This is a genomic window from Saccharothrix xinjiangensis (genome assembly GCF_039527585.1).
GTDB lineage: Bacteria > Actinomycetota > Actinomycetes > Mycobacteriales > Pseudonocardiaceae > Actinosynnema > Actinosynnema xinjiangensis.
The window spans coordinates 113,711-166,265 of the sequence record NZ_BAAAKE010000023.1 but is presented as its reverse complement, the minus strand read 5'-3'; the positions used below and the strand labels follow the sequence as shown (position 1 = coordinate 166,265).

General features: G+C 73.2%; 47 protein-coding genes (1 of these 47 only partly in view). 26 read left to right on the top strand and 21 right to left on the bottom strand.

Annotation, left to right across the window (positions count from 1 at the left end):
- Window positions 1-41: 41 nt before the first annotated feature.
- On the bottom strand, window positions 42-1,043 hold the full coding sequence (locus ABD223_RS33020; RefSeq protein ID WP_344040624.1) for a LacI family DNA-binding transcriptional regulator: 1,002 nt from the start codon (window positions 1,041-1,043) through the stop codon (window positions 42-44).
- 108 nt (window positions 1,044-1,151) lie between these two features.
- Between ABD223_RS33020 and ABD223_RS33015 the strand changes: the two genes are divergently transcribed.
- The 5 genes from ABD223_RS33015 (at window position 1,152) to ABD223_RS32995 (ending at window position 8,594) form a co-directional block, all read left to right on the top strand.
- Window positions 1,152-1,691, top strand: coding sequence for a hypothetical protein (locus ABD223_RS33015; protein ID WP_344040623.1), 540 nt, complete (start codon window positions 1,152-1,154; stop codon window positions 1,689-1,691).
- Between the two features lie 92 nt (window positions 1,692-1,783).
- Window positions 1,784-4,657, top strand: coding sequence for a type 2 lanthipeptide synthetase LanM family protein (locus tag ABD223_RS33010; protein ID WP_344040622.1), 2,874 nt, complete (start codon window positions 1,784-1,786; stop codon window positions 4,655-4,657).
- Window positions 4,654-4,866, top strand: coding sequence for a hypothetical protein (locus tag ABD223_RS33005; protein ID WP_344040621.1), 213 nt, complete (start codon window positions 4,654-4,656; stop codon window positions 4,864-4,866). Before ABD223_RS33010 ends, ABD223_RS33005 begins: the two co-directional genes overlap by 4 nt.
- 83 nt (window positions 4,867-4,949) lie before the next feature.
- Window positions 4,950-7,874, top strand: a complete 2,925-nt coding sequence (locus ABD223_RS33000) for a helix-turn-helix transcriptional regulator (protein ID WP_344040619.1) — start codon at window positions 4,950-4,952, stop codon at window positions 7,872-7,874.
- Between the two features lie 33 nt (window positions 7,875-7,907).
- Window positions 7,908-8,594, top strand: a complete 687-nt coding sequence (locus tag ABD223_RS32995) for a peptidylprolyl isomerase (RefSeq protein ID WP_380648323.1) — start codon at window positions 7,908-7,910, stop codon at window positions 8,592-8,594.
- 9 nt (window positions 8,595-8,603) lie between these two features.
- Here the strand turns inward: ABD223_RS32995 and ABD223_RS32990 are convergent, their stop codons facing one another.
- On the bottom strand, window positions 8,604-9,323 hold the full coding sequence (locus ABD223_RS32990) for a LolA-like protein (RefSeq protein ID WP_344040618.1): 720 nt from the start codon (window positions 9,321-9,323) through the stop codon (window positions 8,604-8,606).
- 96 nt (window positions 9,324-9,419) lie between these two features.
- Between ABD223_RS32990 and ABD223_RS32985 the strand changes: the two genes are divergently transcribed.
- Entirely contained in the window at window positions 9,420-10,079 is a 660-nt protein-coding gene (locus tag ABD223_RS32985) for an MOSC domain-containing protein (protein WP_344040617.1), read from the top strand.
- On the opposite strand, the gene ABD223_RS32980 is transcribed toward ABD223_RS32985, so the two are convergent.
- Window positions 10,076-10,915, bottom strand: a complete 840-nt coding sequence (locus tag ABD223_RS32980) for an aldo/keto reductase (protein ID WP_344040616.1) — start codon at window positions 10,913-10,915, stop codon at window positions 10,076-10,078. The two genes, ABD223_RS32985 and ABD223_RS32980, sit on opposite strands and share 4 nt — an antisense overlap.
- A 73-nt stretch (window positions 10,916-10,988) precedes the next feature.
- On the bottom strand, window positions 10,989-13,013 hold the full coding sequence (gene paaZ / locus ABD223_RS32975; RefSeq protein ID WP_344040615.1) for a phenylacetic acid degradation bifunctional protein PaaZ: 2,025 nt from the start codon (window positions 13,011-13,013) through the stop codon (window positions 10,989-10,991).
- A 137-nt stretch (window positions 13,014-13,150) separates the two neighbouring features.
- On the opposite strand from paaZ, the gene ABD223_RS32970 reads away from it, so the two are divergent.
- Window positions 13,151-14,386, top strand: a complete 1,236-nt coding sequence (locus ABD223_RS32970) for a family 16 glycosylhydrolase (protein WP_344040613.1) — start codon at window positions 13,151-13,153, stop codon at window positions 14,384-14,386.
- Window positions 14,387-14,647: 261 nt separating this feature from the next.
- Here ABD223_RS32970 and ABD223_RS32965 read toward each other — a convergent pair whose 3' ends face one another.
- Complete coding sequence (locus ABD223_RS32965; RefSeq protein WP_344040612.1) at window positions 14,648-15,562, bottom strand: SDR family NAD(P)-dependent oxidoreductase; 915 nt, start codon at window positions 15,560-15,562, stop codon at window positions 14,648-14,650.
- Between the two features lie 101 nt (window positions 15,563-15,663).
- On the opposite strand from ABD223_RS32965, the gene ABD223_RS32960 reads away from it, so the two are divergent.
- Both ABD223_RS32960 and ABD223_RS32955 read left to right on the top strand, forming a co-directional pair.
- Complete coding sequence (locus tag ABD223_RS32960; protein WP_344040611.1) at window positions 15,664-16,329, top strand: TetR/AcrR family transcriptional regulator; 666 nt, start codon at window positions 15,664-15,666, stop codon at window positions 16,327-16,329.
- A gap of 68 nt (window positions 16,330-16,397) precedes the next feature.
- Window positions 16,398-17,354, top strand: a complete 957-nt coding sequence (locus ABD223_RS32955) for an MsnO8 family LLM class oxidoreductase (protein ID WP_344040610.1) — start codon at window positions 16,398-16,400, stop codon at window positions 17,352-17,354.
- On the opposite strand, the gene ABD223_RS32950 is transcribed toward ABD223_RS32955, so the two are convergent.
- Window positions 17,351-18,250, bottom strand: coding sequence for a proteasome assembly chaperone family protein (locus ABD223_RS32950; RefSeq protein WP_344040609.1), 900 nt, complete (start codon window positions 18,248-18,250; stop codon window positions 17,351-17,353). The two genes, ABD223_RS32955 and ABD223_RS32950, sit on opposite strands and share 4 nt — an antisense overlap.
- 145 nt (window positions 18,251-18,395) lie before the next feature.
- Here ABD223_RS32950 and ABD223_RS32945 point away from each other — a divergent pair, with 145 nt between their 5' ends.
- Entirely contained in the window at window positions 18,396-20,258 is a 1,863-nt protein-coding gene (locus ABD223_RS32945; RefSeq protein WP_344040630.1) for an ABC transporter ATP-binding protein, read from the top strand.
- Window positions 20,259-20,279: 21 nt separating this feature from the next.
- Here the strand turns inward: ABD223_RS32945 and ABD223_RS32940 are convergent, their stop codons facing one another.
- Window positions 20,280-20,960 (bottom strand): fibronectin type III domain-containing protein, encoded by a 681-nt coding sequence (locus ABD223_RS32940; protein WP_344040608.1) that lies wholly within the window; start codon window positions 20,958-20,960, stop codon window positions 20,280-20,282.
- On the bottom strand, window positions 20,957-21,556 hold the full coding sequence (locus tag ABD223_RS32935; protein ID WP_344040607.1) for a hypothetical protein: 600 nt from the start codon (window positions 21,554-21,556) through the stop codon (window positions 20,957-20,959). Before ABD223_RS32935 ends, ABD223_RS32940 begins: the two co-directional genes overlap by 4 nt.
- A 131-nt stretch (window positions 21,557-21,687) precedes the next feature.
- Between ABD223_RS32935 and ABD223_RS32930 the strand changes: the two genes are divergently transcribed.
- Window positions 21,688-22,239, top strand: a complete 552-nt coding sequence (locus tag ABD223_RS32930) for a hypothetical protein (protein ID WP_344040606.1) — start codon at window positions 21,688-21,690, stop codon at window positions 22,237-22,239.
- Here ABD223_RS32930 and ABD223_RS32925 read toward each other — a convergent pair.
- A complete protein-coding gene (locus ABD223_RS32925) occupies window positions 22,236-23,009 on the bottom strand; it encodes an SDR family oxidoreductase (RefSeq protein WP_344040605.1) in 774 nt (257 codons plus the stop codon). The two genes, ABD223_RS32930 and ABD223_RS32925, sit on opposite strands and share 4 nt — an antisense overlap.
- 258 nt (window positions 23,010-23,267) lie before the next feature.
- Between ABD223_RS32925 and ABD223_RS32920 the strand changes: the two genes are divergently transcribed.
- Window positions 23,268-24,479, top strand: coding sequence for a DUF6801 domain-containing protein (locus tag ABD223_RS32920; RefSeq protein WP_344040604.1), 1,212 nt, complete (start codon window positions 23,268-23,270; stop codon window positions 24,477-24,479).
- Between the two features lie 66 nt (window positions 24,480-24,545).
- Here the strand turns inward: ABD223_RS32920 and ABD223_RS32915 are convergent, their stop codons facing one another.
- Window positions 24,546-25,691, bottom strand: coding sequence for a lipase family protein (locus tag ABD223_RS32915; RefSeq protein WP_380648378.1), 1,146 nt, complete (start codon window positions 25,689-25,691; stop codon window positions 24,546-24,548).
- Window positions 25,692-26,054: 363 nt separating this feature from the next.
- On the opposite strand from ABD223_RS32915, the gene ABD223_RS32910 reads away from it, so the two are divergent.
- Window positions 26,055-27,350, top strand: coding sequence for a PucR family transcriptional regulator (locus ABD223_RS32910; RefSeq protein ID WP_344040602.1), 1,296 nt, complete (start codon window positions 26,055-26,057; stop codon window positions 27,348-27,350).
- Window positions 27,351-27,668: 318 nt separating this feature from the next.
- On the opposite strand, the gene ABD223_RS32905 is transcribed toward ABD223_RS32910, so the two are convergent.
- The 4 genes from ABD223_RS32905 to ABD223_RS32890 are packed head-to-tail and all read right to left on the bottom strand — an operon-like array spanning window position 27,669 to window position 30,989.
- The gene (locus ABD223_RS32905; protein ID WP_344040601.1) at window positions 27,669-28,088 is read right to left on the bottom strand and encodes a hypothetical protein; all 420 of its coding nucleotides are present in this window, start codon (window positions 28,086-28,088) and stop codon (window positions 27,669-27,671) included.
- Window positions 28,089-28,097: 9 nt separating this feature from the next.
- Window positions 28,098-29,303: a hypothetical protein gene (locus tag ABD223_RS32900; RefSeq protein WP_344040600.1), complete on the bottom strand. Its 1,206-nt coding sequence runs from the start codon at window positions 29,301-29,303 to the stop codon at window positions 28,098-28,100.
- Window positions 29,300-29,926, bottom strand: coding sequence for an ABC transporter ATP-binding protein (locus ABD223_RS32895; RefSeq protein ID WP_344040599.1), 627 nt, complete (start codon window positions 29,924-29,926; stop codon window positions 29,300-29,302). Before ABD223_RS32895 ends, ABD223_RS32900 begins: the two co-directional genes overlap by 4 nt.
- Before the next feature lie 7 nt (window positions 29,927-29,933).
- Complete coding sequence (locus ABD223_RS32890; protein WP_344040598.1) at window positions 29,934-30,989, bottom strand: polyprenyl synthetase family protein; 1,056 nt, start codon at window positions 30,987-30,989, stop codon at window positions 29,934-29,936.
- 387 nt (window positions 30,990-31,376) lie between these two features.
- Between ABD223_RS32890 and ABD223_RS32885 the strand changes: the two genes are divergently transcribed.
- The 7 genes from ABD223_RS32885 (at window position 31,377) to ABD223_RS32855 (ending at window position 36,748) form a co-directional block, all read left to right on the top strand.
- On the top strand, window positions 31,377-31,886 hold the full coding sequence (locus tag ABD223_RS32885) for a hypothetical protein (protein ID WP_344040597.1): 510 nt from the start codon (window positions 31,377-31,379) through the stop codon (window positions 31,884-31,886).
- A complete protein-coding gene (locus tag ABD223_RS32880; RefSeq protein WP_344040596.1) occupies window positions 31,883-32,932 on the top strand; it encodes a terpene synthase family protein in 1,050 nt (349 codons plus the stop codon). Before ABD223_RS32885 ends, ABD223_RS32880 begins: the two co-directional genes overlap by 4 nt.
- 25 nt (window positions 32,933-32,957) lie before the next feature.
- On the top strand, window positions 32,958-33,161 hold the full coding sequence (locus ABD223_RS32875) for a hypothetical protein (RefSeq protein WP_344040595.1): 204 nt from the start codon (window positions 32,958-32,960) through the stop codon (window positions 33,159-33,161).
- Between the two features lie 90 nt (window positions 33,162-33,251).
- On the top strand, window positions 33,252-33,932 hold the full coding sequence (locus ABD223_RS32870) for an SDR family oxidoreductase (protein ID WP_344040594.1): 681 nt from the start codon (window positions 33,252-33,254) through the stop codon (window positions 33,930-33,932).
- A 23-nt stretch (window positions 33,933-33,955) separates the two neighbouring features.
- On the top strand, window positions 33,956-34,567 hold the full coding sequence (locus tag ABD223_RS32865; RefSeq protein WP_344040593.1) for a DUF4230 domain-containing protein: 612 nt from the start codon (window positions 33,956-33,958) through the stop codon (window positions 34,565-34,567).
- A gap of 82 nt (window positions 34,568-34,649) precedes the next feature.
- On the top strand, window positions 34,650-35,795 hold the full coding sequence (locus tag ABD223_RS32860; protein ID WP_344040591.1) for a hypothetical protein: 1,146 nt from the start codon (window positions 34,650-34,652) through the stop codon (window positions 35,793-35,795).
- A 50-nt stretch (window positions 35,796-35,845) separates the two neighbouring features.
- Entirely contained in the window at window positions 35,846-36,748 is a 903-nt protein-coding gene (locus tag ABD223_RS32855; RefSeq protein ID WP_344040590.1) for a pseudouridine synthase, read from the top strand.
- A 10-nt stretch (window positions 36,749-36,758) separates the two neighbouring features.
- On the opposite strand, the gene ABD223_RS32850 is transcribed toward ABD223_RS32855, so the two are convergent.
- The 3 genes from ABD223_RS32850 to ABD223_RS32840 form a co-directional block, all read right to left on the bottom strand.
- Window positions 36,759-37,343 (bottom strand): DUF305 domain-containing protein, encoded by a 585-nt coding sequence (locus ABD223_RS32850; RefSeq protein ID WP_344040589.1) that lies wholly within the window; start codon window positions 37,341-37,343, stop codon window positions 36,759-36,761.
- A gap of 71 nt (window positions 37,344-37,414) precedes the next feature.
- Complete coding sequence (locus tag ABD223_RS32845; RefSeq protein WP_344040588.1) at window positions 37,415-38,167, bottom strand: lytic polysaccharide monooxygenase; 753 nt, start codon at window positions 38,165-38,167, stop codon at window positions 37,415-37,417.
- A gap of 649 nt (window positions 38,168-38,816) precedes the next feature.
- The gene (locus tag ABD223_RS32840) at window positions 38,817-39,884 is read right to left on the bottom strand and encodes a glycoside hydrolase family 19 protein (RefSeq protein ID WP_344040586.1); all 1,068 of its coding nucleotides are present in this window, start codon (window positions 39,882-39,884) and stop codon (window positions 38,817-38,819) included.
- 147 nt (window positions 39,885-40,031) lie between these two features.
- Here ABD223_RS32840 and ABD223_RS32835 point away from each other — a divergent pair, with 147 nt between their 5' ends.
- The 3 genes from ABD223_RS32835 (at window position 40,032) to ABD223_RS32825 (ending at window position 44,934) form a co-directional block, all read left to right on the top strand.
- Window positions 40,032-40,811 carry an AraC family transcriptional regulator gene (locus ABD223_RS32835; RefSeq protein WP_344040585.1) on the top strand — a complete coding sequence of 260 codons (780 nt, stop codon included), beginning with the start codon at window positions 40,032-40,034 and terminating at the stop codon, window positions 40,809-40,811.
- Window positions 40,812-41,400: 589 nt separating this feature from the next.
- Window positions 41,401-44,223, top strand: coding sequence for a glycoside hydrolase family 9 protein (locus ABD223_RS32830; RefSeq protein ID WP_344040584.1), 2,823 nt, complete (start codon window positions 41,401-41,403; stop codon window positions 44,221-44,223).
- Window positions 44,224-44,388: 165 nt separating this feature from the next.
- Complete coding sequence (locus ABD223_RS32825; protein ID WP_344040583.1) at window positions 44,389-44,934, top strand: GNAT family N-acetyltransferase; 546 nt, start codon at window positions 44,389-44,391, stop codon at window positions 44,932-44,934.
- Between the two features lie 69 nt (window positions 44,935-45,003).
- Here the strand turns inward: ABD223_RS32825 and ABD223_RS32820 are convergent, their stop codons facing one another.
- Window positions 45,004-45,711, bottom strand: coding sequence for an SDR family oxidoreductase (locus ABD223_RS32820; protein ID WP_344040582.1), 708 nt, complete (start codon window positions 45,709-45,711; stop codon window positions 45,004-45,006).
- Window positions 45,712-45,812: 101 nt separating this feature from the next.
- On the opposite strand from ABD223_RS32820, the gene ABD223_RS32815 reads away from it, so the two are divergent.
- Complete coding sequence (locus ABD223_RS32815) at window positions 45,813-46,850, top strand: serine hydrolase (RefSeq protein ID WP_344040581.1); 1,038 nt, start codon at window positions 45,813-45,815, stop codon at window positions 46,848-46,850.
- A gap of 96 nt (window positions 46,851-46,946) precedes the next feature.
- Here the strand turns inward: ABD223_RS32815 and ABD223_RS32810 are convergent, their stop codons facing one another.
- The 3 genes from ABD223_RS32810 to ABD223_RS32800 are packed head-to-tail and all read right to left on the bottom strand — an operon-like array spanning window position 46,947 to window position 50,025.
- On the bottom strand, window positions 46,947-47,774 hold the full coding sequence (locus ABD223_RS32810) for a sugar phosphate isomerase/epimerase family protein (protein WP_344040579.1): 828 nt from the start codon (window positions 47,772-47,774) through the stop codon (window positions 46,947-46,949).
- On the bottom strand, window positions 47,771-48,889 hold the full coding sequence (locus tag ABD223_RS32805; RefSeq protein WP_380648335.1) for a dihydrodipicolinate synthase family protein: 1,119 nt from the start codon (window positions 48,887-48,889) through the stop codon (window positions 47,771-47,773). Before ABD223_RS32805 ends, ABD223_RS32810 begins: the two co-directional genes overlap by 4 nt.
- On the bottom strand, window positions 48,886-50,025 hold the full coding sequence (locus tag ABD223_RS32800; RefSeq protein WP_344040578.1) for a Gfo/Idh/MocA family protein: 1,140 nt from the start codon (window positions 50,023-50,025) through the stop codon (window positions 48,886-48,888). The genes ABD223_RS32805 and ABD223_RS32800 overlap by 4 nt, the downstream gene beginning before the upstream one ends.
- 459 nt (window positions 50,026-50,484) lie before the next feature.
- Here ABD223_RS32800 and ABD223_RS32795 point away from each other — a divergent pair, with 459 nt between their 5' ends.
- Window positions 50,485-51,525, top strand: a complete 1,041-nt coding sequence (locus ABD223_RS32795; protein WP_344040577.1) for a LacI family DNA-binding transcriptional regulator — start codon at window positions 50,485-50,487, stop codon at window positions 51,523-51,525.
- A gap of 152 nt (window positions 51,526-51,677) precedes the next feature.
- On the top strand, window positions 51,678-52,555 hold the 5' portion of the coding sequence (locus ABD223_RS32790) for a hemolysin family protein (RefSeq protein WP_344040576.1). Its footprint extends 460 nt past the window's final position; 878 of the gene's 1,338 nt are visible here — the first part of the coding sequence; its start codon is at window positions 51,678-51,680; the stop codon falls past the right edge of the window.

The following is a 52,555-nucleotide window of genomic DNA, read 5'->3' as shown; positions in this document are numbered from 1 at the left end:
GGGTGGGGGCTGGGTGGGGTGGGGTGGTTGGGGTGGGGTGGTTAGCGGGGGGCGGGGGCGGTGGAGGAGCGGACTACTAGTTCTGGTTCGAAGAGGAGTTCTTCGTCGGGGACTGCGGTGCCGGCGATTTGGTTCGCCAGGAGTTCCACGGCGGCTCGGCCCATGGCTTCGATGGGTTGCCGGACCGTGGTCAGTGGGGGTTCTGTGCACGTCATGAAGGCTGAGTCGTCGTAGCCGACGATGGAGACGTCGTGGGGGACTTTCAGGCCTTGGCGGCGGACTGCTCGCACCGCGCCCAGGGCCAGGGGGTCCGAGGCGCACACGATGGCCGTCACGCCTCGGTTGAGGAGGCGGGTTGTTGCTGCTTGGCCGCCTTCCAGGGAGAACATGGCGTGTTCTTCGAAGAGTTCCGCGCCGGCGTTCTCGGCGCACGTGGCCAGGGCCGAGAGTTTGCGGCGGGACGGGACGTGGTCGGTGGGGCCCAGGACTGCGCCGATGCGGGTGTGGCCCAGGGCCAGCAGGTGGCCGAAGGCCTGTTCCACGGCTACCGCGTCGTCGCAGGAGACCCTGGGGAAGCCCAGGTCGTCGATCGCCGCGTTCATGAGGACGGCCGGGAGCTTGCGGCGCGTCATCTGGCGGTAGTGGTCGTGCGAGGCGTCCGCCTGGGCGTACTGGCCACCTGCGAAGACGACGCCGGAGACGTGTTGTTCGAAGAGCAGTTCGAGGTAGTCCGCCTCGGAGACGCCGCCTGCCGTCCTGGTGCAGAGGACGGGGGTGAAGCCGCGTTGCGCGAGGGCGTTGCCCACCACGTCGGCGAAGGCGGGGAAGATCGGGTTCTGGAGTTCCGGGAGGACCAGGCCCACCAGGCGGGCCCGTTCGCCGCGCAGCTGGGTGGGGCGCTCGTAGCCCAGCACGTCCAGCGCGGTGAGCACGGCCGACCTCGTGGCGTCGGAGACGCCGGGCTTGCCGTTGAGCACGCGGCTGACCGTCGCCTCGCTCACGCCGACCTTCGCGGCCACTTCTGCCAATCGACGTTGCGTCATGTAGCAACTATAGGGCAGGATTTACGCTTGGCTTGCGGTGGTTTGCGTTCGTTTGCGAGACCGGCGGTTCTGCGGCGGCACGGGGGCGCGCTGGGGTAGAACTCCACTGTGAAGCGGTGGGTGGTGGCCTTGGCGGTGTTCGGCCTGGCGGGTTGTGGCACGCCGGTGGCGGGCAAGGCGGTGCCGGGTGAAGCGCCCTCGGCGCCGGACGCCGGTGTCGTGCGCTGGGTGAACAACTTCTGCGCCGTCGCCGAGTACATGGTCGCCTCGGGTGGCGTGCAGTTCCAGCCGCCGGAGGGCGACCCGGCGCAGGCGAAGAAGTCCGTCAGCGAATCGCTCGGTCGGGTGGTCGACGTGCTGGACGTCGTGCTGCACGACCTCGGTGAGCTGACCCCCGCGCCGGAGCCCGCCGCCGACGCCGCGGTCGAGGTCGTCGTCGAACCGCTGGGGCGGGCGCGCGACAAGTTCGCCAAGGCGAAGTCGACCGTGGACGGCGCGCCCGAGCTGTCCGTCGAGGTCTACTCGTCCGCCATCCAGGACATGACCGAGGCCGTGACGGTGATGAACGACGCCGTGCAGAAGATGGGCGTCGTCTCGCTCCCCGACGGGTACAAGGACGCCGCCGAGCACGCGGAGAACTGCTCCTAACCGCACATGTGCGGTTTGGTCGTGAGGGATCCGCAAATCTGGGGGCGGGGCCCCCATGTGCGGGCGGTTCGGCGCGTGTCACCTTGAGCAGCGTGTTCGCGTCCGCCGTAGACCGGTCCCCCGCCACCTGGTGGCACAGCGGCGTGCGCGAGAACCCCCACGAACCGGTCGCCCCTCGCGGGCGGCCCTCATGGGCCGCGTTCGTGGAACGCGCCACCGCGACCGCGGCCCGTGCAGACTTCGCCGGCGGCAGCTGGGACGAGGCGTTCGCGTTCGCCCTGCGCCCCCTGGTGCGCGCGGCGCTGGAGCGCGACCGGCGGCTGGGCGCCGACTTCGCCCGGGCGCTGGGCGGCAGGCTCGCCCGGCTCGCCGCCCGCACCCTGGTGCTGGAGCTGAACCTGGAACGGCTCGCCGGCCGGCTCGTCGGCGACACGCCGGAGGCCAGGTTCACCGACTTCGTCGGCAAGGTGGACCTGTCCGCCCTGTTCGCCAAGTACCCGGTGCTCGCGCGGCTGCTCGGCCAGGCCTGCCTGCACGCGGTCGAGGCGCACTCCGAGCTGCTGAACCGGTTCGCCGACGACCGCCGCGAGATCGTGCGCACGCTGCTGGACGGCCGCGACCCGGGCCCGGTCGCGCACGTGGAGACCGGCCGGGGCGACCTGCACGCGCGGGGCCGGTCGGTGGCCGTGCTGACGTTCGCCGACGGGCGCCGGGTCGTCTACAAGCCGCGGTCGGTGGCGCTGCACCGGGAGTTCGCCGGCCTGCTGGCGTGGTTCGACGGGCACGCCCGGGTGGGCCTGCGGCTGCCGCGGGTGGTGGCGCGGTCCGGGCACGGCTGGCTGGAGTTCGTCGAGCACGAGCCGTGCGCCGACGTCGCCGCCGTGAGCCGGTTCTACCACCGGCTGGGCGCGCTGACCGCGCTGCTGTACGTCGTCGACAGCACCGACATGCACTACGAGAACCTGATCGCGGCGGGCGACCAGCCGGTGCTGGTGGACGTGGAGACGCTGTTCCACCCCGAGACGGGCGTCCCGGCGGACCCGGCGGTGCGCGCCCTGGCCCGGTCCGTGCACCGCACCGCCGTGCTGCCGCTCGTGCTGCTGGGCGAGCACGGCGCGCTGGACGTGGGCGGCGTCGGCGGCGACCGCGGCTTCCCCGTCGACGGCGCGGCGTGGCTGCACGCCGGGACCGACCGGATGCGGCTGGTGCGCAGGCCGGCGCCCCTGGCGCCCGCGCACAACCGGCCCGTGCTCGACGGCGTGGAGGCCGAGCCCTCCGACTACCTGGGCGCGCTGCTGGCCGGGTTCCGGGTCGGCTACGACGTGCTCTGCGACCACCGCGACGAGCTGCTGGGCTCGCTGGGGCGCTTCGCGGACCTGCCGGTGCGGTTCGTGCCCAGGATGACCAGCCTGTACGCGACGCTGCTCGACGAGTCGACCCACCCGGACGCGCTGCGCGGCGCGGGCGACCGCGAGGACGTGCTGCGGCTGCTGTGGGACGACTCCGGCGACTCGGACGTGCTGCGGTCCCTCGTGCCGCACGAGCTGACCGACCTGTGGGCGGGCGACGTGCCGCTGTTCACCACCCAGCCGAGCAGCCGGGACGCGTGGACCGCGGACGGCGAGCGGCTGCCCGGCCTGCTGCCGGTGTCCGGCCTGGACGCGGTCGTGGCCAAGGTCCTGGCCCTGGACGAGGTCGACAAGCACTACCAGCAGTGGCTGATCTCCGCCGCGCTGGCGAGCAGGCCGCACCCGGTGGAGCACCGCACCGGGCAGGCGCTGCCCGCGCCGCTGGAGCCGGGCGTGCCGGACCCGCAGCGGCTGCTGGTGGCCGCGTGCGGGGTGGCCGACGAGGTGCTGGCGCACGCGGCCACGTCGGCGGGCCGGGTCAACTGGGTGGGCCTGGAGCTGGTCGACGACCGGCACTGGGCGGTGTCCGCGATGGGCGCCGGGCTGTCCAACGGCTACACCGGCGTCGCGCTGTTCCTGGCGCAGCTGGGTCGGCTCACCGGCGCCGAGCGCTACCTGGAGTTCGCCCGCGAGGCGCTCGCGCCGGTGCCCGCGCTGCTCGACGCGTTCGCCCGGGACGACGAGCTGGCGGTCACCGTGGGCAGCGGCGCGTTCCACGGCCTCGGCGGCATCTGCTACGCCCTGGCCCGGCTGGCGAACCTGCTGGACGACGCGGAGATCACCGGCTGGCTGCGCACCGCGCTGGACGTGACCGCGAAGGTCGAGGCGGTCGGCGAGGACCCCGCCAACCTGGTCGAGGGCTGGGCGGGCGGCCTGGCCGCGATGCTGGCGGTGCGGGCCGAGAGCGGGTTGCCCGCCGCCGGCGCGCTGGCCCGCGCCTACGCCGACCGGCTGCTCACCGCCACGCCGGGCGGCGACGGCGTCGCCCGCGGCCGGGCGGGCGTCGGCTGGGCGCTGCTGCGCTACTCGCGGGTCAGCCGCGACCAGCGGTACGGTGTGGCGGGCCGGGCGAACCTGCGTGCCGACCAGGCGCTCAAGCAGCGGCTGCTCGACGTGGCCGAGGCCGACCACAGCTGGTGCTCCGGCCTGGCCGGAGCCGTGCTGGCGCACGCCGCGCACCCCGACCAGCCGGTCGACACCCACACCCTGCACCTCGACCGGTGCCTGAACGCCCTGGCGGTGCACGACCCCTTGCGAGACCTGAGCCTGTGCCACGGCGAGCTGGGCGTGGTCGAGTCCCTGACCGTGCTGGCCGAACGCGGGCACTCGCTGGCCGAGGCCATGCGGACCAGGCGCGCCGGTCTGGTCCTCGGCGCGCTGGACCAGTACGGGGCGCGCTGCGGCACCCCCGGCGGCGTGCCGTCGGCCGGGCTGCTCACCGGGCTCTCCGGCATCGGGTACGGCCTGCTCCGCCTCGGTTTCCCCGAGCGGGTGCCCTCGGTGCTCCTGCTCGACACCCCGCACCACCGCAACCCACACGAGGAGAACACCCGATGAGCAACGCCGGCCACGACGAGGTCACCACCTGGGACGAGACCCAGGACGGCGACCACCCCGCCGGTGACCTGTCCCTGTCCCACCGGAGCCGGGTCGGCGGCCGCGCCCGCGCCCTGGCCGGCATGGCCCTCGCCGTCGGCGCCTACGCGGTCGTCACCGCGAGCGCCGTCAGCGGCGGAACCGTGAGCGCACCCATCATCCACGGGTAGCGCGAGAGCGCCGAACTGCCCGCCCACACTGGGGGTGCGGGCAGTTTGGCGTGCGGTAGTTCGGCTTGGCTAAGGTTCGCCCCATGCACACCCGCGCGCCGGTCGTCGTCGGGCGCGACGAGGAACTGCTCGTGCTCGAACGGGTGCTGGCCGACGCCGGCGCCCGGCACGGCGGCGCCGTGTTCCTCATCGGGGAGCCGGGCATCGGCAAGACCCGGTTGGCGCGCTTCGCCGCCGGCGCCGCGTTCGACCGGGGGATGCGGGTGCTGCGCGGTCGCGGCAGCACCATCGGCCCGAGCGTGCCGTTCCGGCCGCTGACCGAGGCGCTGATGTCGCTGCTGCGCGCGGGAGACGCCCCTGACCTGCGAGAACTGGGCCCCTACCAGGGTGTGCTCGGCTCGCTGGCGCCCGAGTGGGGCGTCGGGGAGCAGCGGCAGGCGCACTCCGTGGTGGTGCTCGCCGAGGCGGTGCTGCGGTTGCTGGCCCTGATCGGCCGGGACCGGCCGTGCCTGGTGGTGCTGGAGGACCTGCACGACGCCGACGCGGAGACGCTGGCGGTCGTCGACTACCTGGTGGACAACCTCGACCAGGTGCCCGCCGCGCTGCTGGTGACCGCGCGGGCGGACCCGGGGCCGACGCTGGACGTCATCCGCCTGGCCGCGCAGCGGGAGGCGGGCGCGCTGCTGGAGCTGCGCCGGTTGACCGAGCCGCACGTGCGCCGGGTCGCCGCCCTGTGCCTGGAGGTGCCCGACCACGAGGTGCCCGACGAGGTCGTCGAACGGCTGTGGGCGGACAGCGCGGGCAACCCGTTCGTGGTCGAGGAGATCCTCCACGGCCTGGTCAACAGCGGTCAGCTGGTGTCCGGCCCGGCCGGGTGGCAGGTGCTGGGCGACCTGCGCATCGACGTGCCGACGGCGCTGGTGCGGGCCATCGCGCACCGCACCGACCGGCTCGGCCCGCAGGGGCGGGAACTGCTGTCGGCGGCCGCGGTGCTGGGGCACCGGTTCCCGCTGTCCGTGCTGCGCCGGGTGACCGGCATGGACGACCGCGGCGTGCTGTCCCACCTGCACGCGGGCGTGGCCGCGCAGCTGGTGACGCCGGACGAGCCGGTGCCCGACTGGTACGCGTTCCGGCACCCCCTGACCGCCGAGGCGCTGCTGGCGCAGCTGCCGCCGGCGCACCGGGCCGAGCTGAGCCGCCGCACCGCGGACGCCGTGGAGGAGCTGCGCCCCGGCCTGCCCGGCGAGTGGTGCGCGCTGGTGGCGTCGCTGCGGTTGGACGCGGGGCAGCACGCGGAGGCGGGCGTCCTGCTCGCCGAGGCCGGTCGGCGGGCGCTGGCCGACGGCGCGGCCGGGTCGGCGGTGCGGCTGCTGGACCACGCGCACCGGCTGCTCGCCAGCCGGGTGGACGTGGAGATCCGGGCCGACGTGCTGGACTCGCTGCTGCCCGCGCTCGGCGAGGCGGGCCGGTTCGAGCGGGCGTTCGCGCTGGTGGACGCGCTGGCCGAGCTGAGCGCGGCCGGGCTGTCGCGGGTGCGGCGGGCCGAGCTGCACACCAAGCTCGCCCAGGTCGCCAACACCGCGGGCCGGTGGACCGAGAGCGCGGTGCAGGTGGAGACGGCGCGCGCCCTGCTCGGCCCGGACGCCGACGACGAGCACCTGGCGCGGCTCGACGCGGTGGCGGCCCTGATGACGATGCACTCGGAGGAGCCGGACCGGATCGCGACGGCCGAGTTCCTCGCCCGGCGGGCGGCCGACGCGGCCAAGCGCGTGCCGCTGCCCGAGGTGGGCTGCGAGACGTGGCAGCTGCTGGGCGTCCTGGCGCGGGACCGCGACCTGGACCAGGCGACCGAGTGCTTCGACCGGGCGCGGGAGCTGGCCGAGGAGCACGGGCTGATCATCCAGCGGGTGTGGGCGCTGCTCCGGCAGGCGGGCCTGGACTGGCTGGCGGACGGGTCGGCGACCGGGCTGGTCGAGGTGCGCGAGGAGGCGCTGCGGGTCGGCGCGATCAGCCTGGCCTACAGCGCGGAGTGCATCCTCGGGCTGGACACCGTGCTGCGCGGGCATTACTCGGCCGCGGCGGACGGGCTGGCGCGGGCCGCCGCGGACACCAGGCGGTTGCAGCTGAAGAACCTGACCCTCTACGCGCTGATGGCGCAGGCCACCGCGGCCGCGCACCAGGGCAGGCGGGCCGAGATGGACGCCGCGATCGAGGCGTTCGACGAGGTCGGCGGGGTCGGGTCGCAGGAGCGGCCGCTGTGCTACGGCCTGGCGCGGGCGTTCTGCGCGCTGCTGGAGGAGGACCGCGCGGCGGCCGAGCGGGACCTGGCGCGGGCGCTGGCCCACGAGGAGGAGACGCCGACCGTCTACCACCTGTCCGGTCGGCACGGGCTCCAACTGCTGCTGGACGCGCTGGCCGGGCGGATCGACCTGGACGACTACCGCGCGGCGACGCGGCCCGCGGCGGCCGGGATGCGCTGGAACCGGGTGTTCGGGCAGTTCGCGCTGGCGGTGCTGGCCGGGCGGGCGGGCCTGGAGGCCGAGGCCGCGCAGGCGGTGCGGGCGGCCCGGGACGCGGCGTCGATCTACCCGCTGGCCCGCCACCTGGGCCTGAGGCTGGTGGCGGAGGCGGCCGTGGCGGACGGCTGGGGCGAGCCGGTGGCGTGGCTGCGCCCGACCGAGGAGCACTTCCACCAGGCCGGGCAGGCGGCGGTGGCCGGCGCGTGCCGCGCGCTGCTGCGGCAGGCGGGCGCCACCGTGCCGCAGCGGCGGACGGGGTCGGACCAGGTGCCCCGGGAGCTGCGGGAACTGGGCGTGACGGTGCGCGAGTTCGAGGTGTTCCGACTGCTGGCGGGCCGGTTGGGCAACAAGGCGATCGCGACCAGGCTGCACATCTCGCCGCGCACGGTGGAGAAGCACGTGGCGAGCCTGATCACCAAGACCGGCCGGGCCGACCGGGAGGCGCTGAGCGTGCTCGCGGCGGCGCTGGGACCCGCCGTCCGGCCCTAGTCGCGCCGGTGCGGGTCCGCTACACCTGGCGTGGTGAGAATCCTCCTGGTGGTGGCGTTGACCATGGTGATCGGTGGCGGGGCCGCCCGGGCGTCGTCGTCGCCGGACGTGACGCGCGGGCCGTGCGGCTACGCGAAGACGCCGGACGAGCCCGCCGCCCGCCCGGTGCCCCTGCCGCCCGACCCGCGGCGCACGCCGGACCGCGGTCACCCGGGCGTGCTGCTGAAGACGAACCGGGGCCCGGTGCCGGTGGTGCTGGACCGCGCGCAGGCGCCCTGCACGGTGCAGAGCTTCCTGCACCTGGTGCGCGAGGACTTCTACGACGTGACCACGTGCCACCGGTTGACGGCGTACCCGACGCTGGCGGTGTTGCAGTGCGGCGACCCGTCGGGCACCGGCGAGGGCGGTCCGGGCTACCGGTACCGCGACGAGCTGCCCACCTCGCTGCCGCCCGCGCCGAACGACCCGACGGGCGAGCGGCGGACCTACCCGCGCGGCACGCTGGCCATGGCGAACGCGGGCCCGGACACGAACGGCAGCCAGTTCTTCCTGGTGACCTCGGACTCGGTGCTGCGGCCCAACTACACCGTGTTCGGCCGGGTGACCGAGGTCGGGCTGGCGACGCTGGACCGGGTCGCCGCGGGCGGGGTGGCCGGCGGCGGGGTCGACGGGCCTCCCGCGCTGACGACGGAGGTCGAGCGGGCGAAGCGGTTCCGCTGAGGGGCCGCCCTACGGGTTGGGCGCGCTCACCCGCAGGTCCGCGTTCCAGTCGGTGAACCGGTGCAGGGTGCGCTGGAAGACGTTCTCGTCGAGCGTCTTCATCACCTGCTCCACCCGCACCGGCAGGTCGCCGGGCCCCACCCACACGGTCGCCGTCGCGGTGAAGCCCGACTCGTAGGCCGCCACCAGCTGCGCGCGCCGGGTGGCGTCGATCGCCCGGTCCGCCTGCCGCCGCAGGTCGACGAGCATGGTGTAGCGGCGCGTCGGCACGCCGTCCACCTCCTCGTCGCCCGTCGACACGACCAGGCCGCCCGCCAGTGACCGCACCACCGCGGCCGGGTCGACCTCGTCGGGCAGGCCGGCCACCGTGGCGGACGCCCGCACGGGCGCCCGCTCGGCGGGCTCGTGCCTGGTCCAGGCGCCGCCGGGCGTGCGCGACCACCCCTCGTCGGCCAGCACGACGACGTCGGTCATCGAGTCCGTCAGCGACACCAGCCGCCCCTCGCGGGCGCGCACCAGGTCGCCGCTCAGCGCCACGTTCAGCCCGGACACGGTGGTCTCCGCGTCGAACCGCACCGTGCCCTGCTCCGCGGCGCGGGCGCCGACCAGGGCGACCAGCGAGGCGCTGTCGTCCAGGACCGGGCCCAGCGCCGGTTCCGGCAGGCCGGTCCGCGCCGAGCACCCCGACAGCACCGCGGCCAGCACGAACGCGACAACGGCCCTGCGCATGGTCCTCCCCGGGACTGGTGTGACCCCGCCATCCTCCCCCACGCGCCCCGGGTGAGGGGCGCGAACCCGGAAAGTGCCTCGGCTACGGTCAGCGCCATGCCCCACGTGCTCTCCGTCAACGTCGGTTCCCGCGTCGCGACCGACCACTCGGTCGTCGGACACACCGGGATCGACAAGCGCCCCGTCGCCACCCCCGTGGAGGTCCGCGCGCCGGGTCCCCGCGGCGTGGGCGGCAGCGGCGTGGTCGGGGACGACATCTCGGACCTGCGCCACCACGGCGGCGACGACCAGGCGGTGTACGCCTACGCGCGGGAGGACCTGGACGACTGGCAGGTCGAGCTGGGCCGCGAGGTGCGGTCGGGCTCCTTCGGGGAGAACCTGACCACGGTGGGCCTGGACGTGTCCGGCGCGCGGTTGGGCGAGCGCTGGCGGATCGGCGGGGCGCTGCTCCAGGTGACCTACCCGCGCGTGCCGTGCCGGACGTTCGCGGCCGTGATGGAGCGGCGGGGCTGGGTGAGGACCTTCACCCGGCGGGCGCTGCCCGGGGCGTACCTGCGGGTGCTGGAACCCGGCATGGTCACGGCGGGTGATGACGTCGTGGTCGAGCACCGGCCCGACCACGACGTCACCATCTCGCACGCGTTCCGCGCGATCCTGTCCGAACCCGACCTGCTGCCCACCCTCCTGGCGGCGGGCGACGACCTGCCGGCCAAGCTGCGGCGCAAGGTCGCGCGGCGCCTGCCCAACCTGGCCTAGGCCAGGGCGGACAGCTTGTCGAACGCCTCGGGCGACAGCTCGATCCCCGCCGCCTCGGTGTTCTCCTCCAGGTGCGCGATCGACGACGTGCCGGGGATCGGCAGCACGACCGGCGACCGGCGCAGCAGCCACGCCAGCGCGAGCTGGGCGGGCGTGGCGCCGTACTCCCGGGCGGCCGAGTCGAGCACGCCGCCGGGGCGGGCCAGCTCGCCGGTCGCCACCGGGAACCACGGGATGAAGGTGATCCCCTCGGCCGTGCAGTGGTCCAGCACGGCCTCGTGGCCGCGGTTCGCCAGGTTGTACAGGTTCTGCACGCTGACGATCGGCGCGACGGCCTGCGCGGCCCGGACCTGGTCGACGTCCACCTCGGACAGGCCGATGTGCCGGATCTTGCCCTCGTCGCGCAGCTCGCCCAGCACGCCGACCTGGTCCTCCAGCGGCACGTCGGGGTCGACGCGGTGCAGCTGGTAGAGGTCGATGCGCTCGACGCCCAGCCGGACCAGGCTGGTCTCCACGGCCTGCCGCAGGTAGGCGGGCCTGCCCAGGCTCACCCACTGGTCGGGGCCGGTCCGCAGCAGGCCGCCCTTGGTCGCGACGACCAGGCCGTCCGCGTACGGGTGCAGCGCCTTCCGGATCAGCTCCTCGTTGACGTGCGGACCGTAGGAGTCCGCGGTGTCGATGAAGTTGACGCCGAGCTCGACGGCGCGGCGCAGCACGGCGATCGCGTTGTCGCGGTCCGCCGGGTGGCCCCAGATCCCGTCACCGGTTAACCGCATGGCGCCGAAACCCAGGCGGTTGACGGTCAGGTCGCCACCGATGGTGGTGGTCTCAGCCAACTCAGGTGCTCCTAGCTCGTCGGGAATGATCTTCCTCTCGACCAACTCCGCCGGCCCCGCCGGTTGTTCCCGCCTACTGCTTGGCGACGAGGGTGAGCACGTCGTACTTGGCGACCGACTCGCCCTTCTGGTTGACGACGTCGGCGTCCCAGCGGACCTCGCCGTGGTCCTGGTCCTCGCGCGGCGTGATCTGCTTGGCGGTCAGCGTCACGGTCAGCTCGTCGCCCGGGAACGTCGGCGTGAGGAACCGCAGGTTCTCCAGGCCGTAGTTGGCCAGCACGGGCCCCGGCTCGGGCGAGACGAACAGGCCCGCCGCGAACGACACGACCAGGTAGCCGTGCGCGACCCGGCCGCCGAAGAACGGGTTCGCCGCCGCGGCCTCCTCGTCCAGGTGCGCGTAGAACGTGTCGCCGGTGAACTCGGCGAAGTGCTCGACGTCCGCCATGGTCACCGCGCGCGGCCCGGCCACCACGGAGTCGCCGATCCTCAACTCGCGCAACGTCTTGCGGAACGGGTGCACGTCCGACTCGACGCGCGGCGCGCCCGTGACCCACTGGTTGGTGACCGCGCTCAGCACCCGGGGGCTGGCCTGCACGGCGGTGCGCTGCATGTGGTGCAGCACGCCGCGCACACCGCCCATCTCCTCGCCGCCGCCCGCGCGCCCCGGCCCGCCGTGGACCAGGGAGGGCAGGGGCGACCCGTGCCCCGTGGACTCCTTCGCGTCGTCGCGGTCGAGCACCAGCAGGCGACCGTGCCAGGGCGCCACGCCCAGCACCACCTCCCGCACGAAGTCCACGTCGTAGGAGACGACGGACCCGACCAGGCTGCCCGCGCCCCGCGCCGCCAGCTCCACCGCGTGCGCCGCGTCCCGGTAGGGCAGCAGCGTCGACACCGGCCCGAACGCCTCGACCTGGTGCGGCTCGGCGTGGTCCGGGTCGGCCTTGAGCAGCACCGGCGACAGGAACGCGCCGCGCTCGGCGTCCGCGCCGACGACGTCCACGCGGTCGAGCGACCCGTGCACGACCTCACCGGCCTCCAGCAGCGCCTTCAGCGACCGCCGCACCTCTTCCCGCTGCTCCAGCCCGGCCAGCGCGCCCATCCGCACGCTCTCGTCGGCGGGGTTGCCGATCACGACCTTCTCCAGCCGGGCGCCGGCGGCCTCGGCGACCGCGCCCATCAACCCCCCGGGCACCAGGGCGCGCCGGATGGCCGTGCACTTCTGCCCGGCCTTCACCGTCATCTCGGTGACCAGCTGCTTGACGAACAGGTCGAACTCGGGCGTGCCCTCGACCGCGTCGGGCCCGAGGATCGAGCAGTTCAGCGAGTCGGCCTCCGCGTTGAACCGCACGCTGTTGCGGATCACGGCCGGGTGGGTGCGCAGCAGCTGGGCGGTCGACGCCGACCCGGTGAACCCGACCAGGTCCTGCGCGGTCAGGTGGTCGAGCAGGTCGCCCGCGCTGCCCGAGACCAGCTGCAACGAGCCCTCCGGCAGCAGGCCGGAGGCCACCACCAGCTCGACCAGCTTCTCGGTGAGGTAGGCGGTCTGCGAGGCGGGCTTCACCAGCGAGGGCACCCCGGCGATGAACGCGGGCGCGAACTTCTCCAGCGGGCCCCACACGGGGAAGTTGAAGGCGTTGATCTGCACCGCCACCCCCCGCAACGGGGTGGCGACGTGGCGACCGACGAACGTGCCGCCCCGACCCAGCGGCTCGACCGCGCCGTCCACGTACACCCGGTCGTTGGGCAGCTCCCGCTTGGCCTTGCCCGCGTAGCCGAACAGCACCCCGATGCCGCCGTCGACGTCGATCAGCGAGTCCGTCCGCGTCGCGCCCGAGCGGGCCGACAGGGCGTACAGCTCGTCCCGGTGCTCCATCAGGTACGAGGCCAGGGCCTTGAGCAGGGCGCCCCGCTGGTGGAAGGTCAGCTCGCGCAGCGCGGGCCCGCCGACGCGCCTGCCGTGGTCCAGCGCCGCCGCCATGTCGACGCCGTCCGACGAGATCCGGGCGATCTCCTCGCCGGTCACCGCGTCGTGCAGGGGCGCTCCCCCGCTCCGGGGCGTGTGCCAACGACCGGACACGTAGCTGCGCAGAATGGCCATCGGGTGTCGACCTCCTCGTCGTGCCGGTGGGTGTCCCGGCTTGACCAGACAGTAAAGCCCTCCACTTTCATCGTGACTTGATTAAAGGTCATGCAGTAAGTTCTGCCCTGGCCGCCGCCAAAGTGAGAGGAGTGTCGATGAGGACACGAGTGGTGGTGAGTGCGTTCGCGCTCGCCCTGAGCGCTTTCGCCGTGCCCCAGGGCGTCGTGGCAGCCCCCTCCCCTGCCGCCGCCGCCCCGGGCACCATGGCCGTCACCTGGTCCGACGAGTTCAACGGCCCCGCGGGAACCCGGGTCGACGGCTCGAAGTGGAACACGGAGACGGGCAACAACAACGGCAACAACCGCGAGCACCAGTGGTACACGGACTCCGCGAGCAACGCGGCGATGGACGGCCAGGGCAACCTGGTCATCACCGCCCGCAAGGAGAACCCGGGCAACTGGAACTGCTGGTACGGGCGCTGCCAGTACACCTCCGCCCGCATCAACACCGCCGGCAAGTTCACCACCACCTACGGCAAGGTGGAGGCGCGCATGAAGATGCCGCGCGGCAAGGGCATCTGGCCCGCGTTCTGGATGCTCGGCCAGGACATCAACTCGGGCAACCCGTGGCCCAACAGCGGTGAGATCGACATCATGGAGTTCCTGGGCCACGACCTGGACACGGTGTACGGCACCCTCCACGGCCCCGGCTACTCGGGCGCGGGCGGCATCGGCGCCCCGTTCAACGGCCCGAACTTCGCCGACGGCTTCCACACCTTCGCCATCGAGTGGTCGCCGAACAGCATCGCCTGGTCCGTGGACGGCAACGTCTACCAGCGCCGCACCCCGGCCGACCTCAACGGCAACCAGTGGGTGTTCAACAAGCCGTTCTTCGTCATCCTGAACCTCGCGGTGGGCGGCGAGTGGCCGGGCTACCCGGACGCGAGCACCACGTTCCCGCAGCAGTTCGTGATCGACTACGTCCGAGTCTCCACCACCGACGGCAACCAGCCGGTCGGCAACCGCATCACCGGCATCGGCGGCAAGTGCGTCGACGTGGCCGGCGCCAACCCCGCCAACGGCACCGCGGTCCAGCTCTACGACTGCAACGGCACCACCGCCCAGCAGTGGACCCGCCAGGGCGACACGATCCGCGCCCTGGGCAAGTGCCTGGACGCGGCCTCCGGCGGCACCGCCGACGGCACCCTCGTCCAACTCTGGGACTGCAACGGCTCCGGAGCCCAGCGCTGGGCCGTCAGCGGCGCCAACGACATCGTGAACATCCAGGCGAACAAGTGCCTGGACGCGCAGAACAACAGCTCCGCCAACGGCACCAGGCTCCACCTCTGGACGTGCCTGGGCACCGCCAACCAGAAGTGGCGCTTCGCCTAAACCCCACCGCCCGCGCCAGCACGAACAGGGACCCAGCTCGTGGTTTCCCCGTATGGCCCGGGCGCAGCCCTGCCGCGCTTGTCAAGGGTCCCGCACGCTCTTCGCGGGGCCCTTGACGAGTGTGGTTGCCTCAGGCAGGCCATACGGGGAAACCACGAGCCCACGCACTTCCCCCCGGAGGCCTGCCCAGCGGCGAGGGACCGCTCTCAAGCTTTTCCGCTCTTGAAGCTTTCCGCTCTTATCTTTCCGTTCCCCGACACCTCACGCCGCAGCGGCCACCCGACCAACCGGGAAGCGCACACCGGTGAGGTCTTCCGAAACGGCCCAGAGGCGTTGCTGCACGGTCAGGTCGTAGGAGTCGGGGCTGGAGGCGACCACCCTCGGGTAACCGCGCCGCTCAGCCAAGCCGTCAGGCCCGTAGTACTGCCCGCCGAGAACGGACGGGTCGGTGGCGGCCCGCAGGATCGGCAGCGCACCCGCCGTCGCCGGCTGGCTGATCACCGGGGCGAGCCAGGTGATCAGCCGACGGGCAACCGCCGGGGTGTTGCGGGCCAGCTCGGTGTTGGAGATGCCGGGATGCGCCGCCACCGCAACGGTGTTGCCCTGCCCGGCAAGCCGACGCTGCAACTCATACGTGAACATCAAATTGGCGAGCTTCGACTGACCGTAAGCGGCGGCCCGGCCATAAGAACGCTCCCACTGCAAATCATCGAAGTGGATGGCGGCGCGGATGCGGTGACCGGTGCTGCTGACCGTGACCACCCGGGAGCCGGGCACGGGCAGCATCAGGTCGAGCAGCAGCCCGGTGAGCGCGAAGTGGCCCAGGTGGTTGGTGCCGAACTGCATCTCGAACCCGTCGCGAGTGGTCTGCTTAGGGGTGTACATCACGCCGGCGTTGTTGATCAGCAGGTCGATCCGCGGGTGGGTGGCGCGCAGGCCGGCCGCGGCGGCGCGCACCGATTCCAGCGAGGTCAGGTCCAGTTCCCGCACGGAGACGTCGCCGTTGATCCGGGCGGCGGCCAGCTCCCCCTTCTCCGTGTCGCGCACGGCCAGCACGACCGCCGCACCGCGCTCGGCGAGCCGCCGGGCGGTCTCGAAGCCCAACCCGGTGTTGGCGCCGGTGATCACGGCCACCCGGCCGTCCTGGCGCGGGATCTGCTGCTCGGTCCACTTCATCACGGACTCCTAATGTACCGCCGGTAACTTACGATCGGAACGTTAATGTACCGCCGGTACGCTGTCAAGGTACCGGCGGTACACAAGCTAGGGTTGACGTCATGACGTTCCAGCGGGCACGCACCGAGGAGCAGCGCGAGCTCCGGCGCCGGGCGATCCTGGAGACGACCTCGGCGATGCTCGACGAGATGCCGGTGGCCGAGGTGACCCTGAACGAGCTGAGCCGGCGGGTCGGCCTGGCCAAGACGGCGGTGCTGCGCTACTTCGAGTCCCGCGAGGCGGTGCTGCTCGACCTGATGGACGACCGGACGGCGACCTGGCTGGCCGAACTGGAGCAGGAGCTGGCCCCCGCCGTCGACCCGGACCGGCCCGCGGTGGAGCGGGCCGAACAGGCGGCCGACGTGCTCAGCCGGTCGCTCGCCGCCCGGACGGCGCTCTGCGACCTCTACGGCGCGCAGGGCGGGGTGCTGGAGCACAACGTCTCGGTCGAGGCGGTCCGCCGGCACAAGCACGCCTCGCTGGGCAACCTCGCGGTGATGGCCGGCCTCGTCCGGCGGCACCTGCCCGAGGTCGGCGACCAGGCCGAGCAGCTCTGCCTGACCGTCCTGCTGGTGGCCGGCGCGCTGTCCGCCTACACCTCGCCGCCGCCGAGCCTGCTCGCCGTCTACGAGTCCGAGCCGGCGTTGGCGGTCCACCGCATCGAACTGCGGGCAGCCCTGCGGCTCGCGATCGTCACGTCGCTCGTGGGCATGTTGCCGCGCCCCTGAGGCCGGTGGTGGACCCCGGGCGGAATCCCCACCCCGCCCCGCGCGTTGACCCCGACGTGAGGCTCTCGGTGCTAGACCGCTCCCGCACCCGCTCCGGTCACACCCACGCCGAAGCACTGCGCGACACCACGACCTTCGCCCAGCACGTCGAATCCCTCGGCTACCACCGCTTCTGGGTCTCCGAGCACCACGGCGTCCCCGGCGTGGCGGGCTCCGCCCCCGCCGTCCTGGCCGCAGCCACCGCCGCGGCCACCAGGACCATCCGCGTGGGCACCGGCGGCGTGATGCTGCCGAACCACCAACCCATCACCGTCGCCGAGCAATTCGGCGTCCTGGAATCCCTCTTCCCCGACCGCATCGACATGGGCCTGGGCAAATCGGTCGGCTTCACCAACGCGGTCCGCGCAGCCCTGGGCCACCCGAAGGAAGACGCCGACACCTTCGAACCGAAGCTGACCGAACTCCTCGGCTACTTCACCGAGGACAACCCGGTGCGCGCCTACCCGGCCCCCGGCCTCCGCCCGCACCCCTTCGTCCTGGCCACCGGCGCCAGCGCGCGAACGGCCGCCGCCCACGGCCTGCCCCTGGTCATCGGCGCCTTCAACGGCGAAAAGGCGCTGATCGACTCGATCAACGCCTACCGCCGGGAATTCCGCCCCTCCCCCTGGGCTCGAACCCCTTACACGATCGTCTCCACCACCGTCGCCGTGGCGGGGACGACAGCCGACGCACGAGAACTCCTCATCCCGGAAGCCTGGGCCATGACCCATGCCCGGACCAGGGGTGAATTCCCGCCGCTGACCACCCCGGAGGAAATCCTGGCCACCCCCATGACCACCCGCGAACGCACCCTGTTCGAACAATCCCTGGAGGGCCAGGTCCACGGCACCACCAGCGAGGTGGCCCAAGCCCTGGACGCCCTGGTCGAACGCACCGACGCCGACGAAGTCCTCGTCACCACCAGCACCCACGACCGCTCAGCCCTGCGGACCTCCTACGAACTCCTGGCAGACCTCTACCTCTAGACGTCCCGCTGCTGATCGGCCAGGAACCGCTCGAACTCGGCCCCGATCTCGTCCGCGCTGGGCAACGGCTCGTCCCCCGACACCAGCAGGTTCTCCGACGCCTCCGCGAACGCGTCGTACTGGCGCTCCAACGCCTCGACGACCTGCGCGATCTCGGCCGACTCCGCCACCTGCCGCCGGATCTCGGCGTCCGTCCGCCGCGAGGCCTCCTGCACGGCCCCCGCCGTCAACGCCAGCCCCGTCGCCCTCGTGATGGACTCCAGCAGCCCCAGCGCCGCCGCCGGGTAGGTGCTCTGGGACAGGTAGTGCGGCACGTAAGCCGCGAACCCCATCGCGTCGTGCCCGGCCTGCCCGAGGCGCAGCTCCAGCAGCGCCGACAGGTTCCCCGGCACCTGCACCCGGTTGAACGGCGACTTCTCGACCACCAGCTCGGGCCTGGTCGCGTGCGAGATCACGGACAGCTTGCGGGTGTGGGGCACCCCCATCGGGATGCCGTGGAAGCTGATGGCGAGCCGCACGCCCCAGCGCTCGACCAGCGCCCGGATCCCGGCGACCACGGCCTCCCACCTGCGGTCCGGCTCCGGGCCGGTCATCACCAGGAACGGCGTGCCCACCGCGTCGTGCAGCAGGCGGACCACCAGCTCGGGCTCGGCGTAGTCCTCCCACCGGTCGGTGGCGTAGGTCATCGTCGGCCGACGGGCCCGGTAGTCGATCAGGCCGTCGACGTCGAACCGGGCGACCACCCGGTGCTCGTACGTCTCCAGCAGGTGGTCGACCAGCACCGAACCAGCCGCGCCGGCGTCCATGAAACCGTCGAAGTGGTGCAGCAGCACCGCTCCGGTCAGGTCCGGGACGTCGGAGTCGACTTCGAACAACTCCTCCGGTTCCAGCGCCACGTCGTGCCTCCCCAAGTGCTCAAGGTCCTCCCACCGTCAACGCCGCCCGCCCTCCCCCCATTCCCGGTCCCGCCGAAAACCCATTGACCTCCACTCAACTCCAGGTCCTAGCGTTCCGCCCATGGACATGGAAACCACCGCCTGGATGTCGCTGTACCACGTCACGAACGCCCAAGACGACAAACGGCCCTTCTCCGCCGCCACGCTCCGCCGCATCTGGGCCTTCGCGCGGCCGCGCCGGTCACGGCTGTTCCAGTACCTGGCGCTCAGCGTGGTCATGGCGGTGCTGGCGGTGTTGACGCCCGTCCTGGCGGGTCGGGTCGTGGACGCGATCGTCAACGGCTCGACCACGCGGGTGGTCCTCGCCCTGGCCGGCGTGATCGCCGGCATCGCGGTGGTCGAGGCGGCGCTGGGCCTGTTGACCAGGTGGTTGTCCGCGCGCATCGGCGAGGACCTGATCCTGGACCTGCGCACGACCGTCTTCGACCACGTGCAGCGGATGCCCATCGCCTTCTTCACCCGCACCCGCACCGGTGCGCTGGTGAGCCGGCTCAACAACGACGTGATCGGGGCGCAGCGGGCGTTCAGCGACACGCTCGCGGGCGTGGCGGGCAACGTGGTCATGCTGGTGCTGACCCTGGTCGTGATGATCGGCCTGTCGTGGCAGATCACCCTGCTCGCGCTGCTCCTGCTGCCGGTCTTCGTGGTGCCCGCGCGGCGGATGGGTTCCCGGCTGGCGCGGCTGGAGCGCGAGGCGGCCAACCACAACGCGACGATGAGCACGCAGATGACCGAGCGGTTCTCGGCCCCGGGCGCGACGCTGGTGAAGCTGTTCGGGCGGCCCTCCCAGGAGTCGCGGGAGTTCGAGCTGCGGGCCCGGCGGGTGCGCGACATCGGGGTGCGCGCGGCGATGGTGCAGACGGTGTTCCTCACCGCGTTGACGCTGGTGTCGGCGCTGGCGCTGGCCCTGGTCTACGGCCTGGGCGGGTTCTACGCGCTGCGCGGGGAGCTGGACCCGGGCTCGGTCGTCGCGCTCGCCCTGCTGCTGACCAGGCTGTACGCGCCGCTGACCGCCCTCGCCAGCGCGCGGGTCGAGGTGATGAGCGCGCTGGTGAGCTTCGAGCGGGTGTTCGAGGTGCTCGACCTGAAGCCGCTGATCACCGAGAAGCCCGACGCGCGGCAGGTGCCCGACGGCCCCGTGTCGGTGGAGTTCGAGGACGTCCGGTTCGCCTACCCCTCGGCCGACAAGGTCTCGCTGGCGTCGCTGGAAGAGGTCGCGGTGCTGGACACGCGGGGCGGCGCGGAGGTGCTGCACGGCGTCAGCTTCCGGGCGGAGCCGGGCCAGGTGGTGGCGCTGGTCGGCTCGTCGGGCGCGGGCAAGTCCACGATCGCCTCGCTGCTGCCCCGGCTCTACGACGTGGACTCGGGCGCGGTGCGGCTGTCCGGTGTGGATGTCCGGGACCTGACCGCCGACTCGGTCCGCGACGTGCTGGGCATGGTGACGCAGGACGGGCACCTGTTCCACGAGTCGATCAGGTCGAACCTCCTGCTGGCGCAGCCGTCGGCGACCGAGGAGGAGCTGTGGGAGGTGCTGCGGCGGGCGCGGCTGGCCGACCTGGTCGGGTCGTTGCCGGACGGGCTGGACACGGTGGTCGGTGAGCGCGGCTACCGGCTGTCCGGCGGCGAGCGGCAGCGGTTGACGATCGCCCGGCTGCTGCTGGCCAAGCCGCGCGTGGTGATCCTGGACGAGGCCACGGCGCACCTGGACTCCACGTCGGAGGCCGCGGTGCAGGCCGCGCTGGGCGAGGCGCTGGCGGGCCGGACGGCGGTGGTCATCGCGCACCGGCTGTCGACGATCCGGGCGGCGGACCTGATCCTGGTGGTGGAGGACGGCCGGGTGGTGGAGCGCGGCACGCACGCGGACCTGCTCGCCGCGGGTGGCCGCTACGAGGAGCTGCACCGGACGCAGTTCGCGGAGGAGGCCTCGGAGCAGGAGGTCCCGGCTTAAGGGCCCACCCGCCACCGGTCGTCACCCGGGCGGCTCACCGGTCGTCACCCGGGCGACGTTCGTCGTCGCACCGCTGTAGTAGGCCCGAACCCGGTAAGCGGCGTTCTTCTCCGCGGGCAGCGTGATCAACCCGAACGACCTCACGTCCGGGTCGAGCTGCGCGACCACGGCGAAGTCCGCCGCCCCGGAGGGCTTGGCCTCCAGGAAGTACCCCTCCTCCCCCTCGGCCTGGTCGACCCAGCTGAACAGCACCCCGTTGGCGTGCTCCACCTCGGCCCGGAACCCGGTGGGCGCGGCGTCCCCGTCCCGCACCGGCCGCACCCCGCTCGCGCCCGTGACCGGTTCGGCCCACTCGTGCCCGTCCGCCTCCGGCACCTCGTCACCGGGCGGCAGGGCCACCTCCAGGACCTCCGACGCCGGTCCGCGGAACGACCGCACCCGGTAGTGGAACGAGGTCCGCGGGATCAGATCGGGATGTTCGTACATCCCCACCCCCGGCCCCACGAACCCCAGTGCCACATAAGCCCCACCGGTCTCGTTGGCGTACTCCACGACCTGCCCCTCGACCCCGGCCTCCGGCTCCCACCTCAACTCCACGTCCACGGGCGAGGTCAGCGCGGCCGTCAGCGCGGCCGTCAACGCCGGCTGCTGCTCCCGACCGCACCCGGCCAGGAGCAGCAGCGCCACGAGGAACCGCCTCACCGGCGCCAGAACCGGACGCCGCTCCACACCACCGTCGCCGGCCCCTGGCCGCTGTTGGTGCGGTACGCGCCGAACTTGTCGTAGAAGCTGCCGCCGGGACTGGCGTAGGTGTGCCGGAGCGACCCGTTGACGTACGTGCGGTGCTCGCCGCCGACCACGTGCACGGTGTTCACCCGCACCGTCGTGCCGACGGTCGCGCCGGTGGCGACCGTCGCCCCGCCGTGCACCGCGTACAGCCGTCCGCCGCGCTCGACCGCGAGCATGAAGAACGGCCCCGCCGCGGACTCGTGGAACGTCTGCTTGAGGCTGACGCGCGTGCCGCCGAGGCTCGTGACGCGGAAGGAACCCTCGAACTGGCGGGTGCCGCCCGCGTACGTGGCGTACCGGCGCTCGGCGCGCTGGTCGCCGCTCGCGGTGGAGCAGGTGAGCCGGAAGGTCAGGTCGGCCACCTCGCCGCACCCGCGTTCCTGCACGGTGAACGAGGGCGAGTACGAGGTCCAGGGACCGGTTTCGACCTGGGCCCGTGCCGTGGGCGCGATCAACGCCGACCCGCCGACGAGCGCGAGAGCGGCCAACGCGCGGAGCGTCCTGGGCATGCGCACCTCCTTCGACCCCCCGGGTCACGGGGAGCGTCGGGCGGCGACGCCAGCGACTGTAATTGGTCTGGACGACCTCCGACAAGGATCACCGGTGGGCCCGGTACGTCCCGGTACGGCAGAGTGGGGGCATGGAGCTGACGCCGCGCGCCCTGTTCTCTCTGGCGAGGACCACCGTGGAGACCGCCGTGGCCGTGCCCGGCCGGGTGCTGGACCTGCTCGGCGCGGCCGAGTCCGTGGTCCGCCGGGCCGACGGCCTGGTCGCGCGCACCGAGCGCGTGCTGGACGAGACCGAGGCACTGGTCGAGCGGGCGAAGGTGGTCACCGCCGCGGCGGACGGCATCACCGCCGACGTCGCCCGGACCGCCCGGGTGTCGCGCGAGCTGATGGACGACTACGCGCCGCTGGTGCGGCAGGCGCACCCGCTGGCGCAGCGCTTCGTGGCGGACCTGTCGCCGCACGAGGTGGACGCCGCGATCGAGCTGGTGGACCAGCTCCCGGTGCTGACCAAGCACATCATGGAGGACGTGCTGCCGATCCTGACCACCCTGGACAAGGTCGGCCCGGAGATCCACCAGCTGCTGGAGGTCACCAAGGACATGAAGCAGGCGATCCTCGGCATCCCCGGCTTCTCGTTCCTGCGCCGCCGCGGCGAGGAGAAGGAAGAAGAGGGAACCGCCTAGAGCACGCGCTTGACCAGCCCCAACGGCGCGTGCCGCAGCACGGGCGCGATCAGCCTCCACGGCCACGCGGGCACGCACGCCTCGGCGACCTCCCGCTCGATCGCCCGCACCATGGCCCGCACGCCCACCGCGGTGTCCACCAGCAGCGGCGCGTGCTGCTCGGGGTTCATCTCCGACCGGATGTAGCCGGGCAGGATCGCGCTGACCTCGATCGGCGTGCCGAGGGTGTCCGCCCGGATGCCCTCGGCCAGTGACGACACGGCCGCCTTGGTCGCGGCGTAGGTGGTCATGGACTTCGGCATCCCCCGCACGGCGCTGACCGACGAGATCAGCACCAGGTGGCCGCGGCCCCGGCGGTAGAACAGCTCCATCGCGGCCTCGCACTGCGCCAGCGCGGCCACGAAGTTCGTCTCGGCGGTGCGCTTGTTGGCGTGGAAGCCGCCCGTGCCGACGGGCCTGCCCTTGCCGATGCCGGCGTTGACCACGACCCGGTCCAGCCCGCCGGACCCGCCCGACCCGTCGCCCGCCCCGCAGAACTCCTCGTCGAACGACCGGAACACCTCGAACACCGCGTCGTGGTCGGTCACGTCCAGCTGCCGGGTCGACACCCTGATCCCGGGGTGGGCGGCGACCAGCTCGCCGCGCAGCTCGTCCAGCTGCCCGGTGCGCCGCGCGCACAGCGCGAGGTCGCGGCCGAGCGCGGCGAACTGGCGGGCCATCTCCGCGCCCAGGCCGGCGCTCGCGCCGGTGATCAAGATCGTCTTCCGCACGGCGGCCAGCCTAACAAGGCGGATTCCCCCGGCCGCCCCGGATCACCCGGCGCACCCGGCCTTCTTCGCACGAATACGAGTCCCCCGATCCCCGTTCTTGTCGCTTCGTGAGCGGCGCGAACCGGCGTCGCTCAATGTTCGACTTACTTTTTATCGGGTTTCGCGGGTTTTCCGGACAAGCCTTGCCCGCTTACCGCGATGCTCGTTAGCTTCCGCCAGTCGGCATATTTCCGGCGAATTTCGAGAAAGGAACACCCCGTGAAGTTGAAGACGACACTGGCCGCGGGCGTGACGACCGGGCTCGTCGTGGCCGGGCTGCTGACGGCCGTCGGCACCGGCGCCGCGGCCCCGGTCCGGGTGGACAAGACGTTGACGTTCACCTGCCCGTTCCCGCTCATCGGCAACCAGCAGATGGCCACCCGCATCCGCGCCACCATCGACACGCCCACCGCGGTCGGCGGCGAGCTGAGGACGACCGACTTCTCCGCCACGGTGACCGTGCCGCCGACCGCGACGCAGGGCCTGGCGCTGGTCGGCGCGGCGACCGTGGAGGGCTCCGCCGAGGCGAGCGTGACGCTGGACAACGCGGGCAGCGCGCTGACCATCGCGATCCCCGGCCTGACCGTGCCGAAGGAGCCGGTGCCCGCGGAGGGCGCGTTCGACGTGGTCGCGAGCGGGTCCGTGCCCACCGCGGTCATCCCCCGGGCCGGCACGACGACCGTGACGGTCGGCGATTACACCACCACGTTGACCCCGAAGCGGGCCGACGGCACCGACACCGGCCTGGGCACGTTCACCTCGAACTGCACCCTGAACCCCGGCCAGGACGCGGAGCTGATCCGGTTCGACGTGTCGGGCGGCGGCCCGACCACGACCACCACGACCACCACGACGACCACCACCACCACGACTACGACCACCACGCCGCCGACGACGACCACGACCACCCCACCCGGCGGCATCGAGTACTCCTACGCGCTGGACGGCTCGTCGGCGATCAAGAAGCTGGGCGGCTCGGTGAAGCTCGGCCCCGGCAGCCTCGACGCCGACCTGGAGCTCGCCACCGGCAGGTTCACCGGCGACCTCGTGCTGCCGCCGACCTCGGGCAGGTTCACCGTGCTCGGGTTCCTGCCGATCGAGTCCAGGATCGAGTTCGTGCCCGAGGGCAAGACCACCGGCACGCTCAGCGCGGGCAGCGTGACGTCGAGCTCGAAGGTCACCATCAAGCTGCCGGCGGTCACCGTGTTCGGCATCCCGATCAGCAACGAGCCCACCTGCCGCACCTCCACGCCCGCGAGCATCGACCTGACCTCCGCGCCGGGCTTCGACCCGCTCACCGGCGGCCGGCTGTCCGGCGCGTACACCATCCCGGCGCTGACCGGCTGCGGCCTCTTCAACGACCTGATCAGCGGTCTCACCGCCGGTCCCGACAACGGGATCGACCTGACCCTCACCGCCAGGCCCGCCTGACACCGCCGACCCCTGGACCGGAGACCGCCGCGACCGACCGCGGCGGTCTCCGCCGTCGCCGGGCGCTCAGCAGTCGGACGTGGCCGGGCGGCCCGCGACCCGGTCCGCGGTGAACGCCAGGGCCGCCGCGTTGCCCCGGTGGACGGCGGTGATGTGGTCGACGTCGTAGGTCCGCCAGTCGACCGGCACGCCGAGCCGGCAGTACGCGTCGCGCAACGCCCTGGCCTGGGCGAAGTCGACCAGGTCGTCACCCGTGGCGTGGTACTGGTGCACGGGCACGCGGATCGGCTCGCCGCCGAGCTGGTTCTCCCGCACGCGCGCCAGCCACGGCGGGGTGAGCACCGGGCTCGACGTGGTGTAGTCGGCGAGCCGGTGGCCCCGGTAGTCCACGAGCAGTTCGAGCGTGCACGCCTCGCGCCGCATCCGGTCGAACGCCGTCCGGCCCGCCTCGGTCAGGTAGTCCTCCAGGTCCAGCTCCGGGTAGGCGTTGTCCAGGCCGATCAGCGAGTACGCGAGCAGGCCGAAGCCCTTGCGGCCGTCGAGCGGCAGGGCGACCTGCACGAGGTCCGCGGGCACGCCGCCGCCGACCACGCCGACGAGGTCGAGCTCGGGCGCGTACGCCGGGTGCAGCTGGCCGGCCCACAGGGCCGCGCCGCCGCCCTGCGAGTAGCCGCGGAACACCACCGGCGCGGTCGCCGACAACCCGGCGCCGGGCAGCCGCTGGGCGGCCCGGACCACGTCGATCACGGCGTGGCCCTCGGAGCGGCCGGTGACGTAGGTGGTCCGGGGATCGGGCCGGTAGCCCTCGTAGTCGGTGACGGCGACCGCGTAGCCCGCGTTGAGCAGGTCGTTGACCGCGGGCTGTTCGTAGAGGGCGCCGATGCGCAGCATCTCGGAGGGCGCGCACCGGAACGCGGGGCCTTGCGTGCCGACCGCGAACGCGACGATCGGCGCGGTCGCCGGGTCGACCGACCGCGGCACCAGGACGGTGCCGACCACGGCGTTGGGGCGGCCGAGCGCGTCCGTGGACCGGTACATGACCTGCCAGGCGCGGGCGGTGTGGCGCACGGCGCCCGCTTCCGAGGTGCGGGCGCGCAGGATGTCGCCGGGCGCGGCGGCGGGCAGCGGATTGGGCGGCTCGTAGAACTCCGGGTCGGGTTCCCCGGAGCCCGAATCGGGTTGTCCGCCGGCGAACCCGGCGCCCGCCGGCAACTCGCGACCGAGCGGCGTCGGGTCGTGACCGGCCGGGGCGAAGGCGGTCAGCGCGGCGACCAGGGCCACCGTGACCGACGAATACGAGAAAATCTTTCGCACAAGACACCTCCCGGGCAAAATGTGGCAGAGATAATGCACAGTGCATTAACCGCCGATCGCCGTCCAGGAGGCAGGCGTGATTTATCACCGGCGTGCACGTTCCGCGGGCCGGAGTTGTGACGGGGCTACAAGGTTTTTATCACTCGAAAGAGTGAACGAGGTCAAGGGAGTGGAAAGAGTATTTGACACCCCGTGACGGCTGATTTTAGTGTCGATCGAGCGAAGTCCCAAGGCGGTGCTTCGGCATGCGGAGGCGGCAGCATGACGATCTCACTGAACGGGTTGGCGCGACAGCGGACGTTCCCCAGGGGCACGGCGACCAGACCGGCGGTCCACCCCGCGGGCGAGTACGGCCCGACGAGCGAGTTCAGCGCGGCGCGGCAGCTCTGGGCCAGCATCCCGACCGAGTTGGCCGAGCGGATGGCCCCGCTGTCGGGCGTCCTGGTGCGCGACGCGGTGCGGGAGATCCGCCGGGCGGTGCCCGCGTACGCGCAGCCCCTGGAGGGCAAGTTCCGCGAGGTCCTGGTCGGCTCGGTCGAGATGGCGATCTCGAAGTGCTTCGACATCATCGTCAACCCCGAGGCGGCGCAGGCCGACTGGGAGGCCGTGCTGCGCTACAGCGGCCGGATCGAGTACCTCGAAGGCCGCACCATGGACTCCCTCCAGACCGCCGTGCGGGTCGGGGCGCGCGTGGTGTGGCGGCACCTGAGCGAGCAGGGGCGCGAGCTGGGTGTGCCGACCGACACGCTGTTCCTGGTCGGTGACGCGATCTTCGCCTGGGTCGACGAGCTGTGCCGGGTGGCCATCGCCGGGTACGCCGAGGCGCAGGCCAACGCCAGCGGCGCGCTGGAGCGCAGGCGGCGGCAGCTGCTCAAGCTGGTGCTGGCCGACCAGCCGGCGTCGGCGCGCTCCGTCGCGGACCTCGCCGCGACCACGGACTGGCCGCTGCCCGAGCGGGTCGCCGTGGTGGCCCTGGAGTACCGAGAGGACCAGCACCAGCTGCCGCCGGTGGCGCTGGGCCGGGACGTGCTGGTGGACCTGGAGAGCTCGACGCCGTGCCTGGTGGTGGCCAACCCGGCGGGCCGGGTGGAGCTGGACCTCCCCGGGCGGCGGGCGGCGGTGGGGCCGGTGGTGGCGCTGGCCGAGGCGCGGCAGTCGCTGGCGTGCGCCCGGCGCACCCTGGGCCTGGTGCGGCGGGGCCTGCTGCCCGTCACGCCCCTGACCTGGTGCGACGACCACCTGGCCACGCTGGCGCTGCTGTCCGACGAGTTCCTGGTCGGCCGGCTCAGCGAACGGGCGCTGGCCGCGTTCGCCGGGCTGACGGTGAAGCAGCGCGAGCGCCTGGAGACCACGCTGCTGGCGTGGCTGGAAACGCGGGGCGGCATCGGCGAGATCGCCTCGCGCCTGGACGTGCACCCCCAGACCGTGCGCTACCGCATGCACCAGCTGGAGGAGCTGCTGGGCGACCGCCTGGCCGACCCGGAAGAACGCCTGACCCTGGAAATAGCCCTCAGAGCCCGCCGCCTCCTGAACCGAGCCCGCCCCACCCGCCCCTAACCCCTCCCCTCCCTCCCCACGCGTGTCCTCCACTCAGACACCGCGTGTCCTCCACTCAGACACCGCGTGTCCTCCACTCAAGCATCGCGAGTCGAACACTCAGGACGACCGTGTCGTACGTTCCGGGCCCCCGAGTTCTACGTTCGTGACACCTGCGAACCCCGTGAGGAGCACCTGAACGCTGAACTCAGCGGTCCTGAACGTACGACACGGTGGGTCTGAACGTACGACTCGCGGTGTCTGAACGTACGACTCGCGGTGTCTGAGTGGAGGACACGCGATGTCTGAGTGGAGGACACGCGGGGGTGGGGGGAGGGGTTAGGGGTTCAGTTTGTGGGCCGGGTGGTTCGGGGTGGTGTTGTGCTCCTTCAGCTCGGACTCGTAGAGGTGTCGGATGCCGCCGGCCAGTTCTTCGCGCACCGTCCGCTCGCAGTCGCGGAACGCGCGGTAGTAGCCCTCGTCGTAGTCCTCGACGAGTTGGAACGTCCACCGGCCGTGGATCACGTTGCGCCCCACCAGCTCGGTCTCCAGCCGGTCGGCCTGCTCGGCGTGCCCGGCCTCGCGCAGCAGCTCCACGGCCCGCTGCGCCTCCGCGTCCGCCTTGCCGGTCAGCTGGTGGAACGAGAACAGGTGTCCCCGCGCCCGCTCCGTGGTCTCCAGCGCCTCGGTCAACGCGCCCACCGCCTCGACCGTCGCGTCGTCCACCCCGTCCGGTCGCCTGCCGTCAGCCTTCTGCATGGGGGGTTACTACCCCGCCGGCGCGTCCCTATCCGCACGGCGGAGAGCCGAACGGCGGAGAGCCGACCCGTCCACCGGGGTTCGAGCCCTGGCCCTTCCCCGGATCGGGACTCCGGTCCCTGATGAGCGGGCGCGCCGCGTCGATGGTGGAGGTGTTGACACGGGGTGCTGCGGTGGCACCCGGCCGGCGGGTGGAAGGGTCACGTCGTCCTGCGCGGTGTCCGCGCCCGTCCGGCGCGCCCGCGCCGGCGGCACCACGGGCGCCTCGCACCCGGACGGGCACTGCGGCAGCCGCGTGCACAGGACCACCGGCCCCGCCAACGAGGTCACCACCAGCGAGCCGTCGGCCCGGGTGGTGATGGTCACCGCGGCGGACGGCGCGGTCGCGGGCGCGTACCGCGCGTGGTCCCTGGTCCGCCGGTGGAACGCCACCAGGCCGATCAGCGAGAACGCCGTCAGCCACGCCGGCCCCAGGCACGCGTAGCCGGCCGCGCCCCGGTCGGTGAACCCGGCGGCGGCGCCCGCCTGCATCGACCCGTACGTCGGCAGGAACCGCACCACGGCCTGCGCGTCCGCCGGGTTGATGACGGGGTTCTGCACCATCACGTCCACCAGGGACACCATGATGATCACGAACATGCCCGCCAGCTCGGTGGACAGCGCCAGCCCCAGCACGATGCCCAGCCCGCCGTAGGTCAGGCCGCTGGTGAACAGGCTCAGCACCATCAGCCCCGGCTGCCGCGGGTCCCAGAAGAACGCCATCACGAACCCGGCGTAGGCCGCGACCACCGCCGCCACCAGCACCAGCCCGGCGAGCTTGGCCAGCAGCAGCACCGCGCGCGAGTGCCCGGCGAGCACCAGCCGCTGGTCGAAGGCGCTCGACCGGCGCACCGCGGCGAACATCATGAACCCGATGATCAACGTCACCGCGTTGATCGCGCCGGACACCGTGGCCAGCTCGTTGGCGTCCACCGACAGCGGCCCGCCGACGACCTTCGAGTGGTAGTCCACGCTGTCGGACGGGATCACCGCGTCCACGATCGCCAGCCACGTCGGGATGAAGAACAGCACGAGGGCCAGCGCCAGCCGGTTGCGCACGTGCTGGGCGACCTCGAAGCCGATCGCCTTGGCCAGCGACGCCTGCCACGTCGTCTCGTCGGCGAGGGCCGACCGGAACGACCGGGCCCGCTCCAGCACCCCGCCCGGCCCGCTCACGCGCCCACTCCCGCCTCTTCGACGACCAGGCCGCCGCTCAGCCGGCGCAGCCGGTCGAACCGCTCCACGTCGTGCGCGATGTGCGAGATGACCAGCACCGACTGGCCGCGCTCGCGCAGCTCGCGGGTGATGGACCAGAACGCCAGGTAGTTGTCCCAGTCGAAGCCCTGGTAGGGCTCGTCCATCAGCACCACGCCGGGGTCGTGCATCAGCGCCAGCACCAGGTTCAGCTTCTGCTTGGTGCCGCCGCTGAGCACGCCCGCCTTGGTGCGCCGGTACTTCACCAGGTCGAGCCGCTCGACGAGCTCGTGGGCGCGGTCGAGCGAGCTGAGCCGGTAGGCGCACTGGAAGTACCTGAGGTGCTGCTCGACGGTCAGCTCGTCGTTGACGACGATCCGCTGCGGGCAGTAGCCCAGCCGGTCGCGGTGCACCACCTCGCCCCGGTCGGGCTTCAGCTCGCCGGCCAGCACGCGCAGCAACGTGGTCTTGCCCGCGCCGTTCTCGCCGATGATCCCCATGATCTCCCCCGGCCGCAGGCTGAACCCGACGCCCCTGAGGACCTGGCGGGCGCCGTACGCCTTGTGCAGGTCGACCGCCCGCAGCGTGAACCCCTGGTCGGACATCAGCGCCTCACCTGCCGCGCCTGGTCGCCAGGGCGACCAGGCCGGTCAGCAGCGACTTGGCGACGGGGGCGAGGTCGGCGGTGCGCACCGCGGCCAGCGCCCGCTGCGCGCGCACCTCGATCATCCGCTCCACCCGGTCCGCCGCGCCGGTCGCGCGCACCACCTCGCGCAGCCGCTCGGCCCGCTCGCCGTCGAGGTCCGGCGCGCCGTGCAGGGCGGAGATCACCTCCCGCTGCCCGGGTGTGGCCTGCCGCCACGCCAACGCCATCAGCACGGTGCGCTTGCCCTCCTTGAGGTCGTCCAGGTCCGGTTTGCCGGTCAGGCGCGGGTCGCCGAACGCGCCCAGCAGGTCGTCGCGCAGCTGGAACGCCTCGCCGACCGGTCTGCCGTAAGCGCCGCACACCCGTTTCAGCGCGGCGTCCGCCCCGGCCAGGGCCGCGCCGACGCGCAGCGGCAACTCCACCGAGTACCGGGCGGTCTTGAGCCGGACCACCCGCAGCGCGGCGCGCACCGGGTCGGCCGCGGGGCGGGCGCCCGGCGCCAGGTCGAGGTACTGCCCGGCGATCAGCTCGGTGCGCATGGTGTGCAGCAGGGCCCGCACCTCTCGGCGGCGCGCCGGGTCCAGGTCCACCGAGTCCAGCAGCTCGTCCGACCACGCGAAGCACAGGTCGCCCACGAGGATCGCGCCGCTCGTGCCGGCCCGCTCGTCGCCGAGCCGCTCGGCCAGCAGCCGGTGCACGGTCGGCCGGCCGCGGCGCAGCGCCGAGCGGTCCATGACGTCGTCGTGCACCAGCGCGAAGGTGTGGAACAGCTCCAGGGCCGCGCCGGTCGACACCGGGGTCGGGTCGCCGGGCGCGCCGCCCGCGGCGACGAACCCGGTGTGGCAGAACAGCGGGCGCAAGCGCTTCCCGCCCGAGACGAACCCGCGCAGCACCTCGACCAGCGGGGGCAGGCACGGGTCGGGCGCGGCGCGCGCCTTGTCCTCCAGGAAGCGGTCGAGCGCCGCCTCCACCTCCGCGCGGACCCCGTCCAGGTCGCTGCGCACCGCGTCGATGACGGTCATGGCCCCTCCGCGGGCGTGATCGGGCCGGGGGATCTGCGGGAGCACGCGGTGGGGAACGGTCGCTACCCGGCGCCCTGAAGCTAACACCGCCCGGCGCGCCGTCGACCGCGCTCAGGCCCGCCGTCACCGTTCGGGGTCGACCGGGGAATCCCGACCAGCGGTTTCACCGAGAAATACGCCCCGTGCAGTGGAACAGCCCGGGTCACGCGCACTGCGCAGCGTCACCTGCCCAGAAAACTCGGGGTTATGCGCACACGTCCGTGTGATCAAGAGGGACCTCTTGGCGTGAATCCCCCCGCTCCGCTTGAACCGCCCCGCACCGTCCGGCACGTTCGCCCTCGGCCCGGTCCTCCGGGCGGCTTCCCCGCGTGGCACGAGGAGCGACCCATGACCGACGCCGTTCTCCACCGCGACGCCCGCGCTCCGGTCCGCCCGCCGGCGGAGCACACCGACCTCCCCCCGCCGTCCCGCGCCGAGCTGGACGAGCCGGCCCGCGCGGCGCGGCCGCGCGGCGGGCACGACCGGCACGTGGTGGCGGAGGTCGAGGAGGCGCCGCGCACGGCCGAGGCCCTGCGGCGGCCGGTGGTCGCGGTCTGCCCGACGTTCCTCACCAGGGCGGTGGACCAGGTGCTGGTGGCGCCGGCCGAGGGGCGCCGGGTGGTGGTGCGCGTGGAGGACGGCGCGCGCCGCGGCGGTGTCGGCGAGGGCGTGGCCGAGGCGCTGCGCGCGGCGGGGTCCGACCGGCGGGTGCGGGTGCCGGTCCTGCCCGACGAGTTCCTGCCGCGCGGTTCCCGCGCCGACGTCCTGCGCCTGCACGACCGGGGCGCCGCCGGGATCGCCCGCGCGGCGGCCGGCTCCCTCCCGGGGAGCGCCGAGCGCACGAGGAGCGGCGCGTGACCGCCACCGACGCGCCGGCGGGCATCAGCCTGCGCCCGTTCTACTGCCCGGTGCCCGAGGCGGTGCACCCCCACGTGGCCGAGGTCGAGCGCGGCGCCCTCGCCTGGGTCGACCGCATCGGCCTGGCCGCCGACGACGAGGCGCGCAAGCGCTTGCTGCGGACCAGGAGCGCCGACTTCTTCTCCCGGTTCGCGCCCTGCGCGGACGAGGACGGGCTCCAGATCGCGGTGCGGTGGGTGTACTGGGGGTTCCTCTTCGACGACCGGCGCTGCGACGCGGGCAGGTTCAGCGACGACCCGCTGGCGTTCCCGCCCATGGCGGCGAGCGTGCAACGCGCGGTGGACGCGCCGTGGTGCGAGGCGGTCGACGACCGGTACGCGCGGGCCGTCCAGGACATCGTGCGCAGCATGTACGAGCTGCGCACGCCCACGCAGGCGCGGCGCTTCGCCGACGCGCACCGCGGGTGGCTGTTCGCGGTGGCGTGGCAGGTCGCCAACCGCGCCCGCGGCCACATGCCCGACCTCGACGACTACACCGCCATGCGCCTGCACACCTGCGGCGGCGGGCCGACCATCGCGCTGCTGGAGATCGCCAACGGCCCGGAGGTGCCCGGCGCGGAGATGGACTCACCCGCGGTGCGGGCGCTGACCGAAATGGCGATCCTGATCGCGGCGTGGGACAACGACCTCCACTCCTACGACAAGGAGTTCCGCGAGGACAACACCGACCAGAACCTGGCGAACGTGCTGGCCCACCACCGGCGCCTGCACCCCGACGAGGCCGTGGCGGAGGCCGTTCGCCTGCGGGACCGGGTGATGACGCGGTTCCTGCGGCTGCGCGAGGCCGTCGCCGCCCGACCGGTCAGCGGCGCCCTGCGGACCTACCTCGACGGCCTGGGCCACGCCATCCGCGGCAACATCGACTGGGCACTCTCCTCGCCCCGCTACCGCGGCCTCGTGAACCCGGGTTGGGCCGACGAGCCCTCCGACGACAACCCCGACCCGCTGCCGCTTCCCACCATCGCCTGGTGGTGGGACGACCTGTGACGACCAGCCCGTTCGAGGAGACGCCATGCACAGCCTGACCGCCCTGACCGCCGCCGCCGCGATGGCCGCGGGGATGCACCTCGCCACGCCGGACACGCGCGAGTGGCGCGCCCAAGGCGACTACGACACCGTCGAGCAGTGCCAGGCCGCCGGGTTCTCCGGGGCCCTGTTCCAGATGTGGGACCAGTGGCGGTGCGACGCCGACCACGTCCTCTGGGTGAACTCGTGATCCCCCGCCGGACTTGACCCGGTCGTACCCGGGTGGGTGCGCGCCCACCCGGGTCTGCCGGAGAATCCCGCCCGAGGGACGGAGGCGGGCATGGGCGAGGCGCCGGTGGCGGTCGTGACGGGCGGGAACCGCGGCATCGGGCGGGAGGTGTGCCGCCAACTGGCCGCGCTCGGCCACGACGTCGTGCTCACCGCGCGCGACCCGGCGCGGGCCGAGGCGGTCGCCGCCGAGCTGGGGGTCGACCACCACCGCCTGGACGTGACCCACGACGGGTCGGTGGCGGCGCTGGCCGGGTACCTGGGCGAGCGGTACGGCCGCCTCGACGTGCTGGTGAACAACGCGGCCATCCACTACGACACGTGGCAGCGGGCCTCGTCCGCCGACCTGCGGGTCGTGCGCGAGGCCATGGAGACGAACTTCTACGGGCCGTGGCGGGTGGTGCTGGCGCTGCTGCCGCTGCTGCGGTCCTCCCGGCGCGCCCGCGTGGTGAACGTGTCCAGCGAGGGCGGGTCGCTGGCGTCGATGGGCGGCGGCACGCCCGCGTACAGCACGTCGAAGGCGGCGCTGAACGCGTTGACGCTGGTCCTGGCCGGTGAGCTGCGCGAGGTCCTGGTGAACGCGGTGTGCCCGGGGTGGGTCGCCACCGACATGGGCGGGCACGGCGGGCGGCCGGTCGAGGACGGCGCGGCGGGCGTGGTGTGGGCGGCGACGCTGCCCGACGGCGGCCCCACCGGCGGGTTCTTCCGGGACGGGAAGCGGGTTCCCTGGTAGCCCCCGCTGGGTACTCGTGCGCCATGAAGCGGCGCGTGGTTGTGGTGGTGGCGGGCCTGGTGCTGGTGGCGGTCGCGGCCCTGGTGTCGGTCTTCGTGGTGGTGCCGAGGTTCGGCACGGACACGATCGACCGGAGCCAGCCGGCGCTGTTGCAGTCGTTGCGCGACCTGAGCCAGTACCACGCGGCGGCGGGCGACTTCCAGGTCGTGCTGGACATCGAGCACGACGTGCGCTTCGTGCCGTCCGCGCTGGCCGGGCAGCGCACCCTGTTCGTGGCCGCGGGCACGGTCAACGCCTACGTCGACTTCGGCGGGCTGGCCGAGGACTCGCTCAAGGTGTCCCAGGAGGCCAAGACCGTGGAGCTGGCGCTGCCGGCGGCGGTGCTGGACAAGCCGAACCTGGCGCAGGAGCGGTGCTACGTGTTCACGCAGGAGCGCGGGCTGTTCGACCGCCTGGCCTCGCTGGTCGAGACGCAGGACCAGCAGCCGTTCTACGTGGCCGCCGAGCAGAAGATCTCCGACGCGGCCCGGGAGTCCGGGCTGGTGGGGCGGGCCGAGGAGAACACCCGCAAGATGCTGACCGGCATGTTCGGCGCGCTGGGCTACCAGGCGACGTTCACCGGGGCGGCCGACTGACGGCCGCCGGACGGCCGCCGGCCCCGGACCGGGAACAGGCGGGAGCATCGCAGCGGACGCACACCCACCGGGAGGTTCGCGCATGCCCGCCAGTCGACGTCGCCTGGTCCTGTCCGCGCTCACCGCGGCCCTGACCACCACGGCCCTGACCACCGCCACGCCCGCCCTCGCCGCACCGGTCCCCGCGTCGGTCGAACTGCTCCCGTTGCGGGGGGACGCGACCACCTTCGCCACCGACGTGAACGAGTCCGGCGTGGTCGTCGGGTTCTCCACCACCCGGGGCTCGCTGTCGCCGCGCCGCGCCGTGCGCTGGGACCGCGCCGGCGCGCCCACCGACCTCGGCACGCTCGGCGGCGCGACCAGCACCGCCAACGCGGTCAACGAGGCCGGGGTCGTCGTGGGCCACGCCCAGGACGCCGACGGCGCCGCCCGCGCGGTCCGGTGGGACCCGGACGGGTCGGTGCGGGACCTCGGCGCGCTGCCGGGCGGCACGACGAGCCGGGCGGAGCAGGTCGGTGACGACGGCGCGGTGGCGGGCGTCTCCGACACCGGGGGCCGCGGTCAGCGGGCCGTGCGCTGGGGCCCGGACGGCGCGATCACCGAGCTGCCCACGCCCGAGGGCGCCCTCGGCAGCTGGGTCAACGGGGTCAACGACGTCGGCGGCGTGGTCGGCGGCGCGTACACCGAGGGGGGCGTGGTGGCGCTGCGGTGGGACGGCGACGGCCGGGCCACGGTGCTGACCGGCCTCGGTGGCGCGGCGCACAACGCGGTGGCCCTCGCGGACGACGGGACCGCGGTGGGGCAGTCCGCCACCCCCGACTCGTTCGTCCCGGTGCGCTGGGACCGGGCGGGGCGCGTCACCGCGCTGTCCGCCGAGGAGGGGTTCGCCACGTCGGTCAACGCGCACGGGGTCGCCGCCGGCCGGGCCGCCGGGCGGGCCACCCTCTGGGACCGGCGCGGGAGGGCGCTCGACCTGGGCGCGTTGCCGGGCGGCGGGCGCAGCCACGCGGTGCGCGTCAACGACCGCGGCGTGGTCGTGGGCAACGCCGAGGGGCCGGGCGGCGGGCCCGACCGGCCGGTGCGGTGGGACCGCCGGCGCGGCCTGGTCGAGCTGCCCGTCCCGGCGGGGGTGTCGGAAGGCGGTGCGAGTCACGTGACGGCGTCCGGGTTGATCATCGGGCACCTCACCCCCGTCGACGGCGGTTCCCGCGCCGTGCTGTGGCGGTGAGCGGGCGGAGCGCCGGCCGGGCCGGCGGCGGGGCGTAAGCTGCCCGTCCGATGAGGCGCAAGCTCCGGCCGCCGCTCCCCCAGCGCCACGGCCTCGACCCCGCCCGCCTGCGGCTGCCCGCGGCGGGTCCCTGGGCGACCATCCGCGACCACCTGGTGGAGCGGCTGCACCGGGTCGCGCCGGAGCGGATCGACTCGATGCTCGCCGAAGGCCTCATCCACGGCCTCGACGGGCCGATCGCCCCGGACGCCGCGTTCGCGCCCGGCACGTCGGTGTGGTTCCACCGGGACCTGCCGGACGAGGCGCCCGTGCCGTTCCGGATCGAGGTCGTGCACCGGGACGACGCGATCGTGGTGGTCGACAAGCCGCACTTCCTGGCCACCATCCCGCGCGGCAGGCACGTCCTGGAGACCGCCCTGGTCCGGCTGCGGCGCGACCTGGGCCTGCCGCACCTGAGCCCGGCCCACCGGCTGGACCGGGTCACCGCCGGGCTGGTCATGTTCGTGGTCGACCCGCGGCTGCGCGGCCGGTACCAGCTGCTGTTCAAGGACCGCGTGGTGCGCAAGGAGTACGAGGCGATCGCGCCGCACCGGCCGGACCTGGCGCTGCCGCGCCGGGTGACCAGCCGGATCGTCAAGGTCAAGGGCGTGATCACGGCGCAGGAGGTCGAGGGCCCGGTCAACGCCGAGACCCACGTGGAGCTGGTCGAGCACCGCGGCGGGTGGGGCCGGTACCGGCTGGTGCCCGTCACCGGGCGCACGCACCAGCTCCGGCTGCACATGGCGTCGCTGGGCGTGCCGATCCGCAACGACGACTTCTACCCCGTGTTGCGGGACAAGCCGCTGGACGACTTCACCGACCCGCTCCAGTTGCTGGCGAAGGCGCTGGAGTTCACCGATCCGGTGACCGGTGAGCACCGGCGCTTCGCCAGCGGCCTGCGGTTGGAGCTCTGACCCGGCCGCGCTAGCCCAGGTAGCCGAGCAGCTGGGCGATCTGGGCGGTGCGCGAGTCGAAGATGCGGTTCGCCAGTTCCTTGGCCTGCGGGTTGAGCCCGCCCTCCCGCTCCAGCTTCGCGATCTCGACCGCGTTGTGCTGGTGGCCGATGAGCAGGTTCAGGAAGGCCTTCTCGAACTCGGCGGGCGGGGTGGCCGCCAGTTCGGCGATGGACTCCGGGCTGGTCGAGTGGTCGCCGCCGTGGCCCGCGTGCAGCTCGGGGCTGTCACCCGCCGCCTCGGGCTGCCCCCAGTCCGCCAGCCACTGGGTCATCGAGTCCACTTCGGACAGCTGGGTGACCTTGATGGCGGAGGCCAGGGTCTTGACGTCCGGCCGGACGTCGCGCTCCTCGGCCAGGCGCACGATCTCCAGGCCGGCGCGGTGGTGCGGCACGGCCATGTGCAGGAACATCACGTCGGTCTCGTTGAACTCCTGGCCGGCCGCCGCGCTCGACGCGGTCGACGCGGCCGGTGGTGGCGCCGCCTGCTCGGCGGCGCCGCCACCGCACGCGGTGAGCGCCAGCAGGCCGGCCAGCAGGATCGTGAGGCGTCGCAAGGTCGTCCTCCTCGAAGCCGAAAGGCCCGCCCGCGCCGTACAGGGCAGCGCGGGCGGGCGGTGTCACCGCGTCAGAGCCTCTGCCAGAGGGCCGCGGTGTTCGGGGGCTCCCAGCCCACGAGGGACGTGTGGGGCTGGAGGCAGCGGTACGTGACGCCGCCGTAGGTCACCTGCGAGCCGACCGAGTACGCGACGCCGGCCGCCCACGTGCCGCCCACCGGGGGCTGCGTGGTCGTCGGCGGGCGCGTGGTGGTCGTGGTCGGCGGGTTGGGGGTGGTGGTCGTGGTCGGCGGGTTGCCGCCACCGGAGCCGACCTGGAGGTCGACGCAGGAGTAGAACGCCATGGGCGTGTCGGCGATGTTCCACACGGCCAGCAGCTTGATCCGGCCGGTGCGGCCGCCCAGGCTCACGTTGTGCGTCACGGTCGACGCGGGCTGCCGGCCGCCGTCGTTGAACTCGGCGATCTTGCTGCCGCCGACGAAGTACTGCCACGTGGTGGTGGAGTGGCGGGCGGTGAGCGTCCAGTTGAACGTCACGTTGTTGCCCACGGTCGTGGTCGGCCACGGGCGGCTGTCGTCGTTGAGCTGGGCGAAGGAGCCCACGCCACCGTGGCAGTTCTGCTGGCCCTTGGCGCCTTCGACGCTCTGGGGCTCGTAGACGATGGGGCCGCAGTTGGAGATGCGACCCTGAGCGCACATCGCCTGCCGGCTGGGCGGCGAGGAGATGTAGCCGTGGGCGCTCGCGCTGCCCGCCGACACGACGACGAGCAGCGGCGCGACCGCCGTGCCCGCGAGGACCGCGGCCAGTTTGCGTTTCAGGCTCATGTGTCCAGCTCCTTCGGAGGAGACCGACGGTGGTCTCCGGTGCAGGGTCCGTTATCCGCGGCGGCCGGATCATGCGGTGCGCCATGAGGGAGTGACGCCTCGCAACGTGGTCTAGACCATAATCCGGAACGTCATCCGGGTCAAGGGAGTGAACCGACTGGTCCAGCCACACGTGACCCCGAACGTGAACGGGCACACCGGAAAGCGGTCCGCCGCCCTGGTCACGACGGCCGTGGCGGTGCTCGTGGCGCACGCGGTCGCGGCGGTCGAATCCGCCGTACCGGGACGGGGTGCGCGATGTCGTGCGGCGGCACGAAGAGGACGTGCGGGCGCAGGACGACGCCAAGGCCGAGCGGGATGAGGGCGCCGGAGCGCTCGCAGCCGACGGCGACGAGGCTTCAGTCCGCCTTTCAGCTGCCGTTGACTACACCGAATGGCCTATCAGTGGGCGGGGGGAAGAGGCACGCGACCACTGGCGCCAGGCGAGGCCGAGCCGGACTTCGTCGACCCGGTCGGGCCGGTCAGCACGATTCGCCGGGTGGTCGGCCGACGCCGGCCCGGCGGGGGTGGTGCGGGTGATCCCGGCGATCCGGTGGGAGGGGCCGCGCGGCCGCGGCCCCTCCCGGATCGGTTCAGCGGAGCGGGTCGGTCAGCAGGACAGGTTGTTGCCCGCGGGCACGCCGAGGATGCCGACGAACCGCTGGTAGGAGTTGATCCGGCTCTGGACCTGCGCCGGGTTGCGCCCGCCGCACTCCAGCGTGCCGTTGATGCTGCGGATCGTCTCGCCGAAGCCGTGGCCGTTGACCATCGCGTTGTGCGGGGTCATGGTGCCCGGGCCGTTCTGGGTGTTCCAGTACCAGAGGGCGGTCTTCCAGGCGACCGAGGCGTCGTTCTGCACCAGCCACGGGTTGGTCAGCAGCGGGAGGCCGAGCGCGTCGCCCGCCGCCTTGTAGTTGAAGTTCCAGCTGAGCTGGATCGGGCCGCGGCCGTAGTACGCGGCCTGGCCGGCGGGGCAGCCGTAGGGCTGGCCGGGGTCGCAGTAGTGCGGGTAGTTGGCCTGGTTCTGCTCGACGACGTGCACCAGGCCGCCGGTCTCGTGGTTGGCGTTGGCGAGGAACGCCGCGGCCTCCTGCTTGCGGACGGTGTCGCTGCCGGTCTTCGCGAAACCGGGGTACGCGCTCAGCGCCGCGGTCAGGCCGGAGTAGGTGTAGAAGGGGTTCCGGCTCGGGAACATCTGGTTGAACTGCGCCTCGGACACCACGAAGCCGCCGGGCGAGGGGGTGCTGGACGTGGTGGTCGGGCCACCGGAGCAGTTGTAGGGCTCCCAGTACCAGGTGCTGATGACGGGGTCGTAGCCCGGGTTGTCGTGCTCGGCGATGTAGTACAGGCCGTTGGTGTACTTGACGATGCTGCCGGCGGCGTAGAACCGGCCCGCGGCCCAGCTCGGGTAGTCGCAGGCCGGCGGCGGGGTGGTGCCGCCGCCGCAGGCGCCCTGGTCGGCCCAGACCGCGGCCGAGCCGGGCGTCTCGTTCTGGGTCCACCACTGGGCCCGCCAGTTGCGGCCGTTGTGCGAGGCCGTCGTGCCACCGGTGTAGACGGAGGACGCGCTCCAGGCGGAGGCACAGGCCGCCGCGGAGGCGGTGTTGGCGACGAAGACGGTCAGTGCCGCCCCGACGATGAAGGCGACTGCGGCCGCCAGTACGCGGAATCTCGACACGTGATCACTCATTTCGACGTTGAGCGCCCTGGACGTGACTGACGGTCACCTAACCGGAAATGGTCTACACCAGTCAAGGTGGAACCTGAGGGTTTTTCCATGTTTGTCCACCGGTTTGTCCGGGCACAGCCGCGGTCTAATGGAGGCGTGCAGTGGACCCGTTACTGGCGGGCGGCCGACCGCCCCGTGGAGGCGATGCACGCGCACTTCACGTCGCACCGCTACCACCGGCACAGCCACGACGCGTACTCGTTCGGCGTGACCGAGGAGGGCGCGCAGTCGTTCCGGTGCCGGGGCGGCGCGCACACCAGCCCGGCGGGCACCGTGGTGGCGTTCAACCCGGACGAGGCCCACGACGGCTACCCCGCCACCGCGGACGGCTTCACCTACCGGATCATCCACATAGGACCGGAGCTGGTCGCGGAGCTGCTGCCGAGGCCGCCGCTGTTCCGCGACCCGGTGTGCCGCGCGCCCGCCCTCGCCGACGCGCTGCGCGACCTGCACACCGCCCTGCGCGAGGGCACGGCGCTCGCCCGCGACGAGCAGCTGGTGCGGACCGTGCACGCGATGGCGGCGCACGTGACGCCGCCGCGCCGGCGGCAGGAGCCGGACGGCGACCCGACCGCGGCCCGGGACGTGCTGGAGGCGCACCACGCGGACGACGTGCCGATCGAGGCCCTGACCGGGGCGACGGACCTGAGCCGGTTCGCGCTCTACCGGGCGTTCCGGTCGCGGTACGGGCTCTCGCCGAGCGAGTACCAGCGCCAGCGCCGGCTGCGCGAGGCCCGCGCCCTGCTGGCGGCGGGCGTGCCGCCGACCGAGGTGGCGGTGTCGACCGGGTTCGCCGACCAGGCCCACCTGACCCGCTGGTTCCGCCGCTGCTACGGCATCACGCCGGCGGTGTACGCGCGGGCGGCTCGCCCCTGAGGCGGGCCGCCACCTCCGGCCGCGCCAGGACCCGCCCGCACCTCCCGCCGGCACCCCACGGCGACCCGGCGGGAGGCCTCGCGCGGTCGACCAAGAGCTCCGACGAGTGCGCGGCCACCAGGGTCGAGTCGGCCGTCGGGAGGGTCCACCGATGGGCCGCACGGGTGAATCACCGCGACACCGCCACCCGATGACGCCGGGCCATCGGTCACACTGGGCGACCGGAGGCGAGCAGCGCGGCCACCCCGGCGCGGCGTGACACGGCCGGGGACGGCGGGGTGCCGAAGTCGGCGACACCGGGGCGGGTGCACGGACAGCACCGCACGGCACCCGACCGGAACGCCCGTGACCGGCGCGGCGAACCGCCCCACCACGACCACCACGGTGCGTGACCCCAGGTTAACCGCAGGTCAAATTCAGTCTTGTGAATGTGCGTGGGGTCACCCTAGAGTTCCTGGGAGCGCTCCCAGGGAGCGCTCCCAGAAGCGTCGTCAACCGTCAGAGCAGACGGAGGAGACCCAAGTCCATGAGATCGCTTCCTTCTCCCCGGTGGCGCCGCCGGGCCACCGCGTCCCTCGCACTAGTGGCGGTGAGCGGCGCGCTAGCGTCCGGTACGGCCTACGCCGCGGATTACGAGCGCCTGATCAACGGGTCCTTCAGCGCCGGGGCCGACCCGTGGTGGGCGGGCACCGGTGTGTCCAACCGGGTCGTCAACGGCGAGCTGTGCGCGACCGTCCCCGGTGGCACCGCCAACCCGTGGGACGCGCTGATCGGCCAGAACGGCGTGCCGTTCGAGGCCGGCCAGTCGTACACGATGAAGTTCGACGCCTGGGCCGCGACGCCGCAGCCGGTCACGGCGAACCTCGGTGAGGCCGTCAGCCCCTACCGCGGCATCGGCGCCCACACCGTGCAGCTGACGACCACCAAGCAGTCGTTCAGCTTCACGTTCACCTCCGAGCTGGACTTCCCCGACGCGGGCAACGGCCAGGCGACGTTCCAGCTCGGCGGCCAGGCCGCGGCCAACACGGTCTGCGTGGACAACGTCTCCCTGGTCGGCGGCGTGAAGCCGCCGGGCGGCGACGTGAACGAGCCGGCGAAGAAGATCAACGTCGACCAGGTGGCGTACGTGCCGGGCCTGCCCAAGCACGCGACGCTGACCTCCGACGCCACCACGGCGCAGACGTGGACCCTGAAGAACTCCGCGGGCGCCACCGTGGCCACCGGCCAGACCAGCCCGAAGGGCCTGGACGCGCCGTCCGGCGACCGGGTGCACCTGATCGACTTCTCGTCGTTCGACACCGCGGGCGCCGGCTACACGCTGACCGTGGGCGCGGAGACCAGCTTCCCGTTCGACATCGGCTCCGCCGCGTTCGCGAAGCTGCGCTACGACTCGCTGGCGTACTTCTACCACAACCGCAGCGGCATCGAGATCGAGGCGCAGTACGTCGGCGAGACGTACGCGCGCCCGGCGGGCCACCTCAACGTCGCCCCCAACCGGGGCGACAACAACGTGCCCTGCCTGGCCACGCTGAACTGCGGTTACACCCTGGACGTGCGCGGCGGCTGGTACGACGCGGGCGACCACGGCAAGTACGTCGTCAACGGCGGCATCTCCGCGTGGCAGGTGCTCAACACCTACGAGCGCGCGAAGCTGATCGGCGACGCCGCCGCCCTGGGCGACGGCAAGCTCCGCATCCCGGAGAGCGCCAACGGCGTGCCGGACATCCTGGACGAGGCCCGCTGGGAGGTCGAGTTCCTGCTGAAGATGCAGGCGGCCAACGGCATGGTCCACCACAAGATCCACGACGCCAACTGGACCGGCCTGCCCCTGCTGCCGCACGAGGACCCGCAGCCCCGCCGCCTGTCCGACACCAGCACGGCGGCCACGCTGAACACGGCCGCGGTGGCCGCGCAGGCGGCCCGCATCTGGAAGACGATCGACCCGGCCTTCTCGGCCAAGGCGCAGGCGGCGGCCGTGAAGGCGTACGCGGCGGCCAAGGCGAACCCGAACAAGATCGCCGACCCGAACGACGGCACCGGCGGCGGCTCCTACAGCGACTCGATCCTGACCGACGAGTTCTACTGGGCCGCGGCGGAGCTGTTCACCACCACCGGTGAGGCGACCTACCGGTCCGACCTGACCTCGTCGCCGCACTACAAGGCCGCGAGCCTGGACGACCGCGGCTTCGACTGGGGCGCCACCGGCCCGCTGGGCGACATCACGCTGGCCCTGGTGCCCAACGGCCTGCCGGCCGCCGACGTGACCGCGATCAAGAACGCGTTCGTCGCGATCGCGGACAAGCACCTGACCCAGATGGCGGGCCAGGGCTACCCGGCGCCGTACAAGACGCGCACCGGCGACTACGACTGGGGTTCGGGCGGCCTGATCGCCAACAACACCGCCGTGCTCGCGCTGGCGCACGACTTCACCGGCCAGGCCAAGTACCGCGAGGGCGTGTTCCAGGCGCTGCACTACTTCCTGGGCCGCAACCCGCTGTCGTACTCGTACGTCACCGGCTACGGCGAGCAGCCGGTGAAGAACGTCCACCACCGGCACTGGGCCAACCAGCTCGACCCCGAGCTGCCGACCGCGCCCCCCGGCGCGCTCTCGGGCGGTCCGAACAGCGCCCTCCAGGACCCGATCGCCGCGCGCCTGCTCCCGGGCTGCGCGCCGCAGAAGTGCTTCGTCGACCACATCGAGGCGTACTCGGTCAACGAGGTCACGGTCAACTGGAACTCGGCGTTCGCGTGGGTGGCGAACTGGGCGGCGGAGAAGGTCACCACGGCCCCGCCGGTCGACACGACCGCCCCGTCGCAGCCGGGCGCGCCGACCGCGTCCGACATCACCACCACCGGCGCGAAGCTGACCTGGACCGCGTCCACCGACGCGGAGAGCGGCGTCACCGGGTACGACGTGGTGTCGGTCGAGGGCAGCTCCCAGCGGGTGCTGGCCACGGTGACCGGCCCGACGGCGACGCTGACCGGCCTCACCCCGGACACCGCCTACCACCTGGCGGTGGTGGCCAAGAACGGCGCCGGGCTGAAGTCGCAGTCGGTCGCCACGACCGTGCGGACCAAGGCGGCGGACACGCCGGCCGGCTCCTGCAAGGTCACCTGGCGGACCACGACCTGGAACGGCGGCATGTCGGCGAACATCACCATCGCCAACGCCAGCGGCCAGGCGTGGAACGGCTGGAAGCTGGAGTTCACCCTGCCGGGCACCCAGCGGATCACGCAGGGCTGGTCGGCGACCTGGTCGCAGTCCGGCCAGGCGGCGACCGCGACGAACGCCCAGTGGAACGGCAACATCGCCAACGGCGGCTCGACGCAGGTCGGGTTCAACTCCTCGGGGTCGGGATCGGGCGAGCCGACCGACTTCCGGGTGAACGGGCAGCCTTGCACCAAGGGCTGACCTGGTGACCGGCGGTGGGCGCTGCTGCTCCGGCCCCCACCGCCGGTCGACCACCGCGCCACCGGTCCCCGGTCGCCCCACGCGACCGGGGGCCGGTGGCGCGGTGCGTCCCGGCCCGGGAAATTCGCTTCCCACGCACCGGGGCGACCCGGTCTGCTCATGACCATGACATCGATCTGGGTCGGCGAGCGGGTGCGGTTGCGCGGGGTCGAGCCCGAGGACTGGCAGGCGTTCCTGCGCTTCGGCGAGTTCTCCGAGGACATGCGCGCCGTGGACCACCTCGCCCCGCCTCCGTCCTCGGCCGCGCAGCGCGAGTGGGTCCAGCGGCAGGCCGTCGCCGAACCCGGCGAGGACGGGTTCATGCTGACCGTCGAGGCGGGCGGCGCGCCGGTCGGCAGCCTGAACGTGCACGCCGTCGACCGGCGGGTCGGCCGGTTCCGCTACGGCATCGGCATCGGCCGCGAGCACCAGCGGCGCGGGTACGCGACCGAGGCCGTCGGCCTGCTGCTCGACTTCATGTTCCGCGAGCGCCGCAACCACAAGTGCGAGGTGGAGGTGTACGCGTTCAACGAGCCCTCGTTGGCGCTGCACCGCGCGCTCGGCTTCCGCGAGGAGGGCCGGTTGCGGGACCACGAGTTCTCCGCGGGCCGCCACCACGACGTGGTGGTCCTCGGCGTCCTCGCCGAGGAGTGGCTCAGCCGGCGGCCTTGAGCGGGCGCAGCCGCTCGTAGGTCGTGGCCAGTGGGCTGCCCGTCGCGCCGGCGGGGGTCGCGGACCGGCTCACCGGTTCGCGTCCTGCCCCACCGGCCGCACCAGGATCTCGTTGACGTCCACGGTCGGCGGCTGGCCCACCGCGTACAGCACGGCCCGCGCCACGTCCTCCGGCGCGAGCTTCGGGTCGGCCGCCCGGGACGCCGGGATGCCGCCGGTGTCGGTCAGCCCCGGCTGCACGAGCGTGACCCGCACCCCGGTGCCCACGCACTCGGCGCGGATGGCCTGCGCCAACCCGGTCACCGCCCACTTGGTCGCCGAGTAGAGGTTCCCCGGCCGCACACCGCGCCCGGCCGCCGAACCGGTCAGCACCAGGTGCCCGCCGTGGCGGATGAGCGCGGGCAGCGCGGCGCGGGCGGTGAACGCGGGACCGCACACGTTGGTCAGCACCATGTCGCGCCACTCGGCGGGCGGCGCGCCCGCGTCGGTGGTGAACGAGGTGACCACGCTCGCGCCCGCGTTGGCGAACACCACGTCCAGCCGGCCCCACTCCCGCTCGACCCGGTCGACCAGGCCCGCGACCTGGTCGAACTCCCGCACGTCGCAGGAGGCCGCCAGCACCCGGTCCGGCCCGCCCAGCGACGCCGCCAGGTCGGTCAGCGCCGACGCGTCCCGGGCCGCCAGCACCAGCCGGTACCCGGCCTCCGCCGCGAGCCGCGCGGTGGCCGCCCCGATGCCGCGGCTTGCCCCCGTGACCAGGAATACCCCTTGTCCCATGGCCGCAGGCTACCGCCGGGCGGATCATTCACAGCGAGCCCGGAGGCAACGCGCGGGGTGGTCATGGCGTATTAATGCCGAATCCACTGACAGGGGGGCACATGAACATCAACCGCAGGTTCGCGCTGGGGCTGGGCTCGGCCGCGGCGGCGTCCGCCGTCGTCGGCGCGGCAGGGCCGGCGCAGGCCCAGGAGACGGACGCGGAGTGGGACGCCTTGATCCCGACGACGGCCGAACTGGCGCGGCTCAAGATCGCGCACAAGTACCGGCAGCAGACCTGGTGGGCGGGCGGCACGTGGTCGTCCCACATCGGGGTGGCCAACCCGGACGGCGTGGTCAGGGCCGCCGTGGCGGACAACGCGGACCGGGTAGTCGAGGCCTACAGCGTGAACAAGGTCGCGGTGGCCGTGGCGGTGCTGGACAAGGTCGACCGGGGCCTGGTCACGCTGGACCAGCGGGTCGACGTGACCGCGGACATCGTCATCCACGACACCGACGGCATCTTCGGCCTCGACGGCGCCTACCCCAGCTCGGTCACCGTCGGCCACGCCCTGGCGGCCCTGCTGACCGTCTCCGACAACACGGCCGTGCGGCTGTGCGGGCTGGTCGTGCCCGCGCTGGAGCTGAACGAGATCCTGCGCGCCAAGGGCTTCACCCACACCCAGGTCGTGCCGGTGGCCAACCCGAACCGGTTCTTCCTCGGCACCACGACCCCGCGCGAGACGTTCACCCTGCTGCACCGGCTGGCGGCGGGCGAGCTGCTGTCCGCGGCGTCCACCCAGCACCTGCTGTCGGTGCTGCGGTCGCTGACCTCGTTCACCGACGGCGTCCGGCTGAACCTGTCGTCGCAGGAGCGCCTGAACGTGGCCACCAAGGCGGGCTGGTACGAGGACGGCCGCAACGAGGCGGGCATCGTCTTCGACGCGGCGGGCCGGGCGGTGATCACCTTCGCGCTGTTCGCCTCGGGCCGGTTCCGCGGCGACCAGGCCGTGAACGCCGACAACTACAGCGCCACCCACCCGGCGCTGCGGGCCCGCGCCGAGCTGGGCCGATCGCTGTACGACTCGGTGCTGCGCATCACCAACGACGCCGGCCGCCCCTACCGGGCCCCGCGGTACCGCGCCGGCAACGGCGGCTGACCGCGCCCTCGCGATCGCGTGTATCCGGGGGCCGCCGTCGCCCTCCTCTCTACGTGTAGGGGGCGACGGCGGCCGATCCGCCGGGCAACTCCCCCGCTAAGGGGTGGCGGGCAGCCGGTCGTGGCCGCCGTCCACGACCGGCTCCCACCCCGTGGCGTGCCGCTTCACCAGCTCGGCCACCACGTCGCCCGCGGGCAGCTCCCACACCGCCTCGTTGAACACCTCCACCTCGACGAACCCGGTGTAGCCCGCCGCGCCGACCAGGGACGTCAGGCCGACCAGGTCGATGTGCCCGTCACCGGGCAGGCCGCGGCCCAGCAGCACGTCGGCGGGCAGCGGCGTGATCCAGTCGCACACCTGGTAGGACAGGACGTCGGGGCCGGCCGCCGCCACCGACGACGCCAGCGCCGGGTCCCACCACACGTGCAGGGCGTCGACCACGACGCCGACCCCGTCGTGCGGCCCGGCCAGCTCCAGGGCCTGCGCCAGCGTGGACACGACGCCGCGGTCCGCGCAGAACACGGGGTGCATCGGCTCCAGCGCCAGCCGCACGCCCGCCTCGGCGGCGTAGGGCGCCAGCGCCCCCAGCGCGTCCGCGACCCGGGCCCGCGAACCCGCCAGGTCGCGCCCCGACACGCCGCCGGGCACCAGCACCAGGCACCGCGCGCCCAGCGCCGCGGCCTCGTCGATCGCCCGCCGGTTGTCGTCGAGGCGCTGGTCCGCGCCGGTGAAGAACCCGCCCCGGCACAGCGAGGACACGGTCAGCCCGGCCCGGCGCACCAGCTCGGCGGTCCGGGCGAGCCCGTGCTCGCGCACCGGTTCGCGCCACAGGCCGACGCCCTCCACGCCGTGCCGCGCGCAGGCGTCGACCACCTCGGGCACCGACGCCCGCTTCACCGTGGCCTGGTTCACCGAGAGCTTCACGTCAGCACGCCCAGCAGCCGTGCCCAGCGCGCCGCCGCCAGGTCCGGGTCGGGCAGCAGCCCGGCCAGGTCCGCCAGCCGCAGCGCCTCGCCGAGGTGCACCACGTCCCGCGCCGACTGGAGGCCGCCGACCATGGTGAACGAGTCCTGGTGCCCGGCCAGCCAGCTCAGGAACACCACCCCGGTCTTGTAGTAGTAGGTCGGGGTCTCGAACAGGTGCCGGGACAGCGCCACGGTCGGTTCGAGGATCTCGTGGTAGCGCGCCCCGTCGCCCGCGTCCAGGGCGCGCAGGGCCTCGCCGGCCGCCGGGGCGATGACGTCGAAGATGCCGAGCAGGGCGTCGCTGTGGCCGCGGTCGTCGCCCGCGATCAGCTCCGGGTAGTGGAAGTCGTCGCCGGTGTAGCAGCGCACGCCCTCGGGGAGCGCCCGCCGCAGCTCGACCTCGTGCGCCGCGTCGAGCAGCGACACCTTCACGCCGTCGACGCGGTCCGGGTAGGCCTTGACCAGGTCCAGGAAGTGGCCGGTGGCGGTGGGGACGTCGGCGCTGCCCCAGTAGCCCTCCAGCAGCGGGTCGAACGCGGTGCCCAGCCAGTGCAGGACCACCGGCCGGTCGGCGTCGCGCAGCAGCGCCGCGTAGACCTCCTGGTAGTCCTCGGGGCCGCGGGCGCGGGCGGCGAGCTTGCGGCTGCACATGAGCACCGGCTGCGCGCCCGCGTCGAGCACGACCTCCAGCTGCTCGCGGTAGGCGGTCAGCGGGTCCTCGGTGTCGTGGTCCGTGCCGACGCCCGCCGCCAGCCTGCCGCCCGCCACCCCCGCGCTGCGCCGGATCAGCTCGGCGGCCGTGCCCCAGTCCAGGCCCATGCCGCGCTGGGCGGTGTCCATGGCCTCTGCGACGCCGAAACCGCTGTCCCAGAGCCGGGTCCGGTGGGCGAGGGTGGCGTCCCAGTCCAGGGCGGCGGGCGCGCCGGGGACGTTGCCGCCGAACGGGTCGGCGACGACGTGCGCGGCGGCGAACGCGACCCGCGAGGTGAACGGGCCGGTGCGCCACTCGCGCCCGCCGCGCAGCTCGTGCTCCCGGTGCGAGCCGTCCGGGCCCGGCAGGCGCACGGTCGTCACGCGGGCACCTCGACCCGTCGCCCGGTGCGGGAGGACTCCAGGCCCAGCGCGGCCAGCCGCACGCCGCGCACGCCGGAGCGGAAGTCGTGGCGGAAGGGCGCGCCGGCGTCGACGTGGCGGAGGAACTCCTCCCACTGCACCAGGAAGCCGTTGTCGAACACCTCGTTGTCGGGCACCTCCTGCCACTGCGCGCGGAAGTCGATGGCCGAGGGCACGTCCGGGTCCCACACCGGCTTGGGCGTGGCGGCGCGGGGCTGGACCACGCAGTCGCGCAGGCCGGCCACGGCGCTGCCGTGCGTGCCGTCCACCTGGAACTCGACCAGCTCGTCGCGGTGCACCCGCACCGCCCAGGAGGAGTTGACCTGGGCCACCACGCCGCCGGCCAGCTCGAAGATCGCGTAGGCCGCGTCGTCGGCGGTGGCCGCGTACCGCTCGCCGCCCTCGTCCCACCGCTCGGGCACGTGCGTGACGGCCCGCGCCGTGACCGCCTCCACCGGCCCGAACAGGCCCTCCAGCAGGTAGCTCCAGTGGCAGAACATGTCGACGACGATCCCGCCGCCGTCTTCGGACCGGTAGTTCCAGCTCGGCCGCTGGGCGACCTGCCAGTCGCCCTCGAACACCCAGTAGCCGAACTCGCCGCGCACCGACAGCACGCGCCCGAAGAAGCCGCCGTCGACGAGCCTGCGCAGCTTGCGGATGCCGGGCAGGTAGAGCTTGTCGGCGACCACGCCGTGCTTGACGCCCGCCGCGTCGGCCAGCCGCGCCAGCTCCTCGACCTCCTCCGGGGTGGCGGCCACCGGCTTCTCGCTGTAGACGTGCTTGCCCGCCGCGATCGCCCTGGTCAGCGCGGACACGTGCGCGGACGTGACCTGCGCGTCGAAGTAGACGCCGACCCCCGGGTCGCCCAGCACCGCGTCCAGGTCCGTCGTCCACCGGGGCAGGTCGTGCCGCTGCGCGATCTCCTTCAGCTTGTCCGCGTTGCGCCCGACCAGCACCGGTTCGGGCACCAGCAGGTCGTCACCGACCCTGACCCCGCCCCGTTCCCGGATCGCCAGGATCGACCGCACCAGGTGCTGCCGGTACCCCATCCGCCCGGTGACCCCGTTCAGCGCCACCCCAACCGCCCGCACCGCCACAGCCCACCCCACATTTCACCCGGAAAGCGCTTTCCACAACCTACGACCCGCACCCCCCACCGTCAACACCCACCCCGCGCGTGTCCTCCACCCAGACATCGCGTGTCCTCCACTCGAACATCGCGAGTCGAACGCTCAGAACGACCGTGTCGTACGTTCAGACCGGGTGAGTTCAACGTTCAGGACAGCGCGTGACGCCTCGACGCCCGTTCCCCATGCACCCTGAACTGGCATTTCACATGTCCAGCCCCGGAGCGCCGCGCATTCGGCGGCCCACCCGTCGCGAATGTGGAACTCGGGGGTCCTGAACGTTCGACACGGTCGACCTGAACGTACGACTCGCGATGTCTGAGTGGAGGACACGCGATGCTTGAGCGGAGGACACGCGGGGGTGGCGGGCGTGCGGAGGTGGGTGGGCGATCGTTTAGGCTCGGGCGGTCGGGAGTATCGGGAGGCTGGGTGGCGTCGCGCCAGGTCACGCTGCAAGAGGTGGCGAACAGCGCCGGTGTGTCGCTCGCCACCGCGTCGCGGGTGCTGAACGGCAGCACGCGGCAGGTGAGCGTCGAGCTGCGCGAACGGGTGGTCGGCGCCGCCCGTCGGCTGGGCTACCTGCCCAACGCCTCGGCGCAGGCGCTCGCCCGCAACTCCAGCGTGCTGGTCGGCCTCGTGGTGCACGACATCGCCGACCCGTACTTCTCCAGCATCGCCGCCGGCGTCACGCGGGTCGCCGAGGAAGCCGGGTTCGTGGTGGTGCTCGGCACCACCGGGCGCGACCCGCGCCGCGAGGTCGAGCTGGTCAACACGCTGCGCGCGCACCGGGCCCGCGCCGTGGTGATCGCGGGCAGCCGCACCACCGACCGGGCCGCCTCGGCGCGGCTGTCCGAGGAGATCACCGCGTTCACCGCCCAGGGCGGCCGCGTGGCGTGCGTCTCCCAGGCGAAGCTGGGCGCGGACACGGTGGTGCCCGCCAACCGCGCGGGCGCCCGGTCGCTGGCCCGCCGCCTCACCGAGCTGGGCCACCGGCGGTTCGCCGTGCTGGCGGGCCCGCGCGACCTGCTCACCGCCCGCGACCGGGTCGCCGGGTTCAAGGCCGGCCTCACCGACGCGGGCGTGGCGCTGCCCGACGCGAACGTCATCACGTGCGGCTTCACCCGTGACGGCGGTTACGCCGCGATGACCGACCTCATCGCCGCCCGCACCGGCGCGACCTGCGTGTTCGCCGTCAACGACGTGATGGCGATGGGCGCCATGGCCGCCCTGCGGGAACGCGGCCTCAAGGTGCCCGAGGACGTCTCGGTGGCGGGCTTCGACGACATCCCCACCCTGCGCGACCTGGTCCCGGCCCTCAGCACGGTCCGCCTGCCGCTGGAGCAGATGGGTGAGCGGGCCGCCCGCCTGGTCCTGGACGACGAGGCCGGGGAGCCACGGACGGTGCGGGTGGCCGGCGAGGTGGTGCTGCGGTCGAGCACGTCTTCACCTGGCGCTACCGGGCTGCGCTGAGCGCCGGCTACTCTCTAAACTGGACCACCGTTCGACCACCCCTCACGAGGAGTGATCCCTTCCGTGCGCGACGCGCAGTCCCCGGGCTGCAGTACCGAGCCGGGTCCGATACCCGGCTGCCAGCCCCGCCCGCCCCGTGACGGGGGCCTCGCATGACCATCCTGCTCAGCGTGCTCGGCCTCGTCGCCGTGGTGGCGCTCACCATCGGCACGTTCATCGCGGTCGCCGCCGAGTTCTCCCTGACCGCGCTGGAGCGCACCACCGTCGAGTCGCACGTCGCCGCCGTCGGCGACGCCAAGGCCAAGGCCGTCGACAAGGCTCACCGGTCGCTGTCGTTCCAGCTCTCCGGCTCGCAGCTGGCGATCACCATCACCACGCTGGTCACCGGTTTCATCGCCGAGCCCGCCATCGCCGAGCTGTTCTCGCCCGTGCTGGCCGCGTTCGGCGTGCCGGGTTCCGCGGCCGACCCGATCTCGCTGGCCTTCGCGCTGGCCCTGGCCACGTCGTTGTCGATGGTGTTCGGCGAGCTGGTGCCGAAGAACCTGGCCATCGCCAAACCGCTGGAGACCGCACGCGCCGTCGCGGGCGTGCAGGCCAGGTTCTCCGCGATGTTCCGCTGGCTGATCACCGGCCTGAACGGCGCGGCGAACTGGCTGGTGCGCCGGATGGGCGTGGAGCCCGCCGAAGAACTGGCCTCCGCCCGGTCGCCGCAGGAGCTGGGCGCGCTGATCCGGTCGAGCGCCGAGCACGGCACGATCGACGAGGGCACCGCGACCCTGCTGGACCGCTCGCTGCGGTTCGGCGACCGCACCGCGGACGAGCTGATGACGCCGCGCGTGCGGGTGGAGTCGCTGCGCGCCGACTCGACCGTGCTCGACCTGATCGCCAAGGCGCGGGAGACGGGGTTCTCCCGGTTCCCGGTCCACCAGGGCGGCCTGGACGAGGTGCGCGGGATCGTGCACGTCAAGCAGGCGTTCGGGGTGCCGCGGCAGCAGCGGGCGACCACGCCGCTGTCGGCGTTGACCAGGCC

Coding starts and splice junctions, on each gene's coding strand:
- ABD223_RS32930 (WP_344040606.1), top strand. CDS start 21,688: ATGGAGCTGACGCCGCGCGCCCTGTTCTCTCTGGCGAGGACCACCGTG.
- ABD223_RS32845 (WP_344040588.1), bottom strand. CDS start 38,167: ATGAGCCTGAAACGCAAACTGGCCGCGGTCCTCGCGGGCACGGCGGTC.
- ABD223_RS32895 (WP_344040599.1), bottom strand. CDS start 29,926: ATGTCCGACCAGGGGTTCACGCTGCGGGCGGTCGACCTGCACAAGGCG.
- ABD223_RS32910 (WP_344040602.1), top strand. CDS start 26,055: ATGACGATCTCACTGAACGGGTTGGCGCGACAGCGGACGTTCCCCAGG.
- ABD223_RS32855 (WP_344040590.1), top strand. CDS start 35,846: ATGAGGCGCAAGCTCCGGCCGCCGCTCCCCCAGCGCCACGGCCTCGAC.
- ABD223_RS32890 (WP_344040598.1), bottom strand. CDS start 30,989: ATGACCGTCATCGACGCGGTGCGCAGCGACCTGGACGGGGTCCGCGCG.
- ABD223_RS32935 (WP_344040607.1), bottom strand. CDS start 21,556: ATGCCCAGGACGCTCCGCGCGTTGGCCGCTCTCGCGCTCGTCGGCGGG.
- ABD223_RS32965 (WP_344040612.1), bottom strand. CDS start 15,562: ATGAAGTGGACCGAGCAGCAGATCCCGCGCCAGGACGGCCGGGTGGCC.
- ABD223_RS32825 (WP_344040583.1), top strand. CDS start 44,389: ATGACATCGATCTGGGTCGGCGAGCGGGTGCGGTTGCGCGGGGTCGAG.
- ABD223_RS32870 (WP_344040594.1), top strand. CDS start 33,252: ATGGGCGAGGCGCCGGTGGCGGTCGTGACGGGCGGGAACCGCGGCATC.
- ABD223_RS32860 (WP_344040591.1), top strand. CDS start 34,650: ATGCCCGCCAGTCGACGTCGCCTGGTCCTGTCCGCGCTCACCGCGGCC.
- ABD223_RS32945 (WP_344040630.1), top strand. CDS start 18,396: ATGTCGCTGTACCACGTCACGAACGCCCAAGACGACAAACGGCCCTTC.
- ABD223_RS32875 (WP_344040595.1), top strand. CDS start 32,958: ATGCACAGCCTGACCGCCCTGACCGCCGCCGCCGCGATGGCCGCGGGG.
- ABD223_RS32885 (WP_344040597.1), top strand. CDS start 31,377: ATGACCGACGCCGTTCTCCACCGCGACGCCCGCGCTCCGGTCCGCCCG.
- ABD223_RS32970 (WP_344040613.1), top strand. CDS start 13,151: ATGAGGACACGAGTGGTGGTGAGTGCGTTCGCGCTCGCCCTGAGCGCT.
- ABD223_RS32905 (WP_344040601.1), bottom strand. CDS start 28,088: ATGCAGAAGGCTGACGGCAGGCGACCGGACGGGGTGGACGACGCGACG.
- ABD223_RS32990 (WP_344040618.1), bottom strand. CDS start 9,323: ATGCGCAGGGCCGTTGTCGCGTTCGTGCTGGCCGCGGTGCTGTCGGGG.
- ABD223_RS32820 (WP_344040582.1), bottom strand. CDS start 45,711: ATGGGACAAGGGGTATTCCTGGTCACGGGGGCAAGCCGCGGCATCGGG.
- paaZ (WP_344040615.1), bottom strand. CDS start 13,013: ATGGCCATTCTGCGCAGCTACGTGTCCGGTCGTTGGCACACGCCCCGG.
- ABD223_RS33000 (WP_344040619.1), top strand. CDS start 4,950: ATGCACACCCGCGCGCCGGTCGTCGTCGGGCGCGACGAGGAACTGCTC.
- ABD223_RS32985 (WP_344040617.1), top strand. CDS start 9,420: ATGCCCCACGTGCTCTCCGTCAACGTCGGTTCCCGCGTCGCGACCGAC.
- ABD223_RS32865 (WP_344040593.1), top strand. CDS start 33,956: ATGAAGCGGCGCGTGGTTGTGGTGGTGGCGGGCCTGGTGCTGGTGGCG.
- ABD223_RS33020 (WP_344040624.1), bottom strand. CDS start 1,043: ATGACGCAACGTCGATTGGCAGAAGTGGCCGCGAAGGTCGGCGTGAGC.
- ABD223_RS32960 (WP_344040611.1), top strand. CDS start 15,664: ATGACGTTCCAGCGGGCACGCACCGAGGAGCAGCGCGAGCTCCGGCGC.
- ABD223_RS32815 (WP_344040581.1), top strand. CDS start 45,813: ATGAACATCAACCGCAGGTTCGCGCTGGGGCTGGGCTCGGCCGCGGCG.
- ABD223_RS33005 (WP_344040621.1), top strand. CDS start 4,654: ATGAGCAACGCCGGCCACGACGAGGTCACCACCTGGGACGAGACCCAG.